Source organism: Deinococcus yavapaiensis KR-236, from assembly GCF_003217515.1.
GTDB classification, from domain to species: domain Bacteria; phylum Deinococcota; class Deinococci; order Deinococcales; family Deinococcaceae; genus Deinococcus_A; species Deinococcus_A yavapaiensis.
In genome coordinates, this window is record NZ_QJSX01000001.1 from 454,500 (window position 1) to 498,595 (window position 44,096).

At 65.2% G+C, this 44,096-nt stretch carries 41 protein-coding genes and 1 rRNA gene (1 of these 42 only partly in view); 21 read left to right on the forward strand and 21 right to left on the reverse strand.

Translation table 11 applies throughout. The features are described from left to right. Positions 1–440, forward strand: partial view of a response regulator gene (locus tag DES52_RS02245; RefSeq protein WP_110885107.1) — the 3' portion only. The gene continues 316 nt to the left of window position 1, outside the view; 440 of the gene's 756 nt are visible here — the last part of the coding sequence; its start codon lies beyond the left edge, outside the window; the stop codon is at positions 438–440. An 11-nt stretch (positions 441–451) separates the two neighbouring features. Here DES52_RS02245 and DES52_RS02250 read toward each other — a convergent pair whose 3' ends face one another. The 3 genes from DES52_RS02250 to DES52_RS02260 form a co-directional block, all read right to left on the reverse strand. Further along, positions 452–763, reverse strand: coding sequence for a hypothetical protein (locus tag DES52_RS02250; protein ID WP_110885108.1), 312 nt, complete (start codon positions 761–763; stop codon positions 452–454). 139 nt (positions 764–902) lie between these two features. Next, positions 903–1,337: a YbjN domain-containing protein gene (locus tag DES52_RS02255; RefSeq protein WP_110885109.1), complete on the reverse strand. Its 435-nt coding sequence runs from the start codon at positions 1,335–1,337 to the stop codon at positions 903–905. Positions 1,338–1,412: 75 nt separating this feature from the next. Further along, positions 1,413–1,667 (reverse strand): hypothetical protein, encoded by a 255-nt coding sequence (locus tag DES52_RS02260; protein ID WP_110885110.1) that lies wholly within the window; start codon positions 1,665–1,667, stop codon positions 1,413–1,415. A 183-nt stretch (positions 1,668–1,850) separates the two neighbouring features. On the opposite strand from DES52_RS02260, the gene DES52_RS22465 reads away from it, so the two are divergent. The 4 genes from DES52_RS22465 to DES52_RS02275 all read left to right on the forward strand — a co-directional run bounded on the left by DES52_RS22465 (position 1,851) and on the right by DES52_RS02275 (position 6,845). After that, the gene (locus tag DES52_RS22465; protein ID WP_146237165.1) at positions 1,851–2,030 is read left to right on the forward strand and encodes a hypothetical protein; all 180 of its coding nucleotides are present in this window, start codon (positions 1,851–1,853) and stop codon (positions 2,028–2,030) included. Positions 2,031–2,043: 13 nt separating this feature from the next. Next, positions 2,044–3,993 carry a PRC-barrel domain-containing protein gene (locus DES52_RS02265; RefSeq protein WP_110885111.1) on the forward strand — a complete coding sequence of 650 codons (1,950 nt, stop codon included), beginning with the start codon at positions 2,044–2,046 and terminating at the stop codon, positions 3,991–3,993. Positions 3,994–4,094: 101 nt separating this feature from the next. Further along, complete coding sequence (locus DES52_RS02270) at positions 4,095–5,687, forward strand: DNA repair protein RecN (protein WP_110885112.1); 1,593 nt, start codon at positions 4,095–4,097, stop codon at positions 5,685–5,687. Positions 5,688–5,744: 57 nt separating this feature from the next. Further along, positions 5,745–6,845, forward strand: coding sequence for a protease complex subunit PrcB family protein (locus DES52_RS02275; RefSeq protein WP_110885113.1), 1,101 nt, complete (start codon positions 5,745–5,747; stop codon positions 6,843–6,845). 76 nt (positions 6,846–6,921) lie between these two features. Here the strand turns inward: DES52_RS02275 and map are convergent, their stop codons facing one another. The 7 genes from map to DES52_RS02310 all read right to left on the reverse strand — a co-directional run bounded on the left by map (position 6,922) and on the right by DES52_RS02310 (position 13,384). After that, positions 6,922–7,686 carry a type I methionyl aminopeptidase gene (map, locus tag DES52_RS02280; protein ID WP_110885114.1) on the reverse strand — a complete coding sequence of 255 codons (765 nt, stop codon included), beginning with the start codon at positions 7,684–7,686 and terminating at the stop codon, positions 6,922–6,924. Positions 7,687–7,703: 17 nt separating this feature from the next. After that, positions 7,704–8,774 carry an aldose epimerase family protein gene (locus DES52_RS02285; protein WP_245900570.1) on the reverse strand — a complete coding sequence of 357 codons (1,071 nt, stop codon included), beginning with the start codon at positions 8,772–8,774 and terminating at the stop codon, positions 7,704–7,706. Between the two features lie 49 nt (positions 8,775–8,823). Then, entirely contained in the window at positions 8,824–9,228 is a 405-nt protein-coding gene (locus DES52_RS02290; RefSeq protein ID WP_110885115.1) for a DUF4259 domain-containing protein, read from the reverse strand. After that, positions 9,228–10,457, reverse strand: a complete 1,230-nt coding sequence (gene ispG, locus DES52_RS02295; protein WP_110885116.1) for a flavodoxin-dependent (E)-4-hydroxy-3-methylbut-2-enyl-diphosphate synthase — start codon at positions 10,455–10,457, stop codon at positions 9,228–9,230. The genes DES52_RS02290 and ispG overlap by 1 nt, the downstream gene beginning before the upstream one ends. 348 nt (positions 10,458–10,805) lie before the next feature. Beyond that, positions 10,806–11,324 (reverse strand): hypothetical protein, encoded by a 519-nt coding sequence (locus DES52_RS02300; RefSeq protein ID WP_110885117.1) that lies wholly within the window; start codon positions 11,322–11,324, stop codon positions 10,806–10,808. Positions 11,325–11,576: 252 nt separating this feature from the next. Beyond that, positions 11,577–12,311 carry a ThuA domain-containing protein gene (locus tag DES52_RS02305; protein ID WP_211317842.1) on the reverse strand — a complete coding sequence of 245 codons (735 nt, stop codon included), beginning with the start codon at positions 12,309–12,311 and terminating at the stop codon, positions 11,577–11,579. Further along, the gene (locus DES52_RS02310; protein WP_110885119.1) at positions 12,308–13,384 is read right to left on the reverse strand and encodes a Gfo/Idh/MocA family protein; all 1,077 of its coding nucleotides are present in this window, start codon (positions 13,382–13,384) and stop codon (positions 12,308–12,310) included. Before DES52_RS02310 ends, DES52_RS02305 begins: the two co-directional genes overlap by 4 nt. 188 nt (positions 13,385–13,572) lie before the next feature. Between DES52_RS02310 and uvrA the strand changes: the two genes are divergently transcribed. The 4 genes from uvrA to DES52_RS02330 are packed head-to-tail and all read left to right on the forward strand — an operon-like array spanning position 13,573 to position 18,271. Beyond that, positions 13,573–16,566, forward strand: coding sequence for an excinuclease ABC subunit UvrA (gene uvrA, locus DES52_RS02315; RefSeq protein WP_110885120.1), 2,994 nt, complete (start codon positions 13,573–13,575; stop codon positions 16,564–16,566). Beyond that, positions 16,563–17,114, forward strand: coding sequence for a hypothetical protein (locus DES52_RS02320; RefSeq protein ID WP_110885121.1), 552 nt, complete (start codon positions 16,563–16,565; stop codon positions 17,112–17,114). Before uvrA ends, DES52_RS02320 begins: the two co-directional genes overlap by 4 nt. Before the next feature lie 37 nt (positions 17,115–17,151). Next, entirely contained in the window at positions 17,152–17,814 is a 663-nt protein-coding gene (locus tag DES52_RS02325) for a DsbA family protein (protein ID WP_110885122.1), read from the forward strand. A 16-nt stretch (positions 17,815–17,830) separates the two neighbouring features. Continuing rightward, positions 17,831–18,271 carry a disulfide oxidoreductase gene (locus DES52_RS02330; RefSeq protein WP_110885123.1) on the forward strand — a complete coding sequence of 147 codons (441 nt, stop codon included), beginning with the start codon at positions 17,831–17,833 and terminating at the stop codon, positions 18,269–18,271. A gap of 4 nt (positions 18,272–18,275) precedes the next feature. Here DES52_RS02330 and DES52_RS02335 read toward each other — a convergent pair whose 3' ends face one another. From DES52_RS02335 to trpC, 4 genes are all read right to left on the reverse strand, one after another. Next, positions 18,276–19,127 carry an ion transporter gene (locus DES52_RS02335; RefSeq protein WP_110885124.1) on the reverse strand — a complete coding sequence of 284 codons (852 nt, stop codon included), beginning with the start codon at positions 19,125–19,127 and terminating at the stop codon, positions 18,276–18,278. Between the two features lie 79 nt (positions 19,128–19,206). Continuing rightward, positions 19,207–20,148, reverse strand: a complete 942-nt coding sequence (speE, locus tag DES52_RS02340) for a polyamine aminopropyltransferase (protein WP_110885125.1) — start codon at positions 20,146–20,148, stop codon at positions 19,207–19,209. A 57-nt stretch (positions 20,149–20,205) separates the two neighbouring features. Beyond that, a complete protein-coding gene (speD, locus tag DES52_RS02345) occupies positions 20,206–20,634 on the reverse strand; it encodes an S-adenosylmethionine decarboxylase (RefSeq protein WP_110885126.1) in 429 nt (142 codons plus the stop codon). A gap of 57 nt (positions 20,635–20,691) precedes the next feature. Next, positions 20,692–21,459 (reverse strand): indole-3-glycerol phosphate synthase TrpC, encoded by a 768-nt coding sequence (trpC, locus tag DES52_RS02350; protein ID WP_110885127.1) that lies wholly within the window; start codon positions 21,457–21,459, stop codon positions 20,692–20,694. Between the two features lie 167 nt (positions 21,460–21,626). Here trpC and hpt point away from each other — a divergent pair, with 167 nt between their 5' ends. After that, positions 21,627–22,154, forward strand: coding sequence for a hypoxanthine phosphoribosyltransferase (gene hpt, locus DES52_RS02355; protein ID WP_110885128.1), 528 nt, complete (start codon positions 21,627–21,629; stop codon positions 22,152–22,154). Between the two features lie 52 nt (positions 22,155–22,206). Here the strand turns inward: hpt and DES52_RS02360 are convergent, their stop codons facing one another. Beyond that, the gene (locus DES52_RS02360; protein WP_170130848.1) at positions 22,207–22,593 is read right to left on the reverse strand and encodes a S1 RNA-binding domain-containing protein; all 387 of its coding nucleotides are present in this window, start codon (positions 22,591–22,593) and stop codon (positions 22,207–22,209) included. A gap of 118 nt (positions 22,594–22,711) precedes the next feature. Here DES52_RS02360 and DES52_RS02365 point away from each other — a divergent pair, with 118 nt between their 5' ends. The 7 genes from DES52_RS02365 to secD all read left to right on the forward strand — a co-directional run bounded on the left by DES52_RS02365 (position 22,712) and on the right by secD (position 30,202). Continuing rightward, positions 22,712–23,308: a septum site-determining protein MinC gene (locus DES52_RS02365; protein WP_110885130.1), complete on the forward strand. Its 597-nt coding sequence runs from the start codon at positions 22,712–22,714 to the stop codon at positions 23,306–23,308. Positions 23,309–23,502: 194 nt separating this feature from the next. Then, a complete protein-coding gene (gene rimP, locus DES52_RS02370; protein WP_110885131.1) occupies positions 23,503–23,949 on the forward strand; it encodes a ribosome maturation factor RimP in 447 nt (148 codons plus the stop codon). 15 nt (positions 23,950–23,964) lie between these two features. Then, the gene (gene nusA / locus DES52_RS02375; protein WP_110885132.1) at positions 23,965–25,158 is read left to right on the forward strand and encodes a transcription termination factor NusA; all 1,194 of its coding nucleotides are present in this window, start codon (positions 23,965–23,967) and stop codon (positions 25,156–25,158) included. A gap of 26 nt (positions 25,159–25,184) precedes the next feature. Beyond that, positions 25,185–25,460 carry a YlxR family protein gene (locus DES52_RS02380; protein ID WP_245900572.1) on the forward strand — a complete coding sequence of 92 codons (276 nt, stop codon included), beginning with the start codon at positions 25,185–25,187 and terminating at the stop codon, positions 25,458–25,460. Between the two features lie 51 nt (positions 25,461–25,511). Then, positions 25,512–27,380, forward strand: coding sequence for a translation initiation factor IF-2 (gene infB, locus DES52_RS02385; RefSeq protein WP_110885133.1), 1,869 nt, complete (start codon positions 25,512–25,514; stop codon positions 27,378–27,380). A 120-nt stretch (positions 27,381–27,500) separates the two neighbouring features. Beyond that, entirely contained in the window at positions 27,501–27,821 is a 321-nt protein-coding gene (locus DES52_RS02390) for a hypothetical protein (protein ID WP_110885134.1), read from the forward strand. A gap of 77 nt (positions 27,822–27,898) precedes the next feature. Beyond that, positions 27,899–30,202, forward strand: coding sequence for a protein translocase subunit SecD (secD, locus tag DES52_RS02395; RefSeq protein WP_245900574.1), 2,304 nt, complete (start codon positions 27,899–27,901; stop codon positions 30,200–30,202). A gap of 54 nt (positions 30,203–30,256) precedes the next feature. Here secD and DES52_RS02400 read toward each other — a convergent pair whose 3' ends face one another. After that, the gene (locus tag DES52_RS02400) at positions 30,257–30,841 is read right to left on the reverse strand and encodes a DUF4258 domain-containing protein (protein WP_110885136.1); all 585 of its coding nucleotides are present in this window, start codon (positions 30,839–30,841) and stop codon (positions 30,257–30,259) included. A 232-nt stretch (positions 30,842–31,073) separates the two neighbouring features. On the opposite strand from DES52_RS02400, the gene DES52_RS02405 reads away from it, so the two are divergent. After that, positions 31,074–31,916, forward strand: a complete 843-nt coding sequence (locus tag DES52_RS02405) for a GNAT family N-acetyltransferase (RefSeq protein WP_110885137.1) — start codon at positions 31,074–31,076, stop codon at positions 31,914–31,916. A gap of 2 nt (positions 31,917–31,918) precedes the next feature. Here DES52_RS02405 and DES52_RS02410 read toward each other — a convergent pair whose 3' ends face one another. The 4 genes from DES52_RS02410 to DES52_RS02425 all read right to left on the reverse strand — a co-directional run bounded on the left by DES52_RS02410 (position 31,919) and on the right by DES52_RS02425 (position 39,327). Continuing rightward, on the reverse strand, positions 31,919–33,280 hold the full coding sequence (locus DES52_RS02410; protein WP_110885138.1) for a DUF4403 family protein: 1,362 nt from the start codon (positions 33,278–33,280) through the stop codon (positions 31,919–31,921). Positions 33,281–33,375: 95 nt separating this feature from the next. Further along, positions 33,376–34,674, reverse strand: coding sequence for an isocitrate lyase (gene aceA, locus DES52_RS02415; RefSeq protein ID WP_110885139.1), 1,299 nt, complete (start codon positions 34,672–34,674; stop codon positions 33,376–33,378). Positions 34,675–34,694: 20 nt separating this feature from the next. Further along, a complete protein-coding gene (gene aceB, locus DES52_RS02420; protein ID WP_110885140.1) occupies positions 34,695–36,299 on the reverse strand; it encodes a malate synthase A in 1,605 nt (534 codons plus the stop codon). Positions 36,300–36,447: 148 nt separating this feature from the next. Further along, positions 36,448–39,327 carry a hypothetical protein gene (locus DES52_RS02425; RefSeq protein WP_110885141.1) on the reverse strand — a complete coding sequence of 960 codons (2,880 nt, stop codon included), beginning with the start codon at positions 39,325–39,327 and terminating at the stop codon, positions 36,448–36,450. Between the two features lie 120 nt (positions 39,328–39,447). Between DES52_RS02425 and DES52_RS02430 the strand changes: the two genes are divergently transcribed. Genes DES52_RS02430 through DES52_RS02440 form a run of 3 tightly spaced genes read left to right on the forward strand, consistent with a single transcriptional unit; the run spans position 39,448 to position 43,918 of the window. After that, the gene (locus DES52_RS02430) at positions 39,448–39,948 is read left to right on the forward strand and encodes a MarR family winged helix-turn-helix transcriptional regulator (protein ID WP_110885142.1); all 501 of its coding nucleotides are present in this window, start codon (positions 39,448–39,450) and stop codon (positions 39,946–39,948) included. Beyond that, complete coding sequence (locus tag DES52_RS02435) at positions 39,948–43,514, forward strand: efflux RND transporter permease subunit (protein WP_110885143.1); 3,567 nt, start codon at positions 39,948–39,950, stop codon at positions 43,512–43,514. Before DES52_RS02430 ends, DES52_RS02435 begins: the two co-directional genes overlap by 1 nt. Beyond that, complete coding sequence (locus DES52_RS02440) at positions 43,511–43,918, forward strand: hypothetical protein (protein ID WP_245900576.1); 408 nt, start codon at positions 43,511–43,513, stop codon at positions 43,916–43,918. Before DES52_RS02435 ends, DES52_RS02440 begins: the two co-directional genes overlap by 4 nt. A gap of 89 nt (positions 43,919–44,007) precedes the next feature. On the opposite strand, the gene DES52_RS02445 is transcribed toward DES52_RS02440, so the two are convergent. Further along, positions 44,008–44,096 (reverse strand): 16S ribosomal RNA (locus DES52_RS02445); the annotation flags it as partial.

The window sequence follows — 44,096 nt, forward strand, 5'->3', positions numbered from 1 at the left end:
TTCGCGCCGAAGATCTGCTGCCCGTCGTGCAGACCGCCCTCGCGGGCAGGCCCGACGAGCACGACGCGCCCGCCGCTGCGCCGAGCCTGCCGAGCGACGGCTTGCTCGACGCGCTTCTCTCGAAGCAGGGCATTGTGAGCGCCCTCGTGACGAGCGACGGCAAGGCGCTCGCTCGTCGCGGCGATCCTCTGCCCGACGAGGACACGCTGTGCCAGTACGTTCGCTTCTTCGCGTCGGCCCTCTCGGTGGTCGGCACGCATTTGGAAGAGGAGTGGAGCGGCGCCTTGTTGGAGTACGGCAAGCGCTCACTCCTCGTCGCGCCCCTCACGGCGCGCCACACCTTGCTGGTCGTCTTGAAGGACGCGGGCGCTTCGAACGTCGCCAAGTACGTCGTGAAGACGCAGCGACCTCAATTCGAGGCGGCCTTGTCGCTGAACTGACTGCACGCCGATCAATTCGGCGCGTAGGACCATTCAAGTGGCGCGGCGGGCTCGATGAGGACGAGCTCGCCGCCATCGTCTTTGACGGCGGCGAGCAGCAAGCCGTCGGGCAAGTCCTCGAACAACTCGGCTTCGTTCTCGAAGACCATCAGCACGATCGCGCGCTCGAGCGTTCCGTCCTCGGGCCGGGCCAGGTAAGCCCAGCCGCCTTCGCGCAGGACGCTCGCGACTGCCTGCCACCCGCGCGAGTCGGCGGCGGTGTAACGACGCGCGACTTTGGGCAGCGTTCCACGCAGGCGTTCGAGCGTATGGCCGTGCAACATGATGTCACTCTAACCGCCGAGCATGAGCGGGGCCCTTCATGAAGCTGATAGGCATTCGCGCTTAGGTCACGCTTTCATAAAGCACGAGGGTGACGTGCACAGCGCACGTCACCCTTGAAGTGGTTATTTTTCGCCTCGCTCAGGCCTTCATACAAGATTGAGGCCACGCGGCACGTTCGCGCACGATTTCACGGAAGCGGCCCACGCCCGCTTGCAGCAGTTCGAGGGCGCGGGGAAACACGTCCTTGAAGTCGCCTTCGCGTGCCAACAGAATTTCCACGGTCGCTTGAGTATCGCCGCCCGCGACGAAGACCTTGACGGCTTTCGTCTTGGTGTTGACTTCGGAAGCGGCTTCGAGCGCGCGGCGGCGGTCCGCCTCGGTCTTGGCAGCGTAGAAGTTCGGGTACAGCAGGATGAAGGACAGCGGGTCTTTTTCACTGACGCGCAGGAAGTAGTGGCCGCCTTGAATCTTGAAGTACACGTCTCCCTCGGCGTCGACGCTGGGCTCGTAGCCCGCTTGCGCCAAGAAATCCGTATATTGTTGCACCAGCGGGTTGAGCGTGCGCTCCATCATGACCTCATTTTAGAACTCGTCTTAAGGGAATGTATAAGAGAAGCTGACGTAGCTCTCACGGACCGCGCCGCGATCTTACTGCAAGCTCGCGACAGGACGGCGGAAGTTCAAGGTCAGAAGCGCGCACACCAGCATGGCGTACGACATCACGAGGATGAACAAGTCCGTTGACGGATAAAGATACGAAATCGCGCCGCTCATTACCAGCAACGCGGTCAAGGCGAGCAGCAAGGGTTCCCGCTTGTCGGGCCGAGCCGTGTAGCCGTAAATGCCCGCGATCATCGCAAACAACAACGGGCCGAGCAGAGTGTTGAACATTTCGACTTCCATCAGTCCTCTCCTTCGCACCACCCTAGCAGAACCTATTAAGTGTTTCTAGAGTCGCTTCTCATGTTGTACAAACAAAGTGATTGCTCCGACTTCAAGTTCCAGGCAACGTCAAGCTAAGGCAAGCTCAAGCAAACAACGCTCCTGCCGCGAGAAAAACGCAATGCCTCCTTCCTACAATGAAGCTTGACCCGCGCGCCGCGCGGGGATCAGCTCTGCAAGGAGGCGCGCATGGCGAGGCTCAAAGGCAAAGGGAACAACACCGGAACCAGCATCGCGATCACCGTATTGATCCTACTCATTCTGTTCTTACTACTTTATTTCTTCTACTTGAAACCCAACAACCTTCTCGACCTCGGTTTTTGATTGGTGGCTCGACATGCGAAAAGGCAAAGACATCATCGGCAAGCCGATCGTCACCCTCGAAACGGGTGAACGCGTCGCCAACGTCCAAGACCTCGTGTTCGATCAACGCTCCAACGAACTCCTCGCCTTGCTCGTCGACGAGGGCGGTTGGTTCCGCGCAGCGCGCGTCGTACCCCTCAGCGCCGTTCGTTCGTTCGGCGAGGACGCCATCGTCATCGGCTCGCCCGAACAAGTCGTGTCCGCCACCGACCTCGAGCGCGTGCCCGACATCCTCAACGACGACGCCAAATTGCTCGGCACCACCCTCATGACCACCGACGGCAAAAACCTGGGGCGCCTCGCCGACTTGTACTTCGACGAGATCAGCGGCAAGGTCGTGGGGTACGACGTGACGGGCGGGCTCTTCGCCGACCTCTCCTCGGGCCGCTCGTTCGTGCCCGCACCGGAAACCATCACCTTCGGCTCGGACGTCGCCATGGTGCCGCCCGAAACGGCGCTCGCCATGGAGGAAGCCGAGCCGGGCGGACTTCAAGGCGCGTTCAACTCGGCAGGCCAAAGCTTGCAGAGCACGTATCAGAACGCCGCCGCCGCGACGAAAGAGCGCCAACGAACCTTCGTGGTCGGCAAGCTCGCCGCGCGAGAAGTGACGGCGCCCGACGGCGAGCTCATCGTCGCGGCAGGCGAGCCCATCACGGAGGAAACCGCGCAATTCGCCGACGAGAAGGGCGCTTTGAACGCCTTGTTCCTCGCGGCGGGCGGCGGCGCCTTGCAAGAGACGTTCCAAAACGCTCGTGACCGCGTGCAAGAGCGCTACGAGGACTTGTCGACCGCCTCGAAGGAACGCCAGAAGGACTTCGTGACCGGCAAGGTCGCCGGAGACGACGTCACCGCTCCCGACGGCACCATCATCGTCACGAAGGGTGACGAGATCATGCCGGAGATGGTCGACCTCGCCGAGCAGAAGGGCGCCTTGCCGCGCCTGCTCGCCGCCGCGGGCGGCGGCTTGGTACAACAGGGCGTCAGCTCTGCCGGAGAACGCTTCGACGATCTGCGCGAGAATCTCGGAACGGCGAGCGCCGAGCGGCAACGAGAATTCCTGATCGGCAGGACGGCCGAGCGCGAAGTCATCGCCAGCGACGGCACCCTCATCGTCGGGCGGGGCGCCGTCATCAACGAGTTCGACGTGGCGCGCGCCGAACAGCACGCTGCCGTCGGCACGCTGCTCGCGGCCGTGACCGTCGGTTCGCTCGCTACGGGCGCCGAGAATGTCCGCGACAACCTCGCCAGCGGGCTCGACACCGTGAGCGCCCACCTTTCGGGAGCCGTCGACAACCTCCGCGCGCGAGTCGTCTCGGACGGCGCGGCGACGAGCACGGCGACGACCGCGACCGACGGAGTCGTGGGGCGCCGCGTCGTGACCGACGTGTACGGACCCGCCGGCATCCTGCTCGCCGCGCAAGGCCAAATCGTCACGCCCGCCGTGCTGCAAGACGCCCGGGCGCACGGACGCGAAGCCGAATTGATCGCCGCGACACGCGGCGGCACGGCGGGCACGACCGCGACCGTCTCCGACCGCCTTGCCGAAGGAACGCAGCGTGTCAGCGAAGGCGCGTCGAGCCTCATCGACCGCGCCAAGGAGTGGATCAACGAGCGCGCCGAGCAAGCGCAAGAAGCCAACGAGCAGCGCCGAATTAACAACGCCCTGGGGCGCCCCGTGACGCGGGTCATCCTCGATCCGTCGGACAACATCATTCTCAACGTCGGCGAGATCGTCACGCACAAAGCCGTCGAGATGGCGAGGACGGGCAGTGTCCTCGACATCCTGCTCGACTCCGTCAGCACCGATACCGCTCCCCTCACGCCCGAAGACGTTCGCCCGCATGCCACGGGTACCGCGGCGCTTCAAGTCGAACACGACGAACCCGTGCGGCTCAACGACGACGGCACGCCCCGTCGGGTCTGAGCTTCCCCTTCGAGCCCTCCTTCCCGTTCGAGGAAGGAGGGCTTTTCGAGTCGAGCGGTGGCTTTCGGACGAATTTCAGGTTCGAGCTATACTTGTAAGTAATGCGCCTCAATCGGCTGGAAGTGCGCCGTCTCGCCACCATCGAATCGCTCGACCTCGACCTCGGGGACGGGTTTTGCGCCTTCACGGGCGAGACGGGCGCCGGGAAGAGCATCATCGTGGACGCCCTCGGCTTGTTGATGGGCACGAGAACGAACGCGGACCTCGTTCGAAGCGGCACCGAGGACTTGCTCGTGACAGGTTTTTGGAACGACGAGAGCGCTTCGAGGCGTGTCACGTCCGCCGGGCGGTCCACGACGCGCCTCGAAGGCGAGGTCGTGAGCCTCAAGGAACTTGCCGCTTGGACCTCCGAGCGCCTCACCATCCACTGGCAGCACTCGGCGCAGACCCTGCTCTCCCCCGCCCACCAGCGCGCGATGCTCGACCGTACGCTCGCCGGAAGCGAAGTCGAGGCGTACAAGGAGGCGTTCAAGGCCTGGACGGACGCGCGGTCACGGCTGGACCGTCTCCGAGCGAACGAGCGAGAACGGGCGCGGCAACTCGACCTTCTGGAGTACCAACTTCAGGAAATCGACGCGGTCACCCCGGTCGTCGGCGAGGAGGATCCGCTGAACGCCGAACTCGCCCGCCTCTCGAACCTCGAGACGATCGCGACGGGAGCGGCGGGCGCACTGGAGCTCTTGAGCGAGGCGGACGTCAACGCGGTGTCCCTCGTGACGGACGCCGTGCGCGCCATGACGCAAAGCGCGAAGTACGACGCGAACGTCGCACAACTCTTGGAGGAAGTCAAAGCCGCGCGCGAAGCCCTCAAGGCCGTGGCCGGAGAGCTGGCGTCCGTCGCCGAAGACAGCGCGCCCGATCCCGAAGAGCTCGCCCGCATCGAAAGTCGCCTCGCCGCCTTGTCGAAGCTGCGCACGAAGTACGGCCCGACCCTCGAAGACGTCTTGAAGTACCGAGACGAGGTCTCGGCGCAACTCACCGAGTTGCGCCGAGACGAGCGCGACGCGGGAAGCCTCGACGCGGAAGTCGAGGCGCGTTTGCGCGACGTCCGGAAGCGCGGAGAGGCCCTCTCGAAAGCGCGCGCGAAGATCGCGCCGACGCTCGCTTCCAAGCTGCTGGCAGTCGTTCGCGAGCTCGGGATGCCGCACGCGCGTCTCTCGTTCGCCCTCGCGCCGCTCGACGAGCCTGCTTCGCACGGCGTCGAGAACGTCGAGTTGATGTTCAGCGCCAACCCGGGCGAGCAACTCGGCCACCTCGCCGACGTCGCGTCGGGCGGTGAGTTGTCCCGGGTGATGCTCGCCGTGAGCACCGTGCTCGGAGCGGACACGCCGACCGTGGTGTTCGACGAGGTGGACGCCGGAATCGGGGGAAGCGCCGCCAACGCGGTCGCGGCGCAGCTCGCCGCCCTCGCCGAGCAGCGTCAAGTGCTCGTGGTGACGCACCTCGCTCAGATCGCCGCGCGGGCGAATCATCATTACAAAGTCGAAAAGCACGTCGAGGGCGGGCGCACGGTCACACGTGTTCGCGAACTCGTCGACGACGAGCGCGAAGCGGAGATCGCGCGAATGCTCTCGGGCTCGGACTCCTCGGCGGCGCGTCAGCACGCACGTGAACTGTTGACGGCCCCGCGCTGAGGGAGCGTGAAGAAGACGTTCAGTCGCCCGTCAGTTCCCGCCCGTAAGATGAGCGTCATGAACAAGCGAGCGATCGGCGTCCTGAGCTTGGGAGCCGCCCTGTTGTCGGGCTGCACCATGACGGGACCCAACAACTTCGAGGTGCACGAGGTACTTCTGTACGGCGGCGTTCAGGAGCGCATCGGCTGGGTGTACGGCGACCTGCCCGCCACGACAGGCGCGGCGAGCGGCTCGACGAACGTGAAGCTCGGCGGCAGCGACGTCACGCTGCGCCCGCAAGTCAGCGACGCGCTCGCCGTGACGGGCACGCTGAGCGTTGGTGGGCGCGCGACGTTTCGCGCGCCCACCACGGCCGTCAACCGCGCCGTGACCGTCACGAAAGACTTCATCGGAGACAACTACAGCGTGCAGGTCGGAACGAACGTCGACGCCGTGTTCTTCACGGACGGCCGAACGTGGTTCAAGCTTTCCGACCGTCTCGTCGCCGGAAGCGTCGTGAGCCGCGTGCCCGCCAACGTCGGAACGCTGCGCGGCGCCGGCAGTCTCACGAACGCCGAGGCGGACGCGTTGTCGAGCTCGCTTTTGAGTCAAGGGCCGCTCGCGGTCGCCGTCCTGCCGATCAGCACGCTGCCCGACCGCCCGCTCGACGTGTCGCCAGCACCGCGCACCTACCTGCGCACCGGCCTCTTCGTGCAACCGGGCCTCGCGACCGCCATCGCGCCGACGCCCGCCGCTCCTTCCAATTCGAATCCGAGTGTGACCGTGACCGAGTACACCCGAGGCGCCAACAGCATCTTCTCCAGCCCGAACGCCAGCGTCTTCGTGTCGCGCACCGCCACCGACTTGGCGGCGCGCCTCGCCGTGGCCTTCGGCAATCAAACGAACCCGCCGAACTTGCCGAGCGTCGACTTCGCCCGAGAAACGATCGTCACGTTCTTCTTGGGGCAAAGGCCGACCGGAGGGTACGGCGTCAGCCTCGTCTCGGCGCGCGCGAGCGGCAGCACCCTCACCGTGACGGTGCGCGTCACCGCCCCGGGTCCCGGCGCCATCACCTCGCAAGTCATCACCAGTCCGTTCCTCTTGGTGCGGGCCAGCGGTCTGTTCGACCGCGTGGTCGTGCAGGACACGAACGGCACCGTGCTGGCCCAAAGCAACTGAACATCGACTTCGCCGAGCGGGAGGTTCTCGCTCGGACATGAACGGGCGGTTCGCGAGGAGCGACCGCCCGTTCGAATTACGCGCTCAGGATTTCGCAGCCAGCGGGAGTCACGACGATGGTGTGCTCAAATTGGGCGCTGGGCTTGCCGTCGGCGGTCACGACCGTCCAGCCGTCGCCCAGAAGGCGCGTGTCGGGCTTGCCGAGGTTGATCATCGGCTCGACCGTGAACACCATGCCCGCTTGCAGCTTGAGGCCGGTGCCGGGCTTGCCGTAATGCAGCACCGTCGGTTCTTCGTGCAGACGACGTCCGACGCCGTGCCCGGTGTATTCGCGCACCACGCTGAATCCACGCGGTTCGGCGGTGCTTTGAATGGCGTGCCCGATGTCACCGAGACGCGATCCGGCCTTGACGGTCTCGAGCGCGGCGTTGAGGCAGTCGCGGGTCGTGTCGACGAGCTTGCGAACATCGGGGCGGACGTTGCCGACCGTGTACGTGTAGCAGGCGTCACCGTAGAAACCGCCCAGCTTCACGCCGATATCGACGCCGATGATGTCACCTTCGCGAAGTCGACGGCCGTCGGGAATGCCGTGGCAGATGACCTCGTTCACCGACGCGCAGATGGTGCCGGGAAAAGGAGTGTGGCCGTGCGGCGCGTAGCCCTTGTACGCGGGTTCGGCCCCGTGCGAGCGAATGAACTCCTCGGCGAGTCGGTCGAGTTCGACGAGGGTGACGCCAGGCTTGACGTAAGGCTCGAGGACCACGAACGTCTGCGCGACGAGCGCGTTCGCTTTACGAAGCGCCTCGATTTCCTTGGGGTTCTTGAGGGCGACGCGAGTCATACCGGACAAGGCTATCATCAACGCCCGCTGGACACCGAGAAGGCGTACACGGTGGTCGACTCGAACACTTCGCCCGGCCGTAGGACCGTGGAGGGAAAGCGAGGCTGGTTCGGCGTGTCGGGAAAGTGCTGCGTTTCCAAGCACAGCGCCCAGCGATGCTCGTACACCCGCCCGTCCTTTCCGTGAACGCTGCCGTCGAGGAAATTTCCGGAGTAGAACTGGACTCCCGGCTGTGTCGTGGCGACGTCCATGACGCGGCCCGAGGCGGAATCGAACAGGCGCGCGACATGAGCCAGGGCGCGCGGACGCTCAGCGAGCACGAAGTTATGATCGTAGCCTCCCGCGAAGCGCAACTGCTCGTCGTCGTCGTTCACGCGTTCACCGATTTTGCGAGGCGTGCGGAAATCGAAGGGCGTGCCGTCCACCTTCTGAAAGTCACCGGTCGGGATGAGGGTCTCGTCGATCGGCGTGATCGCTTCGGCGGCGATGGTGAGTTCGTGGTCGAGAACGTCGCGGCTCGCGTCGCCCGTCAAGTTGAAGTACGAGTGGTTGGTGAGGTTGACGATCGTCGGGGCGCTCGTCGTCGCGCGGTAGTGAAGGCGCAGTTCGTTCGCGGTCGTCAGAGTGTACGTGACGACCGCCGTAAGGGTGCCGGGATAGCCTTCCTCGCCGTCCGGGGAGACGTACGTGAGGCGCACGCTCGGCTCGTCACCGTCGATCGGCTCGGCTTGCCATACGACTTGATCGAATCCGCCCGGACCGCCGTGCAAGGAATTCGGGCCGTTGTTCACGGGCAACTGGTACGTCTGACCGTCGAGTTCGAAGCGGCCCCGCGCGATGCGGTTGGCGTGCCGTCCGATCAGCGCTCCGAAGTAAGGTGACTGCGCCCGCCCGAGGTACGGCTTCAACGTGTCGTGTCCGAGGACGACGTCGCCCGGCGTTCCCTCTCGGTCGGGGGTGAGCAGGTGGGTGACGATGCCTCCGAAATTCGTGATGCGCGCTTCGAGACCCGACGGCGTGCGCAGCGTGAAAATGGAGACAGACGTTCCCGCGTCCGTCTCCCCCCAAGGTTGCTGTTCGATGCTCATTGGCGAATCAAACCTCATGAACGCGCTCACTGTCCAGAGGGGAAGCGCGTCATGAGTGGCGCAAACGTCGCCTCACATCCTCGACGTCGGCGAGCCACGCGCCGAAGTCGTCGCCTTCGGCCGCCCACAAGTCTCGCACGTCGGAGTTCGCGGCCGTGACGCGTTCGAGGGCGTCGAGCGCGAGGCTTCGCAGATCGTCGGACACTTGCAGCGGCAAGGACGACAGCGCGGCGCGGCGCTCCATCGGCACGCGTGACCAGTCGCCGGTCACGTACACGGCCACGAGTTCCGCCGCCGCGACCGCCCGCATGCCCTCGGGCACTTCGAGGAAGTCGTCCTCGTCCACGGCGATCTCGAGCGCTTCCCATACGGCGACCGGCCCGTCATTCAGCACCTCTGCGAGGTAGCGAGTCGCCTCGTCGTTTTCGAAGACCCCGGTTCCCCACGCCGCCATCAGCTCTTCACCTGCTCTCCGCGGCCGTACGTGCGCTCGACGTACGTTTCGAGAAGCTCTTGGAAATCCTCGGCGATGCGCGGGCCTCGCAACGTCGTGAGCAGTTGACCATCTTGGTACACGGGCGCGCGCGGATCTTCGCCCGTGCCGGGCAGCGAGATGCCGATGTTCGCGTGCTTGCTTTCGCCGGGACCGTTGACGACGCAGCCCATCACGGCGACCTGCATCGCCTCCACGCCGGGGTACTTGAGCTTCCACTCGGGCATGGAGTCGCCGATGTACCTTTGAATCTTTTGCGCGAGTTCCTGAAAGAAGGTGCTCGTCGTGCGGCCGCAGCCCGGGCAGGCCGTGACTTGAGGCAGGAACTGCCGAATGCCCATGGACTGCAAAATTTGTTGCGCGACTTCCACTTCGAGCTTGCGAGGCGCGCCGGGCTCGGGCGTGAGAGACACGCGAATGGTGTCGCCGATACCTTCGAGCAGCAAGGGCGCGAGGGCCGCGCTGCTCGCCACGATGCCCTTCATGCCCATGCCGGCTTCCGTGAGGCCGAGGTGCAGAGGGTAGTCGCACAAGGCGGCGAGCTTGCGGTACACGGACCACAGTTCGGGAGCGCTCGACACCTTGGCGGAAATCAGGATCTTGTCGTGTCCGAGGCCGAGCGACTCGGCGTACTCGGCGCTCTCCAAGGCGGACGCGATCATCGCGTCGATCATGACGTCCGTGCCGCTTCTCGGCGTCGCGCTGCGAGCGTTCTCGTCCATCATGCGCGCGAGGACCGTTTGGTCGAGGCTGCCCCAATTCACGCCGATTCGAACGGGCTTCGCGTACTCCTTGGCGACCTCGATCATCGTCGCGAAGTTCTTGTCGTGATGCTGACCCGCGCCGACGTTTCCGGGATTGATGCGGTACTTCGCGAGTAATCTCGCCGTCTCGGGAAACTCGCGCAGGAGGATGTGGCCGTTGTAGTGGAAGTCGCCGACGATGGGCGTGCTCAAGCCCACGTCGGCGAGTCGCCGCACGATGTCGGGAATGGCCGCCGCCGCCGCCTTGTTGTTCACGGTGACGCGCACGACTTCCGAACCCGCGCGGGCCAGCTGGGCGATCTGAATGGCGGTCGCCTCGGCGTTGGCGGTGTCGGTGTTCGTCATGGACTGCACCATGACCGGATGATCCGAGCCCACGGGCACGGTTCCCACCCAAGCCGTCACGGTTTTGCGACGAGGAATCATGTGCCCAGTCTAGCGACGAAGGCAGAAGCGGGATAGCGTGAAACGTCCCGAACGAACCATGTCTCGGCGCCCGGTCCTCTTGACGCCATGTCGGAAGCGGAGGCCTCGAACGCGCCCCGCTCGACCTCGAAGCCGAGCAGGGTCGCCGCGCTCGACCCTGCCGGGCACGAGGCGCACGAATCCGCGCGCCGGTACGCCCTTGAAACGTTCGAAGTGTGCTCGAAAGGGCGACGAGTTCCCGACGAGGCGGCGAGTTCGAAGGGCTTCTCGCAGAAGCGTGGCCGATTCCTGACGCTTGTTCGTCGCCTCCGGCCGAGAAGGTTCCCCTTTCGCGCCAGCCCCTTCCCGTCAGTCGTTCAGCACCGGATTCACGGCGAACGTCAGTTGCGCGCCCGGTTTCACGTAGACGCACTTCACGAAGACGAGGCGCGTCCGGACGATGACGTGCTCGAATCCGGCAGGCAAGTCCGAGCGGCGCGCGTTCAGCAAGCAACCCTGGTACAGCTCGGGCAGTTCGTCGGGACCGCCGACGGTCTTCACGAGGTCGCGGACGATCTTGGCGACCGCACGGACATCGGTCTTCGAGCTGATCCACACGTCGAGCGACGCCGCGAGGACGGGCGCCGTCCTCGCCTGGTTCGTGTCGGGGCGGGCCTGCTTCGGGTAGCGAAAGAGCTTGGCCGTCACGCCGGGGACGTTCAAGGTGTGCGTGTAGATGTACGCGGGACTTTCACCACGCGTCAGGACGGCGGGCGAGCAGTCATACGTCTTGCAGAACGAGGTCGAGGAGAGGTTGGCGGAGGAACCGAAAAAAGCCGATGTGGGCGTGCCGAGCGCGAGCAGGGAAAGGGCGGAGAGAAGGTGCATCGAGGCAAGCTAGCGCCGCCTCGTTACGCTGCCCTGAAGCGGCAGGTGTCCCGCCACGCGAGCTCAACGAGAAGCTGAGTTGCTGTGCTCCTTCCGTCACGGTAGCTCGCCGTGCCCCCCGTGTCCTTGATCCAGCGGTGCTCGTCGGGCGGAACAGCTCGAGCGGTGAGGGGGCCGCCGATTCAGTCGGTCGTCTTCGTCAAGGCGGCGAGGGCGGCTGTCACGCCGCCCCGGACGATCATTCGAGTTCGGTCAAATCGATTCCAGCGGCTTCGCGTTTCCCTGCACGAAGCGCTCGACGCCGCTCGGCGCGGCCCACTTCGCGGCGTTCACCAACACTCGTCGTACGTCCGGAAGGTGATACGTCGGGTACGTTTCGTGTCCGGGGCGGAAGTAGAAGATTTTGCCTTTGCCGCGCGTCCACGTGCAACCCGATCGAAAGACCTCGCCGCCGCTGAACCAGCTCACGAACACGAGTTCTTCGGGGGCGGGCACGTCGAAGAACTCGCCATACATCTCCTCTCGCTCGATCTCCACGAATTCGTGCAGCCCCGTCACGATCGGATGGTGCGGCGCGACGATCCACAGGCGTTCCTTGTCGTTCGCCTCGCGCCACTTCAACATGCAGCCCGTCCCCATGAGGCGTCGGAACGGCTTGGCCATGTGCGCGGAGTGCAGGGGCACGAAGCCCATGCCGTCGTACACGCGCTTCACGACGCGGTCGACGATTTCGTCCTTCACTTCCTCGTGCGCGAGGTGTCCCCACCACACGACGACTTGCGCCCACGCGAGCGCTTCCTCCGTCAGGCCGTGTTCGTCGTCGTCGAGGGTGGCGGTGCGAACGTCGCATCCACCTTCGCGCAGCGCGGACGCGACCGCGCCGTGAATGCCGTCGGGGTACAGCTCGTCGACTTTCGGATTCTTGCGTTCGTGGCGATGTTCGTTCCAGACGAGAACGCGGACGGGCTGAGTCATATCTTGGGTCATACGAGAACCTCCGAGGATGGCGAGAGGAATTCCGAGAGGTCGACCGTTCGGTCTTCCTGGGCGCTTTTGACGGCGGCAAGCGACAACGCGAGGCTGGCGAGGTTGTCGCGGCCCGACGTCTCGGGTTCGCGGCCTGTCCGGATGGCGTGGACGAAGTCGGCGAGGGTTCCGGCACGGTCGAGGTGCGGCACGGCGGGCAAGCGGACGGCGCGGGCGTTGCCTTTCAGCCCGCGCACCGCGACGCGTTCGGGCTTGGCAGGATCGTCTCCGCGGCTGGACCACGCGATCTCGCCGTTGGAAAAGTCCATCTTCCACTCGCCCGCCCACGGCGTCACGGGGCCCGACGACGCCCAGCTTCCTCGGTAGTCGACCATCACGCCGCCTTCGAACTCGATGGTGAGGTAAGCGGCGGCGGGATCCTTGTAAGGACTCCACGGCGGGTTGAAGGCGTGGCAGCGGATTCGCAGCGGTTCGCGCCCGAGGACCATGCGAAGCAGGTCGAAGTGGTGAATCGCCATGTCGACGAGCAAGGGTTGCGGCCACGTGTGGTGTCCCGCGCCCGTTGGCAGCGTGCGGGCGAAGTCGCGGCGGAAGTCTATTTCGACGGTGCCGATCGTCCCGACGCGCTCCTCGTTCACGAGACGCTGAACGAACCTCGGAGCCGGATGATGTCGGTAGTTCTGGCTGACCGCCAGCACCTTGCTGGCGGTACGGGCGGCGTCGACGGCGCTTCTCGCTTCGCGCAGCGTCATCGCGAACGGCTTTTCGACGAGGACGTGCAAGCCCGCGCTGAGCGCTTCGACAGCGACAGGCACGTGTCCGGCGACGCTTGTCGTGACGAGGGCCGCGTCGGCCTCGACGGCGTTCAAGGCGTCGCTCAGAGACGGAAAGCACGCCCCTTCGTGCGCACCTTCCTTGACGGCGGCGGCGAGAGACTCGGGATAGGGGTCGACCCACGCGACAGGCGTCACGTCGGGAGACGATTGCAAAACGCGCATCCAACTGCGGCCCCATCCGCCCGTGCCGACGTGGACGAGGCGCAAAGGCGAATGGGCCGACGGTGTTTCGCTCATGAAGGCTCCTTGGTCAGGGCGACGTTGATCACGGAACGGCGGTGGAACGACGGGCGTCGGGAACGCAGAGTCATCCTAACCTTTGTCGCGCGCGCCCTCGCACCGTTCTGCTAGAATGCGACGTTGATTCTGAAGAACGTCGCCTTCCTTCTGCCTCCGGCGTATCAGAAACCCAGGGAGAATCTCGCTTGAACAACATCATCGTGCGCGGCGCGCGGGAGCACAACCTCAAGAACATCACGGTCGAGCTGCCCCGCAATCAATTCGTCGTCATCACGGGCGTCTCGGGCTCGGGAAAGTCGACGCTCGCCTTCGACACCATCTACGCCGAAGGGCAGCGGCGCTACGTCGAGAGCCTCTCGGCGTACGCACGCCAGTTCCTCGGCCTCATGGAAAAGCCGGACGTCGACAGCATCGAGGGCCTCTCGCCCGCCATTTCCATCGATCAAAAGACGACGTCTCACAACCCGAGGTCCACGGTCGGGACGGTCACGGAGATCCACGACTACCTGCGCCTGCTCTACGCGCGGGTCGGCACGCCTTACTGCCCGATTTGCGGACGTAAAATCGAGCGGCAATCTCCGAGCGAGATCACCGACAAACTCTTGACCACCTTCACGGACGCGCGGGCCATTCTGCTCGCTCCGGTCGTGCGGGGCCGCAAGGGCGAGTACCGCAAGGTCCTCGGGGATCTCAAGCGTGAAGGCTTCGCGCGGGCGCGCGTGGACGGCATCATCTACGACCTCGACGAGGCCGAGAAGCTCAAGCTCGAAAAGTTCGAGAAGCACGACATCGACGTCGTCGTGGATCGCCTCGCGCTTCGCGAAAGCGACCGGGGTCGCATCGCCGAGAGCGTCGAGTTGGGCTTGCGGCGCGGCGAAGGTCTGCTGCGGGTTCTGCTGCCCGACACGAACCACGAGGAACTCTACTCCGAGAAGTTCGCGTGCCCCGAGCACGGCAGCGTTCTCGAAGAGCTCGAGCCGCGCTCCTTCTCGTTCAACAATCCGTACGGGGCGTGCGGTGACTGCGCGGGGCTCGGCAGCAAGCTGGAGTTCAGCGCGGACGAGATCATCGACGAGAACCTCTCGATCGCCGAGGGCGCCATCGTGCCGTGGAGCAAGAAGGGCACGGGCGGCGGCGTGTACTACTGGGACAAGTTGCGGGCGCTGTCCGAGCACCTCGACTTCGACCTCAAGACTCCGTGGCGCGAACTGCCCGACAACGTCAAGGAAATCGTGCTGCGTGGCATGGCCGAGCCTTTCGAGGTCGTCTACCGCCGCAACGGCAAGGAAACGATGCGCTTCATGACGGAGTACGAAGGCGTCGTTCCAAACTTGGAGCGGCGCTACGGCGAGACCGAGTCGGACTTCATGCGCGAGAAGCTCGAGGAGCTCATGGAGATGGTGCCTTGCCCGACGTGCGGCGGGACACGCTACAAGCCCGAGATCCTCGCCGTGCGCGTCGGGGGACTGAACATCGCGCAGGCGAGCCACATGAGCGTTCTGGAAGCGGACCGCTTCTTCGACTTGATGGGCGAAAGCACCGTCACGAACGACTTCATCACGAAGTTCCTGGAGAGCGGCATGGGCGGCACGAAGAAGGTCGCGCCCGCCCGCAACCTCGACTTGTCGCTCGGCGGCTTCGGCACCGCGGTCGCCGCGCCGATTCTGCGGGCGATTCGCACGCGCCTGAAGTTCCTCGTGGACGTCGGCCTCGACTACCTGTCGCTCGACCGCACCGCCAACACCCTCTCGGGCGGCGAAGCGCAGCGCATTCGCCTCGCGACGCAAGTCGGCAGCGGGCTCACGGGCGTGCTCTACGTGCTCGACGAGCCCTCCATCGGGCTGCACCCCAAGGACAACGGGCGCCTCATCCAGACCTTGAAGAACCTGCGCGACCTCGGCAACACCCTGCTCGTCGTGGAGCACGACGAGGAGACGATGATGGAAGCCGACTACCTCATCGACATGGGTCCCGGCGCCGGTGTCCACGGCGGGGACGTGGTGGCAGTCGGCACGCCGAAGGACGTCGCGAACAATCCCGACAGTCTCACGGGCAAGTACCTGAGAGGCGACGTCAAGATCGAGGTGCCGACCGAGCGCCGACGCGGCAACGGCAAGAAGCTCAAGGTGCGCGGCGCGCGCGAGCACAACTTGCGCAACGTCGACGTAGAAATTCCCCTCGCCACGATGACGGTCGTGTCGGGGCCGAGCGGATCGGGCAAGTCCACGCTCATTCACGACATCCTGCACGCGACCCTCGCACGCGAGCTCAACCGTGCGAAGACGAATCCCGGCAAGTACGACTCCATGGAAGGCATCGAGCACCTCGACAAGGTCATCGAGATCGACCAGAGTCCGATCGGACGCACGCCGAGAAGCAATCCGGCGACGTACACGGGCGTCTTCACCGAGATCCGCGACTTGATGACGCGCACGACCGAGGCGCGTCGGCGCGGCTATCAAGCGGGACGGTTCTCGTTCAACGTCAAAGGCGGGCGCTGCGAGCACTGCAAAGGCGACGGCGTCATGAAGATCGAGATGAACTTCCTGCCCGACATCTACGTGCCGTGCGAAGTGTGCAAAGGCGCGCGCTACAACCGTGAAACGCTGGAAGTGAAGTACAACGGGCAAAGCATCGCCGACATCCTCGACATGACGGTGGAGGTCGCCACGACCTTCTTCGAGAACATCCCGACGATCGAGCGCAAGTTGCAGTTGCTGTGCGACGTCGGCTTGGGATACATGAAGATCGGTCAGCCGTCCACGACGCTGTCGGGCGGCGAGGCGCAACGCATCAAGCTCGCGTCCGAGCTCAGCAAGCGCGCGACGGGCAAGACGATCTACATTCTCGACGAGCCCACGACGGGCCTGCACTTCGAGGACGTACGCCGACTCATGGGCGTGCTGGAACGTCTCGTGGAAGCGGGCAACACCTTGCTGATCATCGAGCACAACCTCGACGTCATCAAAGCCGCCGACCACATCATCGATCTCGGTCCCGAAGGTGGCATTCGAGGTGGAGAGATCGTCACGACCGGCACGCCGGAAGAAGTCGCGGCGCACCCCACGAGTCACACGGGCGCGTACCTCGCCAAGATTCCCGAGATCGCCGCACGCTCCGGCGTCGTACCGGCCCCGGCCAAGAAGAAGACGTCGAAGCGTGAAAGGATCGCAGGGTGACGCCCGCTCCTCGCAGGCCCGCGCCGCGCGCGAAGCGCGACTTTTCCAACGTTTGGCGCTGGACGATCGGCCTCTTGGGGCTGGTCGTCTTGGCGGCCGTGCTGCTCAGCCCGCTGGAGTGGCAAGTGAAGCTGGCCGTGTGGATCGTGGCCGTGCTGCTCCTCGACGAGTGCGGCAACTGGTTCGGCTACACGGGCGCGCTCTTGGGCGCCTTGCCGTTGCTCGCCGGGCTTGTTCAGCCATTCGTGGACGTCACGGCGACCGCGCCCCAGTGGTACGTCGCCTTTCCGTTGATCGTAGCGGGCCTCGTCGCCGCGCTTTTGGTGAAGCACGCGGGCGGTTGGTTCGGCTTGCCGTTCGCGGCGGTGCTGCTGCTCGCCCCGCTTCTGATCGCGCGTCAATTCGGCAGCCAATTCGACGAGACGGTCACGCTGCCGCAAACGGAAGACTTCTGGACTTACACTTTGTGGCCGACCGTCGCCGGACTCGTGCTCGGCGCGGTCGTCCGGGTTGTGACGCGGCGACGCGAGGGCCGCTCGGCGTCGTAACACTTCTGAAACCCACGTGGATTAAGATGCCGTCAAGATGAGTCTAGCGCGCCCTGCTCGCAACAACGCCGTCATCGTGACGGTTCTCGTTCTCGCCGCGTTGATCGTCGGGTTCTTCGTTTGGCAACGCGTGACGTCGACGCGGGCGAGCGGCACGACGATCGACGTCTCCAATCAGCCCTTCTTGGGCAACGCCGACGCCAAGGTGACCGTGGTCGTCTTCGAGGACTTCAAGTGCCCGAACTGCAAGAACTTCGAGGAGAACGTCTACCCGACGATCAAGGAGAAGTTCATCGACACGAACCGCATTCGGTTCGCCTTCGTGAACTTTCCGTTCCTCGGACCCGACTCCACCACGGCCGCCGTCGCCGCGGAGTGCGCCTACCAGCAAAGCCCGCAGGCGTTTTGGCAGTACAAGACGATCATTTACCGCGGCCAGAAGGAAGAGACGACGCAGTGGGCGACGCCCGCGTACCTACAAGAGCTCGCCGGGTACGTGAACGGCCTCGACGCCGCCCAGCTCTCGCAGTGCATCGCGTCGAACGCGACCATCGAGAAGGTGAACGCAGACAACGCCCTCGCGCGTCGCCTCAACGTCGGCGGAACGCCCACGGTGTTCGTGAACGGCGTGCAGGTGCAGGCGCGCACCTTCGACGACTTCACGACCGCCATCGACCGCGCCTTGCAAAACGCTCGGTGACAGCAAAGGATCCTCGATGAGCACCGCCGCCTCTTCCTCCAGATCCACTTGGTTCACGCCCGAACGCCGCGTGTACGTGGCTTGGCTCGTCGCGCTCGCCGCGACCTTCGGGAGCTTGTACTTCTCGGAAATCGCGCGTTTCGTTCCGTGCACGCTGTGCTGGTATCAGCGCATCTGCATGTATCCTTTGGCGGTCGTGCTCGGCATCGCCGCGTACCGAGGGGACACGGACGTTCGCAAGTACGTTCTGCCGATGGCGGCGATCGGTTGGGTCATCGCCCTTTATCACATCCTCGAAGAGCGCGGCGTCGTGCCGACCCTCGCGACGTGCGCGGTCGGCGTGCCGTGCACGGTGAAGTGGATCAACTGGCTGGGCTTCATCACGATTCCCGTGCTGAGCTTCACGGCGTTCACGCTGATCCTCGTACTTTTGAGCTGGCGTCGACGCGCGGCGTGAACGTTCACGCTTGAGGTGCGGCGGGCAGGCGCTCGCCGCACGTCTTGCAGTACCGAGCGTCCGTGTCGTGCCGTTCCTCGCCGCATCGCTCGCACGTCACGAAGCGCGTCGGACGGCCCGCTCGCGCGAGGCTCACGGTGACGATTCCGGTCGGCACCGCGAGGATGCCGTAGCCGAGGATCATCGTCAAGCTCGCCAGGAACTTTCCGAGCGGGGTCGAAGGCGCGATGTCGCCGTATCCGACGGTCGTGATCGTCACGATGGCCCAGTACATGCTCGTCGGGATGGAGGTGTAGCCGTTCTCGGGTCCTTCCACGACGTACATCAGCGCGCCGATGATCAGAACGAGCGTCAGGACGGTCGCGAGGAAGACCGTGATTTTCGCGCTGCTCGCGCGAAGCGCCTCCGTGATGACGGACGCCTCTTGCAGGTAACGCCCGAGGCGCAGAATGCGAAACACGCGCAGCAAGCGCAAGGCGCGCACGACCGTGAAGGCTTGCGTGCCCGGAAACAGAAGCGCGATGAAGCCCGGCAGGATCGACAGCAAATCCACCACGCCGAAAAAGCTGCGCGAGTAGTGCAGGGCTCGCCGTGCCGTGACGAGCCGCAAGGTGTACTCGACCGTGAACACGATCGTGAACAGCCATTCGAGGTCGCGCAACATGACGCCGTACGACCGCCGCAACCCGGAAACGCTTTCGAGCATCACGGCGAAGACGGACGCGAAGATCAGCAAGGTGAGGGCGAGGTCGAACAGTTGTCCGGCGCGCGTGTCGTTGTTGAAGATGACATTGCCGAGCGAGACGCGCCACGGCGCCCGTCGATCCACGTATTCGCGATCCGGAGAGGCGGCCATACTTCAAGATGCCAAAGCGAAGAGGAGGCGCCTTCGCCTCCTCAATTCTTGCTCAAGTGTCGTCGATGCTCGCGCAAAGTCAGCCCAGCGGCTTTTGGTGCGGATTGCCTTCCTCGTCGAGCCAGAACGGTTCGGCGTCCGTGCTGACCATCGTCTCCGCCTCGATCGCTTCGATGAGGTCGTTGGGCAACGCGAACTGCGCCGTGATGAGGGGCGCGTTGAGGTAGCGCAACTTCAGGCGACGCTCGTCGAGGCGCGTTTGGTACGTCGCCGTGTCGATCGTGAGAGGATCGGTGTGGTCGCTGGCGAGGATGAAGCCGAACTGCAGGAAGTAGCCGGGGATGTACGTGCGGTACGTGCGAACATGCTCGAACACCTCGCGCACCGTGCGGTGGATGACGGGATGCTCTCGGTGGTGGGTGAGGAGCAGCATGCCCGCTTGCATCGCCACGAAACCGCCCGGCTTGAGGCGCTTCTTGAGAAGGCTGTACCACTCGACGGTGAACAGGAAGCGCGCGGGGCTGTCTTCTCCGACAGGGTCCGTGAGGTCGACGAGGATCACGTCGAACTGCTCGTCGTGCTGTTCGAGCCAAGCGCGAGCGTCCTCGGCGTAGACGTCGCTGCGAGGATCCTCGAAGGCGCCTTGGTGCCACTCGGGCAAGAGTTCCTTGGCGATGTCGATGAGCTCGTCGTCGATGTCGACCATCACGGCGCGCTCCACAGACGGGTGCTTCAGGACTTCGCGCAGCGTCGCTCCTTCGCCTCCGCCCACGATGAACACCGACGTCGGCTCGGGGTGCGCGAGGAGGGCCGGATGGACGAGCGTGTCGTGGTAGACGTGCTCGTCGCGCTCGGTGCTTTGCGCGTCCTTGTCGAGGATCAAGACCTTTCCGAAGCCTTCGGAGCGAAACAGGGTGAGTTCCTGGAATTTCGTGGTGCGCTTGGCGAGAATCTCGTCCATGCGGCGCAGCATCGATTCGTACGGAGTGATTTCTTCGAGGAAGTAGGAGCCGAACTTCATGAAAACCTCCTGCAAGGCAGAGGGCGGGTGCAACACCCGCCCGTACGGGGAGTGGAATTACGGATTGGAGTGCGGCTCTTCGACGAGTTGTCCGCTCGGGCCGCGGGTGCGTCGGGCGCCGCGCCACAAGTGGTAGTGGTCCTGGTCGGACGCGCCGAGGGCTGTCGTGAGCTCGCGAATGACTTGCTCGGGGTTGGCGTCGCCTCGATAAAAGTACAAGTCGAGGGTGGCCGAAGCGTTGTCCTCCGGCCAGGTGTGAATCGTCACCAGGGCGACGGGGCTCATCACCGTGCCCGAGAGACCTTGCGGCTGAAATTTGTGAAAGACGCTGTGCACCGTCTCGGGCACCGCGCCGAGACTGATCACGGCGTCTCGCATGGCGGCTTCGACGTGCTCGGCGTTCTCGATGGTGTCGTAGTCGCATCCGTAAATCTCGGCGACCCAGCGGCCTCCCTCGGCCAAACCGTACTCGGCAAAACCCGTCATAGCAATTGAGCACTTTAGCACGCCACGAAGGCCGAGGGGCCAAGGGTGGCGATCAAGTCAAGGAGTCATCAAGCGGCGAGCGGCTTCCTCCAAGTCGTCGGCAGCCGCCAGACTCGATCCGACGAGGACGGCGTCGGCGAGGCCGCGCACGTCCGCGAGTTGCTCGGCGCGCTCGTAGCCGCTTTCGGCGACGAGCACGCCCTCGAAGCCGCGCGCCCGCGCGAGGCGCATGAGCCTCGGTGCGTTGGCGAGGTCGGTCTTCAGCGTCGTGAGGTCACGGTTGTTGACGCCGAGGATTTCCGCGTCCGCCTCCAGCGCGACATCGAGTTCGCGTTCGTCGTGCACCTCCACGAGAGCGTCGAGGCCGAGGGCGTGCGCCGTTTGCACGAACGTGTGCGTCAGCTCGCCGAGCACCGACACCATCAAGAGCGCCGCGGACGCGCCGAGTTGCGCCGCCTCGGCCAGCATGGCGGGATGCACGACGAAGTCCTTGCGCAAGGCCGGGATGGCGACCGCCTTCACGACGTCCCGCAACGCCTGGTCGTCACCTCCGAAGTGCCGGGGCTCCGTCAAGACGGACACGGCGCGCGCTCCGCCCCGCTCGTAAGAGCGCGCGGCTTGGGCAGGGTCGAGGGCGGCGATGTGTCCCTTGCTGGGCGAGGCGCGCTTGACCTCGGCGATCAAGGACAAGCCCGGAAGGCGAAGGGCCCGTTCGAAGCGCTTCGTGCGAGGACGTGCGGAGGGCTGGAATTCGGCGTCGAGGTAATCCTCGGCGCGCTCGCGCACGATGCGGCCCAGCACGCCGGGAACGGCAGTGAAATCCATGCGGGCATGATAGAGGTTCCGTCCTTTTCGTGGAGGACCGCGGAGGCGACCGTCCTTCGCCCTCCTCCCGAATTCGTTTGCTCCGGCTTCTCCCCTCGAGTGCGTTGAGGTCGGCGCTCGGCCCGCTTCAACCGGAACGCCCTTGAGACTCGTGTTAGCATTTTCAAATGACCTTCGTTCCTTCGAACGGCCCCGTGCAGATCTCCGCGAGCGAGATTCAAGCGCGCATCGCGGAAATCGGCGCGCAGATCGAACGTGAGTACGCCGGGCTCGAGCCTCACCTCATCTGCGTTCTCAACGGCGCGTTCCTGTTTCACGCGGACCTCGTGCGCGCCATCCGAATGCCTCTCACCGTGGACTTCCTCGCCGTGTCGAGCTACGGCAACGCCAAGCAGTCGAGCGGCGAGGTGCGCCTCGTCAAGGACCTCAGCCTGCCCTTGTCCAACCGGCACGTGATTCTGGTGGAGGACATCGTCGACACGGGCATCACGATGCAGTACTTGCTGCACTACCTGTCGGGCCGCGGACCGTCGTCGTTGAAAGTCGCGGCCCTGCTGAGCAAGCCGTCACGCCGCAAAGTGGAAGTCCCGGTCGACTACCTCGGCTTCACGATTCCCGACGCGTACGTGTACGGGTACGGCCTCGACCGCGCGCAATTCGACCGCAACCTGCCGTTCATCACGTCGCAGGAGTAAAACAAAGCGAAAAAAAGAGGCTCCTTTCGGAGCCTCTTTCGTTGGATGCGGCTTAGCGCTTCCCGCCCTTCTTGCCGCCCTTGCGGTCTCCACCGCCGCCGGTCGTGCGTTCCTTGGCGTCGCGCATGAAGGAGCGCAGCTTGGCTTCGAATTGGGGGGATTGACGCCCGATGGCGCGCGGACGCGGCATTTCCTCGGGTTCGTCGAGCAGCTCCTTGATGGACAGGTCAAGGCGGCCCTTCTCGTCGCGGCCGAGCACTTTCACTTCGACCGTCTGGCCTTCTTCCAAGTGGTCGCGAACCGAGCGCACGAAAGAGTGCGCGATTTGCGAGATGTGCACGAGGCCCGTCTCACCGTTCTCGAATTGGATGAAAGCTCCGAAGTCGGTCAAACGCGTGACGCGACCCTCGACGACGGCACCGGATTCAAGCTGCACCAAGAATGTCCTCCGTAAATGGCATAAGGCCATCCTATCACCCGGATACGCGAGGCGCAAAACAGCAGCTTTTCGTACTGGAATGGAAGTTTGCTCACCCTGACTGATACACTTGAGAGCGATGAAGCTGCGCGGCACGCTCGGAGGACTGAACTTACTGATCGAGCAGGGCGACACGGTCAAGAGCGTCGAGGAAGCGCTCTCGTCCAAGCGCTCCCTGCTGAAGGACAACGTCATGGTGGAACTGGAGGGCGATGCGGACCCGGCGGCGTTGGAAGCGGTGTTCAACGTCGTGCGCGCGGCGGGCGGCAACCTCGAGCGTGTGCGGGGAGGTCGCCCGATCGTGCAGGTGCAGGAAAGCGCCCGCACCGAGATCGTTCCGCACAGCATCCGGGCAGGCTTTCGCGGCGAGTACAAAGGAAGCGTCGTGATTCTCGGAGACGTGAATCCCGGCGTGGAAATCGTGGCGGGCGGAGACGTGATCGTGATGGGCGCCTTGCGCGGCGTGGTGCACGCGGGCGCGGGCGGCAAGGAGGACGCGATCGTATGGGCGCGTCCGATCGCCAGTCCGCAGATTCGCCTCGGTGACGCGCTCGCCCGCGCGCCGCAAGACAACGCCATGCAATCGATGCGGCGAATCGAGGAGGGCAGCGCGGAAATGGCGCGCCTGCAAGACGGCCAAATCGTGATCGAGACGCAGAGCTTGAAGATGTCTTGAGCGCGAGGAGACGGCGCGCGACACTCCTCAACGTGCCCTTTTTGTCGTATACTGATGAAGCAATTCCTCTTGCGAGGGGTGGGCAGGTGCCCACCCTGTTTTCTTGAGAGGCCGTCTCGCAAGACACAACGACTCGCATGAGGCAGGGGGGTGATGAGGGGCGTGACGTGAACGAAGTAGCGCGCGCCGTCCCTATGACGCAACAACTCGAAAACATCGTGACGACCGTCCTCGAACCATTGGGGTTCGAAGTGTTGGAAGTCCACCTGCAAAATCCCGGGCGCAAGCCTTTGCTGCTCGTTCGCATCGATCGCTTCGACGAGCAGCCCGTGACAATCGAGGACGTGCATCGCGCGTCGAGCGCCCTCGACGCCGAGCTCGACCGCCTCGACCCCATCGAAGGCGAATACCGCCTGGAGGTGGAGTCGCCGGGCGGCAAGCGACCCTTGAAGCGGGCGCGGCACTTCGAGCGCATGATCGGCTTGAAGGCGAAAGTGCGCTCGAAGGGGCACAACTTCACGGCCCCGATTCTCAAGGTGGAAGGTGACGACGTGACCTTCGATCTTCAGGATGGTCCCGTGACGCTGAAAGCCGGGGAGTTTCAGGCGAATTTGGCGGAGTTTCCGCCGTCTCACCGTTAAGGAGGTCTTCTTGCCATGACGGCAGAATTCAATTTTGTGGACGCGCTGCGCGAAGTCGCTCAGGCGCGTAACATCGACGAAATGCAGCTTATCGAGGCGTTCGAGCAATCGCTCGCGCAGGCCTATCAGCGCAACGTCGAGCCCGACAAGCGCGTCGAAGTGCATCTCGATCCGAAATCCGGCGAGCTCGAAGTGTTGATCGTACGAGAAGTCGTCGAGAAGGTCGAGAACGAGGCGTTGCAGATCAGCCTCGCCGACGCGCTCGAACTCGACCCCGACGTCGAGATCGGCATGGAGATGGAGTTTCCGGTGGAGCGCGAGAAATTCACGCGCATCGCCTTGCAAGCCGCCAAACAGACCCTCACGCAGAAGATGCGCGAGACCGAGCGCAACGTCGTCTACAACGAGTACAAGGACAAGGAAGGCCAAGTCCTGACGGCGACGGTCGTGCGCATGGACAACAAGAACAACGTCTTCGTGGAACTCGGCGCGGGCGAAGCGATCATGCCGCCGCGCGAGCAGATTCCCGGCGAGCGACTGCTGAACGGCAACCGCGTCAAGATCTACCTCAAGGAAGTCCGCAAGACCCCGAAAGGCCCGACGATTCTCGCGTCACGCGCCGACGAGCGACTGCTGGAGTACCTCCTCAAGCAAGAAATCCCCGAAGTCGCCGAGGGGATCGTCGAAGTCAAGGCGATCGCGCGTGAAGCAGGCCAGCGCTCCAAGGTGGCGGTGTTCAGCCGCAACTCGAACGTCGACCCGATTGGCGCGTGCATCGGTCACCGTGGCAACCGCATTCAAGCGGTGACGGGCGAACTCGGGCGTGAGCGCGTTGACGTCATCTTGTGGGACGCGAGCCCGCGCGAATTCATTCGCAACGCCCTCTCCCCCGCCAAGGTGGGTCTCATCGAAGTCAACCCCGACCGCAAGGAAGCGACTGTGACGGTCACTCCCGATCAGCTCAGCCTCGCCATCGGCAAGGGCGGGCAGAACGTGCGTCTCGCCGCGAAGCTCACGGGCTTCAAAGTGGACCTCAAGGAGACGCAGGCCGTCGCCGACCTCGACGCCGCCATCGCGCAGGCGATGCAGGACAAGGAGGAGGCGCCCGCTACGAGCAGCAGCGCCCGAGCCGCCTTCGACGCGCTCTTCAAAGACGCCAAGACCGTCGCCTCGGCCACGCCCGAAGGTGACACCGACCTGAACGACTGAGTTCGCCGACGAGCAGAAACGCCGAGGTGTTCACCTTGAGCAGCCCACAGTCCACCAAGCACGTTCCCGAACGCAGTTGCGTCGCGTGTCGGCGCAAAGGACCGCAAGCGGAGTTCGTCCGCCTTCGAAAGACGGAGACGGGCTGGGAAGTGTCGCAAGGCCAGCGGGAAGGTCGAGGCGCCTACGTCTGCAAGGACAACTCCGCGTGCCATACGGAGAAGCGCCTGCGCCGAGCTCTTGGAGCGTCGGCGGCGAGCGTGGCGAATGCCCTTTCATCGGGAACGTTTATGAACACAATCTAACCAGGAGCGCTTTCACAGCGCTTTTGAAGCTGGGCTTTTCGGAGGTCCATCATGTCTAAAGTTCGCATTTACGCTCTTGCCAAAGAGCTCGGCGTGGAAACCGCCAAAATGTTGGAAATCCTCGACTCGCTCGGGGTGCAGTACAAATCCTCGTCGAGCACCCTCGACGAGGAGACCGTCGAGGCGATCAAGACGATCCTCGCGGACTCGTCGTCCAAGGCCGAGGACGCCGCTCCCGAGGATTCTTCGGTGAACGCGTCCGCGACGCAAGAAGCGGCGCCCGAACCGGTCGCCGCCACCCCCCCGGTCGCGTCCAATCCGACGCCCGCCCCGCAGCCATCCGCCGCGCAAAGCGCCACGGCGGGAGAGGAGCGCACCTTGGCCGCCCAACCTGCCGCCGTCACCACGACGGCCACCGAACTGCCGCACCGCGCGCCCGTCGTGACGATCATGGGTCACGTCGACCACGGCAAGACGAGCTTGCTCGACTACATTCGCAAGACGAAGGTCGCCGCGAAGGAAGCGGGCGGCATCACGCAGCACGTCGGCGCCTTCGAAGCGAAGACCAGCCGAGGCAAAGTCGTCTTCATCGACACGCCGGGTCACGAGGCGTTCACGACGATTCGTGCGCGCGGAGCGAACGTTGCCGACATCGCCATCATCGTGATCGCCGCCGATGACTCCGTCATGCCGCAAACGCGAGAAGCGATCGCGCACGCCAAGGCGGCCAACGTGCCCATCATCGTCGCGATCAACAAGATCGACCTCGCGCAGGCAAACGTCGACAAGGTCAAGCAAGACATCATCCCCCTCGACCTCGTGCCCGAAGAATTCGGAGGCGAGACGATCGTCGTGGGCGTCTCGGCGCGCAGCGGTGAAGGTGTCGAGGATCTGCTCGAAATGATTTCGCTCGTCGCCGAGATCGCCGATCTGCGGGCCGACCCGAAGGCGGCCTTGAAGGGCGTCGTGATCGAGAGCCGCGTCGACAAGCAGATGGGTGTGCTCGCGAACATCATCGTGCAGGAAGGCACCGTACACGTCGGGGACTTCCTGGTCGTCGGCGAGAAGTACGGCAAGATCAAGGCCCTCACGAACTCCGTCGGGGACCGCATCAAGGACGCCGGCCCCAGCACGCCCGTGCAGATCCTCGGCTTCAGCGAGGCGCCCACCGCCGGCGACACCGTCACGAGCGCGAAGAACGAGCACCAAGCGCGCGAACTCGTCGCGGGTCGCACGCAAGATCGCCGTGATGTCGAGGAGGCGCGCAAGGGCCGTCGTCTCTCGCTCGACGACATCTTGGGCGCACCGGGCGACGTGCACGAGGTGAACCTCATCCTGCGCGCGGACACTCAAGGATCGCTCGAAGCGCTGCAAGGCATTCTCGCGCGCAAGTCCAGCGAGGAAGTCAAGCTCACGGTGATGTTCGCCGGCATCGGCGCGCCCACCGAGGGTGACGTGCTGCTCGCCAGCACCGCGAACGCCGAGATCATGTGCTTCAACGTCACCGCGTCGGGCGGCGTGAAGAAAGCGGCGGACAACAAGGGCATCGAGTTGAAGTCGTTCCGGATCATCTACGAGTTGATCGACGAAGTCGACCGCCTCATCAAGGGCCAGCAGGAACCCGTGTTCGAAGAGCGTTACCTCGGGCGCGCGGAAGTTCGCATGGTCATTCGCCACCCGAAGGCGGGCGTCGTCGCCGGGTCGTACGTGCAAGACGGGATGCTGAGGCGCAACGCCAAGGTGAAGGTCACGCGCGGACGGCAAGTCGTGTACAACGGCACCATCGTGGGCCTCAAGCGTTTCAAGGACGACGTCCGCGAAGTGCAAACGGGCTACGAGTGCGGTATCAACATCGACTGGAACGACGTGCAAGAAGGCGACGTCATTGAGGCGAGCGAGCTCGTCGAAGTGACGTCGTAACTCCTCCCTAGCCTCCCTAGGGTTCGTCAGACGCACCCCAAGCCTCCTCTCCCGTGAGGGAGAGGAGGTTTCTGTTTGTTGGTTAACAACGTCGGCGCGAGGATGCACTAAACTCAATTCTTGGTGAAGACGGCGAATTGGAAGGCTTGGGGGCAGCGCGTATTCGCGCTCGCCTCGGTGTTCGCCGTCGTCTTCGGCCTCGCTCCGCACAACGCGGCAGACCGCAAAGGACCGAGCCTCACGCCGCCGCCCCTGTCGGAGTTGCGGTCGTTCGCGCCACTTCCACCCATCACCCCGCACGAAGTCGGCGACGTTCCGATCCTCCTCAAGCGCTTCGCGCCCTTGCGGTCGCGCGAGCCGAGCGCCAGTCCGAGCGTCGCGCGTGGCTTCACGCCTTCGCCGAGAACGCTGAGCGGCGTGTCGCAACTCGAAGGTGCTTGAAAGCCCGCCTCGATTCGTCTATCCGTCTACTCGCCCTCCTCCTCTTCTTCCGTTTACGGATTTCCTCGGAGCTGTTCGTGACCAACTCTTCTCGTAACCGAAACCCCAACGGCAATCGCAACCGCCGTAACGCCGCGCCGCCCCGCCGCATTCCATGGACGGCCCTCATGCTCCTCGCGGTCCTCATCGCGTCGATCGCGTACATCTGGCGCCCTTGGCAGCCTCGTCAACAGCAAGGCTCGACGGCCTTGTGGGAAACGACGCAAGGCGGCTTCAAGGCGATCAACCTCGGGCTCGATTTGCAAGGCGGCCTGCGCGTCGCGCTCGTCCCCGACAAGGCGAACTTCACGCGTGACGACCTGGAGAAGATCAAGACGGTCGTGGAGAACCGCATCAACGCCCTCGGCGTCGCCGAGCCCGTCGTGCAGATTCAAGGCAGCGAGCGCGTCATCGTGGAGCTTCCCGGCCTTTCGACCGAGCAGCAGGAAAACGCTCGCAAGGTCATCGGTCAGACGGCCGTGCTGGAGTTCCGCATGGTGAAGGACGGCGCGCAACCCAAAACGGACGTCGCGCAAACCGATCCGAACTCGCAAGGCTTCTCGCTGTCCGATCTCGGTCCCGTAGAAGCCACGGGTGAGATCGTCGCGAGCGCCGCGCCCGCCACCGATCCCAACTCGGGCCGTTGGGTCGTGACCTTCCAGACGACGAGCAAGGGCGCCAACCAACTGCTCACGTTCACTCGCAAGAACGTCGGCAAGCTCATGGCGATCGTCCTCGACAACAAGATCCAGAGCGTCGCGACGATTCAAGAGCAGTTGTCCACCAACGTTCAGATCACCGGTAACTTCACGTCGCAGGACGCGACGAACCTCGCGCTCGTCTTGCGTTCGGGCTCGCTGCCCGTGCCGATCACCATCGCCGAGCAACGTGAAATCGGCCCCACGCTGGGCGCGGACGCCATTCGGAGCGGCACGATCGCCGCGATCATCGGCATCGTCCTCGTGTTCGCGTTGCTGTTCTTCTACTACGGCTTCTGGTTCGGCCTCGTCGGCGCGCTCGGCCTGCTGTTCTCGGCGATCGTGATTCTCGGCATGCTCGGAGGTCTCGGCGCGGTCCTCACGCTGCCCGGCATCGCGGGTCTCATCCTCACGATCGGCGCGGCCGTGGACGGCAACGTCATTTCCTTCGAGCGCATCAAGGAAGAGCTTCGCCGCGGCAAGGGCATCAAGGGAGCCGTCCAGGCGGGCTACGGTCACTCGTTCTGGACGATCTTCGACGTGAACCTCTCGCACCTTTTGGTCGCGCTCGCGCTGTACAACTACTCGACGGGGCCGGTGCGCGGTTTCGCGGTCATCCTCGCGATCGGGGTCGTCGCGTCGACCTTCTCGAACCTCGTGTTCGCGAAGTGGCTGATGGAAGTCTTCTCGAGGCGCCGCGAACTCAAGGCGCCGATGTGGTTCGCGACGCCGAACTTCAACTTCTTGAAGATCGCCCCCATCGTCACGACCGCCTCGATCCTCCTCGCGGTCGCCGGGTGCGGCGTGATGCTCGCCAAGGGCTTCCAATTCGGCGTGGACTTCACGTCGGGCACGGCGTTCACGCTTCGCACGAACGCCGGGGTGAGCGTCGAACAGGTGCGCGCGAAGATCGGCGAGGCGGCCATTCAAGGCGTCGCGCCCGCCAGCGCGACCATTCAAGCGTCGGTCAATCCGGCGGTGCCCGGGACGTCCTTCATCGTGAAGGTGCCGCAAGTCAACGACGCGCAACGCGAAAATCTCCGCTCGCAATTCCAAGAGTTGCCGGGCGGCCAAATTCAAGCGGTCGACACGGTCGGGGCGTCGGTCGGAGAGGAACTGCGCGACCAGACGATTCGAGCGGTGCTGCTCGGCCTCGCGCTCATCTTGATCTACGTGACGTTTCGCTTCGACCTCGCGTTCGGCCTCGGCTCGGTCGTGGCGGTCGCGCACGACGTCGCGATCGTCATGGGTCTGTACGCGCTGCTGAACCTCGAGTTCAACATCAACACGGTCGCGGCGGTCTTGACCCTCATCGGTTACAGCCTCAACGACTCGATTATCGTCTCCGACCGCATTCGCGAGAACTTGCGTCTCATGCGCGGACGTCCGTACGCGGAAATCGTGAACATCTCCATCAACCAGACGCTGTCGCGCACGATCATGACGAGCGTCGCGACGATGCTGCCGCTCGTGTCGCTGTTGATCATCGGCGGTCCGGTGCTGCGCGACTTCAGCCTCGCGCTTCTCGTCGGCATCTTGGTGGGAACGTACTCCAGCATCTACATCGTGGCGCCGATGGTGGTGTATTACGAAAATTGGCGCGCCAACCGCCGCGCGGCCGCCAAGCCGACCGCCAAGGCGTAATCGCTCTACGTTTGTGCAACGAGAAGGCCCCCGTGAAGGGGGCCTTCTCGTTGGTCACGCGCCGCGCTTCCAGCGGCCCTTGTTCTTGTACCCGACCTTGTTGCCGGGCGTCACGACGCGCGCTTTGACGTCTTCGGAATCCCAGCGCAGCATCAAGGCGAGGCGTTGGCGCGACACGATGTGATGAGGATGCTTCGGAACGAAGGCCGTGACGACGTCGAAGCCCCGCCCGTCACGGTGCAACTCCACGACGACGTGCAACGGCAACTTGAAGCCGTGCGCCTCGAAGTAACCGGAGACGAGCATGCGGCGATCCTCGGGATACACCGCGCGCACGCGACCGAAATTCAGGACCATGACGATGTCGTGCTCCAAAAAGCCTTCCGCCCGCGCGTGCCCGATCGCGTGCGGCTTGATGACGTAATCGCCGTCGAACACGGCGTCCTTGAGACGACGGTGCGCGGAGGCGAGCGCGAAATCCGACGTGTCCACGCCCTGAAGGTCGGCGGTACGCTGCGGCTTCACGGGCTTTTGCGGCGCCTTTGGGGCGGGTGGAGGCGGGAGCTTGCGGCGCTGTTTCTCGTCTCGTTCGATTTCGGCGCGCAGCGTCAGCAGGGTCGGATCGTCGCGAAGGGGCATGGCGGTCTCCAAAAAGAAAAGCGCTCCGCAAACACGTTTGTGCTTGAGGAGTGAGAAGGAGGCACCCTGTTCAGGGCATACGAACATTGTAACGCGAAACGCGGCGAGCAGTGCGAGGCAACGAACACTTGTGCTCGGCGCCCGCCTCCTTACACTGAAGGCAAGCTCGGCGACTCGGCGGCGAACCCTCTCGCGCTTTCTTCGACTCGACAGCGCACCACAGGAGGCTTTCATGATTCGGCCCATGCAGTCCACGGACACGCCCGACGTCCTCGCCCTGCTCGAATGGATGGACGCTCAACCCGAGCGTGAAGTGCTGGCGCCCGAAGCGAGAACGCCGCACGACCTGAGGTTGGAGAGCGAGGACAAAGTTTGCTTCGTGGACGTTGACGAGTTCGACGGCGTACGGACGTACTGCGCCCTGAGCGGCTTCGAGGCGGACCACCTGCTCGAAGGGCCGCTCGGCACCGGCCCGCTGGCGCCCGCCCTCAAGCGAGTGTTGAGCGCCGCGAAGGGCAGCGTGTACGCTTTTTGCGCTCGCGACAACATCGTCGTGCGCGACGCGCTGGAGGACGCGCGCTTTCATCCGATGCACACCACCGACTTCTACGAACTGAGACGCGACCAGGCAGGACCCTCGCCCGCTGCGCCCGGCGACTTGAGGATCGCGCCACGCGTGGACTTCGAAACGTACCGCGCGCTCTACCGATTCAGCGAAGACAAGTGGAGTTCGCGGCTGGAGTGGACGTACACGAACTTCGAGGCGCACGCGCGGCGCGACGACGTCCGCATGCTCGTCTTGATGCGCGGGCGAAGCGCCGTCGGCTTCGCGGAACTGGAGATCGGCGAGACGGCCAACCTCACGTACCTCGCCGTTCATCCCGCCGAACGCGGACACGGCTACGGCCGCGTGTTGCTGGACGCGGCGATTCGCGAGGCGTTCTCTCACGCGGAAGTGCGGGCCCTTCGGGCGCGCGCCCATGACCACGAGTCGGCGGCGAAGAAGTTGTACACGCGCCGTGGCCTCTCGTGGCGCCGCAGCGTCGTCACGTACCTTCGTGACGAGACCGCCTGACCTTACCGAAGTCGTGCGGCCGGATCGACGATCGCCCGCACGTCTCCTTCGACGCGGCCCGTCAAGACGACGCCGCTCGGGGTGACGCGCAAGCTTCTCACGTCGACTTCGCGCACCTGCCCTGTCAATGTGACGTTCGGAACGGGCGAAAAGGGCAACTTGGAGCGCACGGTCGCCAAGAGGCGCGCGGCGTCCTTCGTGGTGTCGTAGAGAGCGTTTCGAATCAGGAAGTCCTGCACGCGGCGATCCGCGAGCCATCCGAGAACGCGGGCGGTGAGGCCCGTGGGCCTGGTGCGCACGGTGACGTTCGTGAAGCTCAGCGCGCCCGTCTTCGCGTCCAGCACGGGCCGACCGGTGACGTCGAGCGTGGCGTTCACTCGAAGGCCGAGGGCGCGCACGGTGACGTCCGTGGCGGCGTTGAGCAAGTCTCCTCTTGGCGTGACCGTCACCTTGTGAACTCGAACGGTCGGCTTGAGAGGCACGGCGAGCGGGTACCCCTGCCGAGCGGCGAACGCGGTCATGGCGTTCGATAGAACCGCGTACGGCACTTGAATCGGCACTTCGAGTTGCACGCCCGTCCGGTCGACTTCGCGAATGACGAGGTCGGGCAGCAAGGGCACGGCGACCGCGCCGGGCGCGTTGCCACCGATCCACGCGCTGGCGTCGAAGTCCGCTTGAACGTTCATGGTGAGCGCGTCGTTCGTCGTCTTGATGGGCGTCGCGGCGAGTTTCTCCACCGTGACCTTCGCGAAGGCGGGCTCCGGGGCCGGAAGCTTCCAAGGTTGATGCAGCGCTTGCCACGCGGTACTCGCCCGCGTTCGCAAGTCGGCAGCGCGGGCGATTTCCGTCTCCAAGCGGCGCGCGAGAACATCGAGTTGGGTTCGTACGACGCCTTCGACGAGCGTCGTGACGGGCACGCGAACGCCGGGCGCGAGCTCGAAGCTCAGCGGGTCCGTCCAAGCGAGGTCCGTGGCGGCCCGAACGGTGACCGTGTAGTCGGAGTGAAGCTCGGGCGTGAGGCGTACGGAGACGCTGGCCTCGCCACCGAACTTGCGGGTGACGCCGTACGTCGCCTCCAAGTTCACGCGCACGGGCAACGTCATCACGAGACTGCCCTCCTGGCCGCTCACCCGCACATGCGACGTGCGCGTGACTTGCCCCGAGAAGCGCACGGTGCCGAGCACTCCGCCCGCGACGGCTTGCGACACGTCCATCGGCGCCAGAACCACGGGCACGTTCTCGTTCACGACCGTCTGCAAGCGGGCGTACGAGACGCTAACCGGCACGCTGAGGTGCGACGTCGCGGCCAACGAGGAAGAAGCGAGCGCGAACATCGAGGCGACGGCGAGAAGAGGGCGTCTCATGGACCTTCTTCGTAGCGTACGCGAGCTGATCTCATGTGAGACGCGCCCTCCTTCCCTCTGTCAGAGAGGCGCGGAGGGCGCGGAAAGGCGACTTGTCAGTCGTGGGACGTCGCGAACTGCGCCGCCTCGGTGCTGCCCTTCATGGCGGTCGTGGAGCTCTTGCCGCCCGACACGGCGAGGCTGACGGCGTCGAAGTAGCCGGTGCCGACCTCGCGCTGGTGTTTGACGGCCGTGAAACCGCGCTCGACGCTGGCGAACTCGCGCTCTTGCAGCTCGACGAAGGCGCTCATGTGCCGCCGCGCGTAGCCGTACGCGAGGTCGAACATGGAGTGATTGAGCGAGTGGAAGCCGGCGAGGGTGATGAACTGGAACTTGTAGCCCATCGCGCCGAGTTCGCGTTGGAACTTGGCGATCGTCGCGTCGTCGAGATTGCGTTTCCAGTTGAAGCTCGGCGAGCAGTTGTACGCCAAGAGCTTGCCGGGAAAGCGAGCGTGAATGGCCTCCGCGAAGCGCCTCGCCTCGTGCAGATCGGGTCTGCTCGTCTCGCACCAGACGAGGTCGGCGTAAGGCGCGTAGGCGAGGCCGCGCGCGATCGCTTGATCGAGGCCCGCCTTGACACGGTAAAAGCCTTCCGGGGTACGCTCGCCGCGAACGATGAAGGCGTGGTCGCGCTCGTCCACGTCGGACGTGAGCAGATCAGCGGCGTCCGCGTCCGTTCGGGCCACGAGAAGGGTCGGCACGCCCTGCACGTCCGCCGCGAGCCGCGCGGCGCCCAAGGTGCGAATGAACTGCGAAGTCGGAACGAGCACCTTGCCGCCGAGGTGGCCGCACTTCTTCTCGCTCGCCAGTTGGTCTTCGAAGTGCACGCCCGCCGCGCCCGCCTCGATCATCGCCTTCATGAGCTCGAAAGCGTTGAGGGGACCGCCGAAGCCCGCTTCGGCGTCCGCGACGATTGGCGCGAAGAAGTCGGTGCTTTCGTCTCCCTCCAGATGCGCGATCTGATCGGCGCGTCGCAGCGTGTGATTGATGCGCCGCACGACGTCGGGCACGCTCGACGCGGGGTAGAGACTCTGGTCGGGGTACATCTGCCCGGCGTTGTTCGCGTCCGCCGCGACTTGCCAGCCGCTGAGGTAGATCGCTTTGAGGCCCGCCTTGACTTGCTGCAAGGCTTGGTTGCCGGTGAGGGCGCCCAGGGCGTTCACGAACGGCTCCTCGTGCAGCAGCGTCCAGAGCTTCTCGGCGCCCCGCCGAGCGAGGGTGTGCTCGACGCGCACGCTTCCAGCGAGCTTCACGACGTCGACGGCAGTGTAGTCGCGCCGAACTGCGCTCCAACGCGGATCGGTCTGCCAAGCGAGTTCCAAGGCGCGGGCTTCTTGCGTGAGGTGGTTCGTCATGCTGCGTCTCCTTGGCCTGTTCAATCGGCCGCGCTGGGTTGCTGAGCCGGCTTGTCGTGAAGTCGGTTGAGGCGCTCGTAGGCGGCGAGCGTCAGGAATTCCGGGAAGGTCGGAGCGGACACGAGGTCGCGCAGGACTTCGCTCGCCTCGTCGACGAGGTCGGGCGTGAGCGTCTCGTGTTCGCGCAGCTTTCCGGCTTCCTCGTCGATGAGGTCGAGGACGTACGTCAAGCTGATCTTGCGGCCGTCGTCCGTGCTGGCGTGGTGTCGAATCCACTGCCACAGTTGCGCGCGTGAAATCTCGGCGGTCGCTGCGTCCTCCATGAGGCGGTCGATCGGCACGGCTCCCCGACCGCCGAGCCACGCGGCGAGGTAGTGCAGGGCGACGCGCACGTTCGACCGCACGCCCTTGGCGGTGACGTAGCCGTCGGGGACGCGCAGCAACTCGTCACGCTCGGGCTTGAGGTGGTTGCGGCGGTGGAGTTGGTTCGGGGTGGGCATGAGACGGTCGAAGACGTCGCGGGCCACGGGCACGAGGGCGGGATGCGCGACCCACGTGCCGTCGTGGCCGTCGTTCGCTTCGCGTTCCTTGTCGTCCCGAACTCGCCTCAACGCGAGTTCGTTCGCCTCCTCGTCGTTCTTCACGGGAATAAAGGCGCTCATGCCGCCCATCGCGTGCGCGCCCCGCCGATGGCAGGTGTCGATCACGAGACGCGCGTAGGCGCGCATCATCGTGTCGGTCATCGTGACGAGGCCCCGGTCGGGCAGGCAGTACGAGCCGTGCGCGCGGAACTTCTTGGCCACGCTGAAGATGTAGTCCCAGCGACCGCAGTTCAAACCCGCCGAGTGCTCGCGCAACTCGAAGAGGATCTCGTCGGTCTCGAAGGTCGCCAGGACCGACTCGATCAGGACCGTCGCCTTGATCGTGCCGCGCGGAAGACCCAAGCGACGCTGCGCGTACAAGAAGACGTCGTTCCACCAGCGGGCCTCGCGGTGGCTTTCGAGCTTGGGAAGGTAGAAGTACGGGCCGTGGCCGCGCGAAACGAGCTCGTGCGCGTTGTGCCAGAAGAACAAGCCGAAATCGAACAAGCTCGCCGACATCGGGCGGCCGCCGTACAAGGCGTGGGCTTCCTCCAAGTGCAGGCCGCGCGGACGGACGAAGAGGGTGGCGACGCGCGCGCCGAGCTCGTACGTCTTGCCGTTCGCCTCGAAGGTGATGATGCGTCGGACGGCGTCCATCAAGTTTTCCTGCCCCGCCACGAGGTTCGTCCACGTGGGGCTGGTGGCGTCCTCGAAATCCGCCATGAAGACGTTCGCGCCGCTCGACAGTCCGTTGATGATCATCTTGCGGTCAACAGGCCCCGTGATTTCCACACGGCGATCGAGCAGTTCCGCCGGAACGGGAGAGATCGTCCATTCACCTTCGCGGACGTCACGCGTGTCGGGCAGGAAGTTCGGTCGTTCGCCCGCGTCGAGTCGAGCTTGCCGCTCCTCGCGCGCCTCCAGCAGCCCGCGGCGCCGACTGCCGAACACCGACTCGAGCTCCTCCAGGAACTTCAAAGCTGCGTCCGTGAGCACCCGCCGTGAACCGTCGATCGCCCGGTTCGTTACCGTCAACCTCGTCATGTCACACCTCCTGTGCTCGGTATGGTGCCACGTCGCTCGCGAGCAACGACCTGGTGTGAAGGGGCGTCGCCGCGACCGTCGCATGAGGCAGGTACACCGGCAGGTGGTGTACTTTGGCGCGCCTCGTACACCACCTGGCGCCGAAAGTTCAGGGTTCGCGGGCCGAGAGGCGCCGCAGGGCGTCGGAGGCACGGAAGTCACGCAAGTGGCACGGCACGCCGAGTTCCTGCAAGGTGCGCTCGGCGATGTTTTCGCCGAGGTCTTCGAGCGAGCGCCCCGCTTCTCGCAGGACGCCGTCTCGAAACGGGGCGAGCAGGACATCGTTGAGCGCGTCGAGGAGCCAGCGCAGCGTCTCGGCGGGCGCCGCTCCATCGGCGAGTAGCGCCCGCGACTCCAAGGCGAGCAGCGTCGCCCACACCGCCGGGTCGGGCGGGCCGTCGGCGGCGACGCGCCGCAGCAGGGCATGAGCGCGGTTCACGTCGCTCAGCGCTCCTTGCACCTGCCCGGCTCGCAAGCGCACCTCGGCGCGGGCGGCGCGCGCCTGCACCTCCGCGTACGGGTGATCGGCGAGGACGAGGGCCTCGTCGACGCTCTCGGCGGCGAGATACACGTCGGGCTCGGCGAGGGCGCGGCTGAGGTGCGCGTCGAAGCGCAAGATGCGCTCGCGGTCCGCCGAGGCGGCCGGAGTGGACAGGACCTCGTCGAAGAGGCGTCGCGCGATCTTCAAATCGGCGTTGTCGGCCGTCGCGCCCGGCAGAGGTGGCAGGTACGGCAAGCGCAGTCCTCGCGTGAGGTACGCGAGAGCGACGCGGTAGCGCGTGCGGCGCGTGCGGTACGCGGCTTCCGCCAAGCGGTCCGTCGGTCGGTCGAGCCACGCGAGAGCCTCGCTGGCGACGCGCAAGCCCTCGTCGGGCTGCCCGAGGGCGAGGTGCACGGGCACGCTCTCGCTGAGGACACGCGCCGTCAAAACCGCGTCCGCGTCTCGCAGCAAGGCGAGCGAGGCGTGAAGGCGTTCGTGCGCTTGCGTCACGCGTCCGAGTCGTCTCAGGGCGGTCGCGAGGCGAGCGCCGACGCGGGCGCACTCCTCGGGAGGGGCGTCCTCGCGCATCAGGACGTCGAGCGCTTCGGTGAGGGCGCGTTCGGCCGCGACGGCTTGGCCGAGCCGCAATCGAAGGTCTCCCTCCTGATAGCGGGCGCGGGCGCGCAACAAGGGATCGGACGCCGTGACGACCGTGAGGTCACGAAGGGCGTCGTCCCATCGCCCCCCGTCCTTCGCCACGAGCCCGCGCCAAAGGTGCGCGCGACCGAGTTGCGCGCCGGACGCGGCCGACAAGGCGTCCTCGCAAGCCGCCGCCGCGCCGCTCGCGTCTCCGCGCCAACGAGCGAGAGCGGCGCGCACGAGGGCGGCGTCCGCTTGAAGCTCGCCCGACGTCACGTCGCTCGAGAGCACCGTTCGCACGTCCGCCGTGCCGAGTTGCGCGGCGGCGGCATCGAACGCTCCTCGGTCGACGGCGCTCTCGGCGAGTTTCAGGCGGGCCCAAGCGCGCGTCTCGACGTCTTGCGATTCCAGGAGAACGCGGAGCGCCTCGTGCGCGTCGGGATGATCGTAGCGGCCCAAGGCGACGTACCCGCCCACGACGGCTCGCGCGAGGCGCTCTACATCGGCACTCTCGGCCGCTCCCCGAACGCTCGTCCACACGCCCGCCACGAGGTCCGCGCGCCCTTCGTGCTCGCTCATGAAGGCGGCGACGTCACTCCAAGCCTGCGCTCCTATGAGGTGACGCAGCCGCTGCCCGCTCGCCGAGGCGTGCCCCTCGCGCTCCAGACGAGCGTACACGCAGGCCGCGCGAGCGTGGGCCGCGCGTACCTCTGCCGCGTCCAGGAAGTCGGCGACGGCGGGCAGGAGTTCGCGTGAGACGGGACGCGGCTCGTCGACGCTTACTTCCTGCAGCAAGGCCCTGGCGTGCGGCGGCAGACGGCCGATCGGCGCGTCGAGCGCGCCTTCGAGGACGTCACGCCGAACGCTCGTCTCCCCTTCCCCCAACGTCGCCGCCAGGGCCGTCAGCAAGGCCCGCACGTCGGAGTCGGCGAGGATACGCCTCACGGCGACGTCGTCCGTGGAGCCTTGCAGACCGTGAACGGCGGCGAGCAGCGCGAGGCGATCGAGGTTGCGTCCCGCCGCCCGAACGACATCGTCGGCTTCGCGGGGACCGAGCGCCGTTCGTTCGAGCAGAAAGCGGCGCGCCTCAGCCGCCTGCGGCGTCTTGAGGGCGACGACGTCGCACCTCACGTTCGTCGGGACGTCCGCCGGGTCCTCCAAAGCCAACAGCAGCGAGACGTCATCTGCAACGTTCGCGAAAAGATGGCGCCCGACCCACGCTCCGAGCGAGGTCGCCGAGCCGTTCGAGTCGCGAGGAGGCGTTCCTTGCAAGACGCCCGAAGTGACGCGCAGAAGCACCACGCCGCGGAAATTCGCTCGGACTTCCCGAGCGGCGGCGGCTTGCAGTTCGGCTTGGACGCTGAACGGCAAGCCGGGATGCAGTCGCTGCAGCGACGTGCCGCCGAGGGCGAGCAGGGCGGGCGCGACCTCGGCGCTCAGGAGGAGGCGCGTGACGGTCGGTGCGCCGCGAACGCGCGCGAGGTCGCGTTGAATCGTTTCGAGCAGCAACGTCTTGCCCGTTCCCGGCTTGCCGGTCACGACCAGCCGAGCCGTGCGTCCGGCACGCAAAGCGGCCATGAATTGACGGTACGCGCGCCGCTTTTCCCGGCCCAGCAGTGAAAGCTCGCTCGGCGGATCGTGTTCGGACGGCGCGGACGGTTCGGGCAGGCCCTCTTCACGGTAAAGGACGCGGATCACGTCGAACAGGACTTTGCGGTCACGGTCGGATCCGACGCCTCGGTAGACGAGGTTTCGCACGGCGTGCGGATTGGCGCCGCGCTCGCTCATGGCGCGTTCGAGGAAGCGCAAGCTCGCGGTGCCGCGCGCTCTCAGTGGGTCGAGCAACTCCAGCCAGTTCGGGCGATGCACGCCTCGTTATACCTTCTTCGTTCCTTCTTGACGTGTTCGAGCGGCGCTTTGTCGCAATCCTGACAACATATCCTTCAAAGTTCGAAATAATCTAGGCATGAAGTTTCAGGAACGATCGGCATGACTCAGCAAGACTCTCCGCGCGCCGAGTTGCTGAGCTCGCTCTTGGAGTTGGAACTCGGCATCGTCTGGCTCGCTCACGAGCGCATGCGTGATCTGCTCGCGCCTCACAAGCTCGCCCCACCGCACCACATGATCCTCGAAGTGCTCGTCGGCAAGCACCCCACCCTGACCCGCACGAGCGACACGGCCCTCAGCATGAGCGACCTCGCGCTCGGCCTCGACATCGCGCCCGCCAGCCTCACGGCAATGGTCGACAAGCTGGAACAACTCGGCTTTGCCAAACGCCAGCCCGACACCTCGGATCGGCGCGTCATGCGGGTCATGGCGACGCCCGAGGGGCAGCACGCCGTCGATACCATCGCCGAGGGTTGGCGGCAGATGCACGCGAGCGCTTACGCACAGTTCGACGAGGAGGAACTCGCTCGGCACCTCGGCGCGTTGCGGCGCCTGTACGCACACTACGCCGCCAACGGCCATACGCGTGATGGGACGCCGTGATGCGCGGGCTGATTCGTTTCTCGCTGCAAAACCGCGCGATCCTGATCCTCGCCAGCTTGCTGCTCGTGATCGCCGGGATGCTGACTGCTCGGTCCTTACGGCAAGAACTCTTGCCGAACATCGACTTTCCCGTCGTGACCGTCATCACGCCCTACCCGCTCGCGAGCCCGGAAGTCGTCGAGGCGCAAGTCACGCGGCCCATCGAGAACGTCTTGTCGAACCTCGAGGGGCTCGACTCGTACACCTCGACTTCGAGCGACAACGTCAGCGTCGTCGTGCTGCAGTTCGACTTCGGCACCGACCTTCGGCGCGCGGAAGCCGACGCGCAGACCGCCGTCAACCGCGTTCGCGCTTCGCTGCCCTCGGGAGTCGGCGAGTCCACGGCGAGCGCCATCCGCTTCGGAGACGCGCCGGTGCTGCAACTCGCCGTGACGGGCGACAACCTCGACCTCGCGAACGTGCGGCGACGCGCCGACGAGACGCTCGTGCCGCAACTCGAACGCGTCGCGGGCGTGTCCCGTATCGACCTCACGGGCGCGTCCGATCCCGAAGTGCGCGTCACCCTCAAGCAGGACAAACTGCGCGAGTACAATCTGACCTTCGACGGCGTGGCGCAAGCACTGCAAGCCGCGCCCCTCTCGCTACCGATCGGTCAGGTGCGGCAAGGCAGCGTGAACGTCCCGATCCGCAGCGAGGCGGCGGCTCGAAGTGTCGCGGACCTCGCGGGCATCGTCGTCGGGGCGGTTCCGGACCCAAACGCCGTCGCTCGACTCGAACGTGAAGCGCGCAGCCAAGCCGAAACGGCGGCGCGCGCGCAAGCAGAGGTCGCGCAAGCTCAGCAACAAGCCCTCTCGCAAACCGCGCGGCTCGCTCAGCAAGCGCTTCAGACGGCCGCTCAGGCGTCCGCGCGGGCGGACGCCGCCTTGCAAGCCGCCCAGCAGGCCTCGCGCCAAGCCGCTGCCGCAAGCGGTACTCAAGGGCAAAATCGGCTTCCAGGCGTCCCCGAAGCATCCGCTTCGGGCGCTTCGAGCAGTGCGAGCAGTGCTGCCTCAGGCGCTCCGGACTTAGCAGCCTCGGGCGGAACCGTGGGGATACCAACGGCGCCGAGCCCGAATACGAGTCTGCCTGGCACTTCAGGCGCTTCCCCCACGATCCCACGCTCCCCGGAGGGTACCACCGCCCCTAGCATTGGCGCTTCCAGCTTCGCCGCGCCGTTCACGCGTGCCACTTCAGCCGAAGGCGGCAGCGTACCCCTGCGACCCGTGCTGCTCTCGGAAGTCGCCGAGATCGGCTTGCGCGCGCAGGACGCGTCCAGCCTCAGCCGCTTCGACGGCCGAGCGGCGCTCGGCCTGGCGGTGTACAAGGCGCAGACGGCCAATACCTTGCAAGTCACGGAGGCCGTCCGTGGCGCGCTCGGTGACGCCGAGCGCGCCAGTCGTCTGCGGGTAGACGTCATCAGCGATCAAGGCGAACCGATACGCTCGGGCGTGGAGGGTCTGCTGAAAGAAGGCGGGTTCGGCGCCCTCTTCGCGGTGCTCGTCGTCTTGGTGTTCCTCGGGAACCTGCGTTCCACCATCGTCACCGCGATCGCCATTCCGACGTCGCTGCTCGTCGGTTTGATCTTCCTCGGCGCGCAGGGACTCAGCCTCAACGTCTTGACGCTCGGCGGCCTCACCATCGCCATCGGACGCTTGATCGACGACGCCATCGTCGTCGTGGAAAACATCTACCACAAGCTCGACTCGGGCCTGCCGCCGCTTCGCGCGGCGTACGAGGGCACGACGGAAGTCGCGTCGCCCATCACCTCCAGCACGGTGGCGACCGTCGCCGTGTTCCTCCCGCTCGCGTTCGTGGGCGGGATTCCAGGTGAGTTCCTGCGACCCCTCGCGCTCGCCGTCGCGTTCAGCATCCTCTCGTCGCTGCTCGTGGCGCTCACGATCGTCCCGCTCTTCTCCAGCCTCTTTCTCAAGGCCAGCAAGAAGCCGCCACGCCCCAGCCTCCTGGAACGGCTCTACGGTCCGGTCATCCGTTGGGTGACGGGGCACCGCGCCCTCACGCTGGTGAGCGCGCTCGCCCTGCTCATCATGAGCACCCTCGCCGTCCGCGGCCTTCCGACGACCTTCATCGGAGGCGGCCAGCCCAACTCGGTGCAAGTACGCGCGAGCCTACCGGCGGGGACCACGGTCGAAACGGCAGATGCCTTCGCTCGGCGCCTCGAAGGTCAGGTACGCGGCCTCGAAGGCGTGGGCAGCGTTCTCACGAGCGTCGGGCGCGCACAAGGGAACTTCGCGCTCGCGGCGAGCGGTGCGGGCGTGCCCGTGAACCTGACCGTGCTGCCATCGGAGGGCACCGACGTCGAAGCGCTGCGCGAACGCGTCGAGGCGGTGACGGCTTCGTTTCGAGAACAGCGCGTGACCGTGCAGGCAGGAGACGGGGGAGGCTTCTCGAACACGTTGCGAGTGCAAGTCGCGGCGGATTCTCTCACCGACTTGCAGCGCGCCACGGACCTCGTCTTCAAGCGAGTTCGGGACTTGCCGCAACTCGAGAACGTCCGCACGAACCTTCAAGCGTCCAAGACGGAACTTGCCCTCGAAGTGAATTCCCGCAAAGCTTACGAGCAAGGCGTCCTTCCCTTCCAAGCCACGCAGGCCGTGCAAGCCGCCCTCTCCGGGCGCGTCGTCACCAACCTCAACATCGACGACGACGACATCGGCGTGCGACTGCGCTTTCCGCCCGGCCTCTACGACACCCCTCGAGAACTGCGCGCCCTGGAGATTCGTAAGATTCAAGGCGCCGAGACTGTTCCCTTGTCGAGATTCGCCACAATTCAAGAGCGGCGCGTTCCGAGCGCTATCACCCGTGAGAACGGGCGGCGTAACGCCTCGGTAGAAGCCGATCCGGCGACCCGAGATATCGGCGCCGCGAACCGCGCCCTGCAAACTGCCCTCGCGGACCTGCAACTTCCAGCGGGCGCGTCGTGGCGTCTCGCAGGCGTGACCGAGCAGCAGAACGAAGCGTTCTCCAGTTTGCTGTTCGCGATTGTCGCCGCGGTCGGTCTCGTGTACATCGTCATGGTCGCGGCCTTCCAAAGCGTCTTGACGCCCTTGCTGCTGCTGTTCAGCATTCCGTTCGTGGCCGTCGGAGCCTTTCCGCTGATGAAGCTCACCGGCACGCCGATCGGTTTGAGCACGATGTTCGGTTTTCTGCTGCTGGTCGGAATCGTCGTCACGAACGCCATCGTGCTCATCGACTACGTGGAGCGTCTGCGCGAACGCGGCTCGGAGTTGAGCGAAGCGATGATCGAGGGCGGCAAGCGCCGCGTGCGCCCGATCATCATGACGGCCCTCACGACGATCCTCGCGCTCTCACCGCTGGCGTTGGGCGTCTCGGAGTCTGGCGCGATCGTGGGTCAGCCCTTGGCGATCACCGTGATCGGAGGGCTCGCTTCGAGCACCCTGCTCACCCTCGTGGTGATTCCCGCGCTGTATCTGACGGTCGAAGATCTCAAGCGGCGTCTCGGCATACGAACGCGCACGGAGCGACAAGAAGCCATTCTCGCCGATTGACCGTCGCTACCGGAACAGGGCGAGCAGCGAGGCTCGCCCTGTTCCCTGGTCACAACGTGACCTCTATTCCCGCGCTACCGTACGGCGTGACCAACAAGAAAGCCCGCCGAGCCTCGCCCACCCCGCTTGCCTTCGCGCGCCTCGCGGCCTTTCCCGGCACGCGCGTTCTCGCATGGGTCGTCGACGAATGCCCGTACTGCGGCGCCCGCCACTTCCATTCGACTGGCGGCGCGAAGGAAGATCCAAAAGACCGCCTCGTGGAAGTGAAGGCGCCGTGCCAAGAGGCCGGCGAATACGTGCTGGCCGAGCCACCGAAGCAACGCAAGGGGAATCGCCAAGCCAAGCGCAAGCAGGAGCGCCGCCAAGCCAAGTCGACGCCCTTGGACGATGACGACGACTGGTAACGAGATAGAGATAACAAAAAAGACGCACCGGACGGTGAAGTCCGGTGCGTCGAGCATTCTGTTGCAAGGTGGGTGAGGAAGCGCTTTAGAAAGGAGGTGATCCAACCGCACCTTCCGGTACAGTTACCTTGTTACGACTTCACCCCAGTCATCGCTCACAGCCTAGACGCCTGCCTTT

Excerpts from the sequence above, each read along its gene's own strand:
- DES52_RS02250 (WP_110885108.1), bottom strand. The coding sequence starts at position 763 with ATGTTGCACGGCCATACGCTCGAACGCCTGCGTGGAACGCTGCCCAAA.
- DES52_RS02255 (WP_110885109.1), bottom strand. The coding sequence starts at position 1,337 with ATGATGGAGCGCACGCTCAACCCGCTGGTGCAACAATATACGGATTTC.
- DES52_RS02260 (WP_110885110.1), bottom strand. The coding sequence starts at position 1,667 with ATGGAAGTCGAAATGTTCAACACTCTGCTCGGCCCGTTGTTGTTTGCG.
- DES52_RS02265 (WP_110885111.1), top strand. The coding sequence starts at position 2,044 with ATGCGAAAAGGCAAAGACATCATCGGCAAGCCGATCGTCACCCTCGAA.
- DES52_RS02270 (WP_110885112.1), top strand. The coding sequence starts at position 4,095 with ATGCGCCTCAATCGGCTGGAAGTGCGCCGTCTCGCCACCATCGAATCG.
- DES52_RS02275 (WP_110885113.1), top strand. The coding sequence starts at position 5,745 with ATGAACAAGCGAGCGATCGGCGTCCTGAGCTTGGGAGCCGCCCTGTTG.
- map (WP_110885114.1), bottom strand. The coding sequence starts at position 7,686 with ATGACTCGCGTCGCCCTCAAGAACCCCAAGGAAATCGAGGCGCTTCGT.
- DES52_RS02285 (WP_245900570.1), bottom strand. The coding sequence starts at position 8,774 with ATGAGCATCGAACAGCAACCTTGGGGGGAGACGGACGCGGGAACGTCT.
- DES52_RS02290 (WP_110885115.1), bottom strand. The coding sequence starts at position 9,228 with ATGGCGGCGTGGGGAACCGGGGTCTTCGAAAACGACGAGGCGACTCGC.
- ispG (WP_110885116.1), bottom strand. The coding sequence starts at position 10,457 with ATGATTCCTCGTCGCAAAACCGTGACGGCTTGGGTGGGAACCGTGCCC.
- DES52_RS02300 (WP_110885117.1), bottom strand. The coding sequence starts at position 11,324 with ATGCACCTTCTCTCCGCCCTTTCCCTGCTCGCGCTCGGCACGCCCACA.
- DES52_RS02305 (WP_211317842.1), bottom strand. The coding sequence starts at position 12,311 with ATGACCCAAGATATGACTCAGCCCGTCCGCGTTCTCGTCTGGAACGAA.
- DES52_RS02310 (WP_110885119.1), bottom strand. The coding sequence starts at position 13,384 with ATGAGCGAAACACCGTCGGCCCATTCGCCTTTGCGCCTCGTCCACGTC.
- DES52_RS02325 (WP_110885122.1), top strand. The coding sequence starts at position 17,152 with ATGAGTCTAGCGCGCCCTGCTCGCAACAACGCCGTCATCGTGACGGTT.
- DES52_RS02330 (WP_110885123.1), top strand. The coding sequence starts at position 17,831 with ATGAGCACCGCCGCCTCTTCCTCCAGATCCACTTGGTTCACGCCCGAA.
- DES52_RS02335 (WP_110885124.1), bottom strand. The coding sequence starts at position 19,127 with ATGGCCGCCTCTCCGGATCGCGAATACGTGGATCGACGGGCGCCGTGG.
- speE (WP_110885125.1), bottom strand. The coding sequence starts at position 20,148 with ATGAAGTTCGGCTCCTACTTCCTCGAAGAAATCACTCCGTACGAATCG.
- speD (WP_110885126.1), bottom strand. The coding sequence starts at position 20,634 with ATGACGGGTTTTGCCGAGTACGGTTTGGCCGAGGGAGGCCGCTGGGTC.
- trpC (WP_110885127.1), bottom strand. The coding sequence starts at position 21,459 with ATGGATTTCACTGCCGTTCCCGGCGTGCTGGGCCGCATCGTGCGCGAG.
- hpt (WP_110885128.1), top strand. The coding sequence starts at position 21,627 with ATGACCTTCGTTCCTTCGAACGGCCCCGTGCAGATCTCCGCGAGCGAG.
- DES52_RS02365 (WP_110885130.1), top strand. The coding sequence starts at position 22,712 with ATGAAGCTGCGCGGCACGCTCGGAGGACTGAACTTACTGATCGAGCAG.
- rimP (WP_110885131.1), top strand. The coding sequence starts at position 23,503 with ATGACGCAACAACTCGAAAACATCGTGACGACCGTCCTCGAACCATTG.
- nusA (WP_110885132.1), top strand. The coding sequence starts at position 23,965 with ATGACGGCAGAATTCAATTTTGTGGACGCGCTGCGCGAAGTCGCTCAG.
- infB (WP_110885133.1), top strand. The coding sequence starts at position 25,512 with ATGTCTAAAGTTCGCATTTACGCTCTTGCCAAAGAGCTCGGCGTGGAA.
- DES52_RS02400 (WP_110885136.1), bottom strand. The coding sequence starts at position 30,841 with ATGCCCCTTCGCGACGATCCGACCCTGCTGACGCTGCGCGCCGAAATC.
- DES52_RS02405 (WP_110885137.1), top strand. The coding sequence starts at position 31,074 with ATGATTCGGCCCATGCAGTCCACGGACACGCCCGACGTCCTCGCCCTG.
- DES52_RS02410 (WP_110885138.1), bottom strand. The coding sequence starts at position 33,280 with ATGAGACGCCCTCTTCTCGCCGTCGCCTCGATGTTCGCGCTCGCTTCT.
- aceA (WP_110885139.1), bottom strand. The coding sequence starts at position 34,674 with ATGACGAACCACCTCACGCAAGAAGCCCGCGCCTTGGAACTCGCTTGG.
- aceB (WP_110885140.1), bottom strand. The coding sequence starts at position 36,299 with ATGACGAGGTTGACGGTAACGAACCGGGCGATCGACGGTTCACGGCGG.
- DES52_RS02430 (WP_110885142.1), top strand. The coding sequence starts at position 39,448 with ATGACTCAGCAAGACTCTCCGCGCGCCGAGTTGCTGAGCTCGCTCTTG.
- DES52_RS02435 (WP_110885143.1), top strand. The coding sequence starts at position 39,948 with ATGCGCGGGCTGATTCGTTTCTCGCTGCAAAACCGCGCGATCCTGATC.